Consider the following 55,258-nt stretch of genomic DNA (forward strand, 5'->3'; position numbering starts at 1 on the left):
CTCCCTCGCCACTGCCGAGCGCGTGGTGTGGATCGCCGGAGGCGACACCAAGGGTGCTGACATCGACTCCCTGGTCCAGGCCGTCGCCGGCCGGCTGGCCGGCTGCGTGCTGCTGGGCACCGATCCCGCCCCGTTCGCCGAGGCGCTGGGGCGACACGCCCCTGACCTCCCCGTGGTGCGCGTGGATCCGGGTGACACTGGCGATGTCGCCGGGCGCTCCCGGCTGATGGAGGAGGCGGTGCAGGCCGCCCGCTCCCTCGCCTCGGCGGGGGACGTGGTGATGCTGGCACCGGCCGCAGCCTCGATCGACCAGTTCCGCAACTACGCGGAACGGGGGGAGCTGTTCGCCGCGGCCGTGGAACGACTGGCAGGAGCGAACGGATGACGATGCAGGAGACCCGCCGGTCCACCCGGGTCGTCCGCCCCGAGGAGGAGAACCCCCTCGGTGACGTCGGCTCCCGCCTGCGCGCCGGGGTGGGCAACTGGCTGAAGTCACCGGCCCTGGACTTCTACGCCCTGATCGTGCTGGGCACCCTGCTGGTGGGCGTGGGCCTGATGATGGTGCTCTCCTCCACCGCGGTGCTGAACATCTCCCGCGGCCAGTCCGGCTTCGCGGGACTGCTGCGTCAGGGCACCTTCGCGGGCCTGGGGCTGGCGTCCCTGCTGGTGGCCGCCTCGATTCCGCCGGGCTTCTACCGCAAGGCCGCCTGGCCGCTGCTGATGCTGGGCCTGGCCCTGCAGACCCTCGTGCACACGCCGCTCGGCGTCGACGTCGACGGCAACCGCAACTGGATCCGCATCGGGTCCCAGACCCTGCAGCCCTCGGAGTTCCTCAAGCTGGCCCTGGCCGTGTGGCTGGGCGCCCTGCTGGCCATCAAGCGGCCGTTGCTGCACCGGCCCGCCCACCTGCTGTTCCCCCTGGTCCCCGGGGTCCTCGCCGCGCTGGGCCTGGTGGTGCTGGGGCGCGACCTGGGCACCACGCTGGTGATGTGCCTGCTGGTGGCCGGTTCGCTGTGGGTGGCCGGCGTGCCCCGGCGCTGGTTCGCCGCCGGTGGAGCTCTCGGCCTCATCGGCGTCGTCGCCCTCACCATCACCAGCGGCAACCGCATGGGCCGTATCAACTGCTGGCTCAAGGGCGAGTGCGTCGGTGGCACCGGCTACCAGTCCGAGCAGGGCCTGATGGGGCTGGCCGAGGGCGGCTGGTGGGGTGTGGGCCCCGGTGAGTCCCGCCAGAAGTGGGGGCGCCTGCCCGCCGCGGAGGACGATTACATCTTCGCGGTCCTGGGGGAGGAGTTCGGCCTGGCCGGCACCCTGGGCGTGCTGTTCCTGTTCGCCGTGCTGGCCCTGGTGATGTTCCGTATGATCACCCGCACCGACGACGTGTTCCGCCAGATCACCATCGCCGGCATCGCCTCCTGGATCCTGGGGCAGGCCTTTGTCAACATGATGGTGGTGACGGGCCTGATGCCCGTGATCGGTGTCCCGCTGCCGTTCATCTCCTCCGGCGGCTCCGCCCTGCTGGCGTCCATGACGGCGCTGGGCGTGCTGCTGTCCTTCGCCCGCAGCGAGCCGGGTGCGCGCGAGGCCATCACCGCCCGCGTGGGCGCGGTGCGCAGCTCCGTGAGCGTGCTGCCCGCTCCGCGCGGCGGCTCCACCGGCGATTCGCGCCCCCCCCGCCGTTCTCGACGGCGCGCGCGCACGGCTCAGGGGCGGAGCCGACGATGAGCGGATCACCCAGCGGTCCCGACGCGGTCCGTGACCCTCGCGCCGCACGCGCCCCCCGGGTCCTGCTGGCCGGAGGGGGCAGCGCCGGCCACGTCTCCCCGTTGCTGGCCACCGCCGCGCGCATCCGTGAGCAGGCGCCCCAGGCCCAGATCGTGGTGCTCGGCACCGCTTCCGGGCTCGAGGCCGATCTGGTGCCGGCCGCCGGCTTCGAGCTGGTGACCATCGAGAAGGTGCCCTTCCCGCGGCGACCCGGTGGCGCTGCCGTCCGCTTCCCGGCGCGGCTGGCGGGGAGCGTGCGGGAGGTGCGCGCCCTGCTGCGCGACCGCGGCATCGACGTGGTGGTGGGCTTCGGCGGGTACGTGTGCCCTCCCGCCTACCTCGCCGCCGCCGCCTCCCGCATCCCCCTGGTGGTCCATGAGGCGAATCGCCGCCCGGGCCTGGCCAACCGCCTCGGAGCGGTGCGCGCCGCCGCCGTGCTCACGGCTCTGGACGGCACCCGCCTGCGGGGCGCCCGCCGCATCGGCATGCCGATGCGCGAGGGCATCGCGCACCTGGATCGCGCGGCCCGCCGCGACGGGGCGGTGCAGGAGTTCGGCCTCGATCCGGCACGCCCGGTGCTGCTGGTCACCGGCGGCTCCCTGGGCGCGCAGCGCCTGAACGGCGCCGTCTGCGAGGCCGCCCCCGCTTTCCTGGAGGCCGGTGCCCAGATCCTGCACATCACCGGCCGCGGCAAGGCCGAGGACCTCACCCCGCGTCCCGGCTACCGGGTGGTGGAGTACGTGCGGGCCATGGAGGACGCCTACGCCGCCGCGGATCTCGCCCTGACCCGCTCGGGCGCCGGGACCGTGTGCGAGCTGACCGCCGTGGGGCTGCCCGCCGTGCTGGTGCCCCTTCCGATCGGCAACGGCGAGCAGGCGCTGAACGGCCAGGACGTGGTCAGCGCCGGTGGGGCGCTGATGATCGAGGATGCGCAGATCACCGCATCGCGCCTGGTGGAACAGGTGCTGCCGCTGCTGCTGGACCAGGAGCGACGCGCAGCCATGGCCGCGGCCTCCCGCCGCTTCGGCATCCCCGATGCCGCCGAACGACTCGCCGAGATCGTGATCGGTGCCGCACGGGAGCCTGGCCGCCGGTTGTGACCCCGGCCGTTACCGTGAAGCCATGACTGACGCCGCTGCCCGCACCCAGGGGCCCGCACCCCGCACCATCCTCACTCCCGGGGACGTCGTCACCCACGCGCAGTGGCCTTCCGGGAGCCCGATCCGCTCCCTCCACGTGGTGCGGATCGGCGGGGCCGGGATGTCGGCCGTGGCGCGGCTGGCCCTGGAGGCCGGCATCGAGGTCAGCGGCTCCGACTCCCAGGACGGCCAGTTCATCGGCCCGCTGCGCGAGGCGGGAGCCCGCATCGGCATCGGCTTCGATGCGGACCTGCTGGCCGAGGACCTGGACCTGGTGGTGGTCTCCACCGCCGTGCGCGCCGACAACCCCGAGATCATCGCCGCCCACCGGCGCGGCATCCCCGTCGTCCACCGCGCCGCGGCCCTGGCCGGGCTCATGGGGCAGCGGGACCTGGTGGCCATCGCCGGCACCCACGGCAAGACCTCCACCACCGGCCTGGCCGTGATGGCGCTGCGCGGTGCGGGCCTGGATCCTGCCTGGGCGCTCGGGGCCGCCGTGCCCGACCTGGGCCGCAACGCCGGCCTCGGTGCGGAGCCCTCGCCCACGGAATCGATGCGCGACGGCACCGGGATCGCCGTGATCGAGGCCGACGAGTCCGACGGCTCCTTCCTGGCCTTCACCCCCCGGTCCCTCGTGGTCACCAACCTCGAGCCCGACCATCTCGACTTCCACGGGGACGCCGCCACCCTGCAGGCCGGCTTCGACGCCCTCACCGACCGGATCCTTCCCGGCGGCACCCTGGTGGTGTGCGCCGACGACGAGGGCGCCCGGGCGCTGGGGGAGCGGGCCGCCGCTCATGGCGCGAGCGTGAGCACCTACGGCACCAGCGAGGACGCCGACTGGCGGGTCCTCGCCGAGGACTCCGGCCCCGATGGCACCGATGTCGAGGTGCTCAGCCCGCGCGGCCCGCTCCGGGTGCGCCTGGCGGTGGCCGGCCACCACAACGTGCTCAACGCCCTGGGTGCGCTCGCCGGTACCGCATCGGCCGCGCCCGATGCGCCGCTGGAGGCGCTCGCCGACGGGCTGGGACGCTTCACGGGGGCCTCCCGCCGCTTCGACCTGGCCGGTGTGGTGGACGGCATCACGGTGATCGACGACTACGCCCACCATCCGCGCGAGGTCACCGCCACCATCGCCGCCGCGCGCGCCATCGTCGCCGATCAGGGTGCGGGTGGCCGGGTGCTCGCGGTGTTCCAGCCCCACCTGTTCTCCCGCACCCGCGACTTCGCCGCCGCCTTCGCCGCCTCCCTGGAGGGCGCGGACCTGGCCTGGGTGATGCCCGTGTACCCCGCCCGTGAGGACCCCGACCCGACGGTGGATGCCCGCACCATCACCCAGCACTCGACCGCCGCTCACGTGCGCCCCCTGGACGCACGTGCACCGGTGCCCTCCCAGGTGGCGGGGGAGGCCCGCCCCGGGGACCTGGTGCTGATGCTCGGTGCCGGGGACGTGGTGGAGGACACTCCGGCGGTGCTGCAGGCGCTGCGCCGCGCCCGGGGACGGCCTGATGGCCCGCCGCCCCAGCCCGCCGCGCCCCACCGGGTCGCGGCGGTCCTCGCAGCAGTCCGGCCGGGTCCCGCCGCAGTCCGGCCGGGCCCCGCAGCGGCCCCTCGAGGCCCAGCGGGGGCAGGAACCGCGGAGGCCGCCCTCCGACCCGCCGGGCCGCAGCTACGGCCGCTCGCCCGTGACCGCCGCGGCGCGCCCGCAATCCCCGGCCCGCGCCCCGCGACACCCGGCCCGAGCTCCGCGAGCCCCGCCCCGACGCTTCCGACAGCCCTGACGGCCCCGACAACGTCGTCCCTGCCGCTCACCGCTTCCGTGCCCTGGTGGCCGGTCGGCCCTGGCGTCGTCGCCGGCGCGCGATCATCGCCGGTGCCGTCGTCGTGACGCTGGCGCTGATCGGTGTGCTGTCGGCCGCGATCTGGCTGCCCGCCCTGCGGCTGCAGCAGATCAGCGTCTCGGGCCTGGGCTACGTCGAGGAGCAGGCGGTGCGCTCCCACCTCGATCCTCGCTTGGGGGACAGCGTGCTGCTGCTGCCCACCGACGCGATCGGCGAGGACCTCGCGACCGTCCCCGGCATCGAGTCCGCCCAGGTGGAGCGCCGCTGGCCCGATGGCATGCACGTCACCGTCGTCGAGTCCGAGCCTGTCGCCCACCTGACCCGTGCCGATGGCACCGTCGCGGTGATCGACGCCGCAGGGGAGGAGCTGCCGGCGGCCGCGGCCGAGGGCGCGACGCTGATCCCGCTGCGAGTGGGCACCACCTCACAGGACCCCGACGGCGCCGCGGAGGCGATGACCGAGGTGCTCGCCGAGCTGCCTGACCCGATCCGCCCTGCCGTCCAGGACATGACCGCCACCAGCCCCAGCGACGTCACCTTCACCCTGGCCCTGGAGGACGGCAGCACCAAGAGCGTGGTGTGGGGCGATGCCCGCGACGCCGAGCTGAAGGGCGACGTGGTCCAGGCGCTGATCCCGCAGCCCGGTTCCGTGATCGACGTCTCCTCCCCGGTGGCGCCGGTCACCCGCTGACCCTCGCGCGCCCTCGCCTTCGCGGCCTGAACCCCGGGACCGGGAGGTTCGCCACACGACACGCGCGGCAGGTCGTTGCGCCCCGTCGGCCACGTCCTTAGCGTCGAAGAGAAGGAACGGGGCCGCAGAGTCCGAACCTCAACTCGAGGTCGAGGGTTGGGTCCCCGTTCGACAGCAGATCGACAACAGCAAGGACATCAACGTGGCCGGATCCCAGAACTACCTCGCAGTCATCAAGGTCGTCGGCATCGGCGGCGGCGGTGTCAACGCCGTCAACCGCATGATCGAGGCCGGTCTCAAGGGCGTCGAGTTCATCGCCATCAACACCGACGCGCAGGCCCTGCTGATGTCGGACGCCGACGTCAAGCTCGACGTCGGCAAGGAGATCACCCGGGGGCTCGGGGCCGGTGCCGATCCGGAGGTCGGCAAGAAGGCCGCCGAGGACCACGCCGAGGAGATCGAGGAGGTCCTGCGCGGGGCCGACATGGTCTTCGTGACCGCCGGCGAGGGCGGCGGCACCGGCACCGGCGGTGCCCCCGTGGTCGCCAAGATCGCCCGCAGCCTTGGCGCGCTGACCATCGGTGTGGTCACCCGCCCCTTCACTTTCGAGGGCCGCCGCCGCTCCACCCAGGCCGAGTCCGGCATCGCCGCCCTGCAGGCCGAGGTGGACACCCTCATCGTGATCCCCAACGACCGTCTGCTGTCCATCGCCGACAAGCAGGTGTCCATGCTGGACGCCTTCAAGTCCGCGGACCAGGTGCTGCTCTCGGGTGTCCAGGGCATCACCGACCTGATCACCACCCCGGGCCTGATCAACCTCGACTTCGCCGACGTCAAGTCCGTGATGCAGGGAGCGGGCAGCGCCCTGATGGGCATCGGCTCCTCCCGCGGCGACGACCGCGCCCTGCAGGCCGCCGAGCTCGCCGTCTCCAGCCCGCTGCTGGAGGCATCCATCGACGGCGCCTACGGCGTGCTGCTGTCGATCCAGGGCGGCAGCGACCTGGGCCTGTACGAGGTCTCGGAGGCCGCACGCCTGGTGCAGGAGGCCGCGCACCCCGACGCGAACATCATTTTCGGCGCCGTCATCGACGACGCCCTGGGCGACGAGGTGCGGGTGACCGTGATCGCCGCGGGCTTCGAGGCCGGTGGCCCCCCGCAGCGCACCGAGCAGTCCCGCCCCGCTGCGCGTCCCGAGCCGGTCCAGCCGCGCCCGGCCGCGACCGAGCGCACCGCCTCCATGAGCGGGGCCGGTACGGCCGCGGGGGCTGCCGGCGGCTGGGGCGTCCCGCAGCAGACCTTCGCGCCCTCCCGCCCCTCGGCCGAGCAGCAGCAGGAGCCCCGGACCGAGCGGATGGACCCGGCCGACCAGGAGGACGAGGACCAGCACCAGGGCAACGGCCAGGCCGCTCGCCCCGTCCCCGCACCGCAGTCGGAGCCCGTGCGTCCCCGCGCATCGAGGAGCCGCCGGCCGACGACGACGATCTCGACCTGCCGTCCTTCCTCAAGTGAGGACACCTCTTCCCGCACGGGCTCCGCGACTGCGGGGCCCGTGCCCTGTTCACCACGCGTGAGGGCGGGGTGGGCAAGGGCCCGTACGAGTCCCTGAACCTCGCCCGGCACGTCGGGGACGATGACGCCGTGGTCAGCGAGAACCGCTCGCGGGTGGCCGAGGTCGTGGGACGCCCGCTGGTGTTCGTGGACCAGGTGCACGGCGCCCAGGTGCATGTGCTGCCGCGGGCCGAGGCGTCGGCGCACGGGGCGTCCGCCCGCGACGGGGCGACCGCCCGCGACGAGGCGACATCGGGACCGGGGCAGCCCCCGGTGGTGACCGCCGACGCCCTGGTCACCGACCGCGACGACATCGCCCTGGCCATCATGGTGGCCGACTGCATGCCGGTGCTGCTGAGCGAGGCGGAGGCGGGGGTGATCGGGGCGGCACACGCGGGCCGGCCGGGGCTGCTGGCCGGGGGGCTCGGGGCGACCGGTGCGGCGATGGAGCGCCTGGGCGCACGAGCCGAGCGGATACAGGCGGCCGTAGGTCCGTCGGCCTGCGGAAGGTGCTACGAGGTGCCGCCGGACATGGCCGAGGACGCCGCTCGTCGCCTGCCCTCGACCCGCACCCGTACGAGCTGGGGCACCCCGGCGATCGATCTGCGCGCCGGCGCCGTGGAGGCACTCGGCCGGGCGGGCGTGCCGGCCGATGCGATCGACCGTGACCATCCCTGCACCATCGAGGACCCCGCCTGGTTCTCGTATCGCCGCAGCCGCACCACGGGCCGCTTCGCCGGGGTGATCCGCCGGGGCTGAGGCGGGTGGGCCCGTCGGTGGGGAGTCGACGATTCCTGCGACACGCCCCGACACGCCGGGCGCGTCCCCGTCGCGCGGCGGGCTCTCCGGTACTTTCGGGACAGGACCCCCACGCACTCCCCGTGCTTCCCTGGGGTCCAGGTCAGCGTGACGGAAGCACAGACTGGGAGATCTGCGATGGGAACCTGGCGCAACGCCATGGTCGCTCTCGGCCTCGCCAACGAGGTCGACGACGAGTACTACGAGGACGAGCTGGACCGTCGGGACGAGGCGGCCTCGCACCGCCGCGCCGAGCGCGGTCCGGAGACCACCGACCGTGAGGCCCAGGTGACGCCGATCCGCCAGCGGTCGAGCGTCGTGGCCATGACCCCCGCCGTGGAGGAGTCGATGCACCGCATCACCACGATCCACCCGCGTTCGTACAACGACGCCAAGGCGATCGGCGAGTCCTTCCGCGACGGCGTGCCCGTCATCGTGAACCTCTCCGACATGCAGGACGGCGACGCCAAGCGCATGGTCGACTTCTGCGCCGGCCTGGTGTTCGGCCTGCGCGGCACGATCGAGCGCGTCACCTCCAAGGTGTTCCTGCTCTCTCCGGAGTTCGTCCAGGTCGACGGGGACTCCTCGGCCGACGAGGACAGCTTCTACAACCAGAGCTGAGATCCGGTGCAGCTGATCGCAGGAGCGCTGTACCTCGCCGTACTGCTGTACATGCTGCTGCTGATCGCGCGGCTGGTGATGGAGTGGATCCGCGCCTATTCGCGGGACTTCCGGCCCTCGGGCCTGGTGCTGGTGCTGTTCGAGGTGGTCTACACGCTGACCGACCCCCCGGTGAAGGCACTGCGCCGACTGATCCCCCCGCTGCGCATCGGTGCGGTCGCTCTGGACCTGAGCATGATGCTGCTGCTGGTCGTGGGCTGGATCCTGCTGCGGGTGCTGGCCGGCCTGGCCATGTGACACGGGGCAGCCGCCGTGAGCTGCTGCGCGTGCGCGCTGGCTCGCGTGCGCGCTGGCTGGTGCGGGGTCGGGGGCGTGAGCATGCGCCGGTCAAGGCCGTCGCCCCGTGCGCGAGGAGCCCGGGCGCGGCCCCGTCGCCCGATCGGCTACGCTGGTCCTTGCTGCGCCTGGTGCGCTGACACACCCGAGACTGACGAGAAGGTGACCCATGGCTCTGATGCCCGATGACCTGCTGCAGAAGCGGTTCACCCCGGTGCGGTTCTCCGAGGGCTACGACATGGATGAGGTCGACAGCTACCTCGACCACGACATCCTGCCCCGCCTGCAGGAGCTCATCGACGAGAACAACCGCCTGACCAAGGAGCTCGAGGAGGCGCACAACCGCATCGCCGAGCTCGAGTCGGCCGCTCCGGCCGCCGGTGGCGACGACCACGACGAGACCGTCGTGCGTGAGGCCCCCGAGGGCGAGCAGATGCACGAGACGCCTGCTGCCGCCGTGCCCAAGCAGTCCGCCGAGGCGGACGTCGACGCCCGGGCCGATACCGAGGCCACCGGCCCCCAGACCGTGGTCGATGCCCCGCAGGAGCAGCCCGAGCCCGATCGCGACGCCGCTCCGCGGGACGCCGCCGGGATCATCGCCCTGGCGAATCGCCTGCACGACGAGTACGTCAAGAACGGTGAGGACGAGCGCGACCGCCTCATCAACGAGGCCAACGAAGAGCACCGCCGCATCGTCACCGAGGCGGAGGAGAAGTCCCGCACCACGCTGGACGCCATGGAGTCCAAGAAGGCGGAGCTGGAGAAGTCCATCGAGGGTCTGCGCACCTTCGAGCGCGACTACCGCAACCGTCTGCGCAACTACCTGGAGAACCAGCTGCGCGAGCTCGACACCAGCGAGACCCAGGACAAGCAGGCGAACTTCGGTCTGTGAGTCCTACGCACTCCACCGCGACGAGCGCCGGGCCCGAGGGGTCCGGCGCTCGTCGCCGTCAGTCACGGTCCCGCAGGCTCGGCCGGGGGACGGTGCTGCTGATCGTGGGCGTCCTTGCCGCCGTGCTGGCCGTGCTGGACCAGGTCTCCAAGACCTGGGCAGAGGCGAACCTGGACGAGCTGGACCCGCAGCCCTTCCTGGGGGAGGTGCTGCAGCTGACGCTGCTGTACAACTCGGGCGCGGCCTGGGGCATGGGCTCGAAGATCACACCCGTGGTCACGGCGCTGCAGATCGCGATCGCGATCGGGGTGATCGTGTTCTCCGTCAAGGCGGTGCGCTCGCCGTGGTACACCCTGGCGATGGGCCTGATCCTGGGCGGGGCGCTGGGCAACATCCATGATCGCCTGCTGCGCCCGCCCGGCCCGTTCCGCGGCGAGGTCGTCGACTTCCTGCAGCTGCCCAACTGGCCGGTGTTCAACGTGGCCGACATGGCCGTGGTGGGCGGTGCCGTCCTGGTGGTGCTACTGGGAGTGATCGGCGTCCCGGCGGACCCAGCGGAGCCCGTCGAGCCCGTCGAGGACCAGCGATGAACGCCTCCCGCGTGCTGATGGTGCCGGACGGCCTGGCCGGTGAGCGCATCGACGTCGGGCTGTCGCGGATGCTGGGGCTGTCCCGTTCCCGCGCCGCGGATCTCGTGGACGCCGGCCACGTCGAGCTCGACGGCGCCACGCCCGCTCGATCGACCCGCCTGGAAGCAGGAGCGATGCTCTCGGTGACCATTCTGGAGGAGCGGCCGGCCGTGGAGGTGCGGCCGCAGATCGCCGAGGGGATGGCGCTGGTGCACCAGGACGACGACATCGTGGTGATCGACAAGCCCGTCGGCGTCGCTGCCCATCCCAGTGCTGGCTGGTCCGGGCCCACCGTGCTGGGGCACCTCGCCGCGGCCGGGGTGGCGATCCGCACCAGTGGGGACCCGGAGCGGCAGGGGATCGTCTCACGGCTGGACGTGGGCACCAGCGGACTGATGGTGGTGGCCCGCACGGAGCGCGCCTACACCACCCTGAAGGATGCCTTCCGCGCCCGCGAGGTGGACAAGACGTACCACGCCGTGTGTCAGGGTCGGCCCGATCAGCCGCGGGGCACCATCGAGGCCCCCATCGGCCGCTCCCCGCACCACGACTACAGGTTCGCGGTCACACACGAGGGCAAGCATTCGGTCACCCACTACGAGACCCTGGAGGAGCTGCGTGCCGCGACCCTGCTGCGCATCTCGCTGGAGACCGGTCGCACGCATCAGATCCGGGTGCACTTCTCCGCTCTGCACCACCCGCTGGTTGGCGACACGATGTACGGCGGGGACCCGACGCTGGGGGAGCGCCTGGGGCTGAACCGGCAGTGGCTGCACGCGATGGAGCTGGGCTTCGTGCACCCCGTGACGGGCCGACCGGTCACCTTCACCTCCCGGTATCCTAAGGACCTGCAGCAGGCGCTCGAGGTCCTGCGGGAGGGCTGACCGCGCTCCGTCACCCGGGGGCGGTGGGGTTCTGCTGCGGCCGTCGGGCAGCAGGTGTGCCCGGGTCTGCTCGGGCATCTGCGGTGCTCGGATCGGCACGGATCTTCTCGTACTGCTCTCGGGTGATGCGGTACTGCTCGTAGTGGCTCCTCGCCCCCAGGAAGGATGCCTCGTCGCCGCGGCCGGTGTGCCGCATGCCGATCCCCTCCAGGATCCGCACCGAGGGCGCGTTCAGGGGCAGGGCCTCCGCCCATATCGAGGCCAGCGCCAGCGAGTCGAAGCCGTACGCCAGGCCGGCTCGGGCCGCGGCCTTGCCCAGTCCCTGCCCCCAGCGGGTGGACGGTCCGATGACGTATCCCAGCTCGCGCTCGTCAGCCCGGGTCCCATACAGATCCACGTAGCCGATCAATGCCCCCTCGTGCTCGACGCCCAGGCGCAGCAGCTCGGGCGGCGGGTCCGCGATGATGCGGTGGAGCCAGAAGCGCTCGTGCTCGTCCCAGGCCAAGCCCGGCGTCCAGCCGGCATGAGCGCCGAACGTGTCGTCCGCGGCCCAGTCGGCCAGGACAGCGGCATCGGCGCTCGTGAGGGGGCGGAGGGCGACGGCCGGGATGGTGTGCATCGCCCGAGTGTGCCACGCGGTAGCGTCGTGGGATGAGCGAGAAGCAGTCGTCGTCCTCGGCCCCTCTGATCCCGGCGGTCCCCCAGGATCGCGCGCTGTCCCGATCGGAGTTCCCCTTCGCCCGCGTGGCCCGGCGACTGGGCATCGAACCCACTGGTGCCGAGGTGGCTCTCCGGGACCAGGGCACGGCGCGGGCCGCGATCGCAGCGGCCAGCGAGGACTTCCTGGCAGCGGACGACGATCGCCGCGCAGGGCGCCTCCCGGTGCACCCCATCGCGCAGGACCCGGACTTCCCGACCGGTGTGGGCATGGCACTGGTGGGTGCGGCCGTGCTGTGGGAGCAGCGCCAGTACGTGCCGCGCATCGCGCTACGGGTCGCGAAGGACCACTACGAGGACGGCCGCGACGATCTCGCTGCCAGCTTCATCGCCCTGGTGCAGGAATCCGTGGAGCCCGGCGAGGACGGTGGACCAGGGCATGACGAGGCATCGGCATGGGCCGCGCAGTCGCTGCTGGTCTCCGTGCTGCAGCGCTCCGGCAGCCCCGCCCAGGCCGATGAGATCGCCCGAGACCTGGCCGCCCACAACATCCCGCTCGATCTGTGGCGTGCGGACGACCCATCCCTGCCGGATGATTCGATGGCCTGGCACGGTGGAGCGTTCGTGGGCGGGATCCCGCCGCGCCGCGATGAGCGCCACCTCAGCTACGAGGACGTGCACGACTACCTGGACCAGCTGCTGGCCGACATGCGGCGGGAGGACGCCGCGGAGCAGGACGATCAGTAGGGCGGCGGGCCGTACTGCTCCTCCGTGCCCTCGGTGGATTCTCCGATTTCGACATCGGTCATCGCGGTGCGATGGCGGGCGATGCGCTGCTGCACCTCGTCCCACACCTGGGTGAAGGCATCGACCACCCACGGCGTGACCATGTCGGTGTCGTCGATGGCGTCGACGGGAGGGCCCCCGCGGATCGCCCAGGACGTGGAGCCCGGGTGGAGTGTTCCGCTGGGTGGGCCCGAGGGTGACTTGGCCGGCGGATCGGAAGGTGACCTGGAGGGCGGATCGGAAGGTGACCTGGAGGGCGGATCGGAAGGTGACCTGGAGGGCGGATCGGAAGGTGACCTAGAGGGCGGATCGGAAGGTGAACTGCCCAGCGGATCAGCCGTGGCGGCACTGCGGCGCACGGGGTCGATGAGGCCGGCCGTCTTCAGCTGGTGATGACGCCAGCACAGCAGGTGCGTGTTCTCGATCGAGGTGGGACCGCCGGATGCGGGGTCGCGGTGGTCGAACTCCTCGATGTGGTCCATCTCGCTGGCCCAGGAGGTGGGCCTGGTGCAGCCGGGCACGGCGCAGGTGGGATGGCGCAGGCGCAGGTGCTCGAGCATGTCGGGCCTGGCGGTGTAGCGGTCGGCCGGCAGGGGCAGGAACGCACCGGTGCTCGGATCGGTGAGCACGCGGTACCAGGTGTTCTCCCCACCGGCGAGCTCCCGCGCCATCTCCGCGGGGATGGGGTGGATGCCGTCGAGCATGCCGGGTGCGTCCACCGCACCCAGCAGGCTGAGCGCGGGGACCGTGACGGTGATGCGGAACCGCTCACGGGGGACCTCGACCGTGCCCGTCTCCAGCACGGAACCGGTCAGAACCCGGTAGCGCAGCGCCGCGAGGGAGAGCGGCCTCGCGGTCCCGGAGACGCTGCCGTCATCGAAGGGGATCTCCTGCCCGCTCTCCAGGGCCTGACGCTGAGCTCGCTGGATCGCGCGGGCCGCGGAGTCCAGTCGGCGCCCCAGGGCGAGGATCTCCGGCGCGGGGCCGATGACCTGAAGGCAGGCGGTGCCGTCCTCATCGGGCGGGAGGATGTCCACACTGTGCTGAGGGCGTGAGCGTTGAGCGGCCTCCTGCTGATCGCTGAGCCAGCGCACCAGGGCACCGAGCTCGCGACGGAAGCGTCCCTCGTCGACCGCGAGCTCCCAGCTGGCGATGGATTCGTCGAGCTCGTGCAGTGCCGCCTCGCGCAGACCACCGGCGCGACGCAGCACGACGGTGAACCAGCGCGCCGGCAGCTCAGCGGCCTCGAGACGCGCCAGCAGTCGCGGCAGATGGGTGACGGCGGTGTGAGCATCCTCCAGCAGCCGGGATGCGTGATGGATGCTGCAGCGCAGGGCCTGAGACACCATCAGATCCGCCTCGTCGCGCAGATCCGGATCCTCCGGATCGCCGGCGGGCCAGTGACGCGCCGCGAGACGGAGCTTCGCGGCCAGCTGCCGTGACTCGGCCAGGCCCAGATCCCACAGCTCCCGGAGCTTCTCCGCCTCCGCCCCGGCCTCGTCGACGAAAGCTTCTGAAGGGAGGGTCTCCCGCGTGAGCGGACGCCCTGATCCTCGGATCCCGGGCTTGCGCGGGCGTGGCGCACCGGGGCGGGAACGCGCAGCGGCGCGACCCCGCGGCTTCGGCACGGAACCATCGCTGACCTGGGTCATCGTTCCCCCTTTCGGTGGATGTCGCGGCCGGGAATCCCTCGGCTGTGCTGATGGTCCAAGAGTAGGCGCCATCACCGACAATCGAAAGTACGTTCGAAATGTGTGGAAGGCCGTGGATAAAAGGGTGGACAATGCAGATCCGGGTTCCTCCACCATGCATGTTTTTCCACATTCTGTGGATAACGAGTCGGCCACCGAGGCCCCGCACGTATCCACAGGAGCCGGAGCCGTGCCTGCCGCCGTGCCTAGACTGCGATCCATGCCACGCAACGCACCACTGATCGCCGCCGCGCTGACCGGAGCGGGGGCCACGTCGCTCGCCGGTGGAGCCGCCCTGCTGGCCGCCCGGCAGCTCAACGGGCCCCGCCGTCCCGACCTGCCGTACACCTTCACGCCCTTCGAGCTCGGCGTGGACAGCGAGGCCGTCGACTTCACCGCGGCCGACGGGGCCACTATCCGGGGATGGTGGCTCGACGCCCCTGGAGCCGAGCGCAGTGAGCACGTGGTGATCGCCAGCCACGGCTTCCGCGGCGACAAGTCGCAGATGCTGGGCATCGGCACCGGGCTGCACCGCGCCGGCGCGAGCGTGCTGCTGTTCGACTTCCGCGGCAACGGCGCCTCCGATGACGGCCGGCAGTCCCTCGGGCACTACGAGCAGCAGGATCTGCGCGCCGCCATCGCATTCGCCAGGACCCGCCGGCCCGACGCCCGGATCGACCTGCTGGGCTTCTCCATGGGGGCGGCCGTGTCGATCCTGGTGGCGGCCGAGGATCCGACCGTCTCCCGCGTGGTCGCCGATTCCTCCTTCGCCGACATGCACGGCGTGGTCGCAGCAGCCGCCGCCTCGCTCAGGGTGCCGGGCGCCTTCGCGCACCTCGTGGACCTCGCCACCCGACGCCGCTACGGCTACGGCTTCTCCCAGGTGCGGCCGATCGAGGCGATCAGCCGCATCGAGCCCCGCCCCCTGCTGATGTTCCATGGCACCGAGGACTCGGTGATCCCGGTCGAGCACGCGCACCGCCTGGCGCGGGCCGCCGGAACGTCGGCACGGCTGGTGCTCACCGAGGGGGCCGACCACTGCGGTTCCTACTTCGCGGACCGCACCGGCTACATCGACCAGGTGGCACGGTTCCTGCTGGCCGACGAGGGGTGAAGCCCGGCGGGCCTTCGTGGGACCGCTCCGCGGTCCGGGCCCGCGCGATACGAAACTCTCTGGGCCGACGGGTACTGCTGCCCCAAGGTGTCCGGTCGTGAGCACGTCGGCCTCGACCGGATCTTTGTCGTCCTGCCCGACGGGAGGCCACTGCTGGACCGAACCTGTGCTCCATGGGACCCGCGCTGCACAGGAGCATGGCCAACCTGACGATCACCGTGGATGAGCAGGTGCTTCGCCGCGCCCGGATCAGGGCACTGCAGCGCGACGCGTCCGTGAACCGCTACCGTGCGGAGACGCTCGAGCGGTATGTCGGAGGCGCAGGGCAGGACTCGATCGACGAGATCATCGACGGCCTTGATCGCCCGGGCGGGCGACGCCGAGTCGCGTTCTTCTGTCGCACCCCTGTCCGATGATCCATCCATGAGCTCTCCCATGGTCCTGGCCGACCTCACGCACACGGTGCCCGCGGCGCAGTTGACCGAGGCGTGCATCCTGGCACGCGGAGTGGATCTTCTGGACCACGAGCACGGTCTCATGCCGCTCGAAGGTGTGGTCCATTCCGACCCTGATCGCGTGGTGCGCATGGGCCGGTACTGGGGGAGCCCTTTCCGATGCACGTGCGGCCACTCATACGATGGTGGCTCGGCACTGGCCCCGTTCTGTGTTCACGCTGCCGCGGTCGTGGCGCGGTGGCTCGCGGACCGCGAACCGGATCCGCAGGCAGCGATCACCAACGTGCATGACGACGCTGTGCCGTTCGCGGATCTGGAGCGTGCACGGGACGCCCTCGCGGCACGAGCATGGGAGCGTGATCCCGGCGACGAGCTCTCCATCAACGCGTACGTCGATGAGGGACTGGGGAGCATCGGCCTGGCACCGGAGGCGTACGACCTCCATGGCTGGCTCCTTCGTCATGCCACGCCGACGCAGGCCGAGAGGTGCCTGCGCGAAAGGGTCGCATCGTGGCTGGGGGAGGACGGAGAGGCAGACCTCCCTCCGGACAGCATGCATGCCGCGGTGCAGGTGTCCGACCTTCTCCAGGGCGGCATCGGGAGGGACTCGGCCGCGTCGTTCGACGCAGCTCTGCTCGCTGTCACACGAATACGATCCGGCCTCGATCAGTGGAATCAGCACGATCGTGCCTTCGGTGTCGCCATCGATCTGGCGAGCCGCCTCGTGCCCCGTGCTGCGCGACCAGGCAGTGGGCAGCCTGAACGATTCATCCGCACCGTCATCGGGCTCGAGGAGAAGCACCCGAGCCCGCAGATCCCCATCATGCCCCTGGTCATCGAGCACTGGGACCGGAGACTGTGTGAACTCGCCGCTTCGGAGGTCGAGCGGCGGATCGAGGCTCTCCTCGATCTCATCGACGTCGACCTGGCCTCGCACGAGGGCGCAGGACCCGTCCGAAGGGACACGGCTGCTCCCTTCCTCCTGGACATCGACCCGATGGGTGACGGGATCCTCGTCGACCAGCGGTTCTCCGACATCGGTCGTTCACCAGCAGAACTGGTGCATGCGCGGCTCGACAGACTCCAGCGGCTGGCTGCGGACCTGGCCTTGCGCATGCGCGATGTCGACGCGCTGGAGAAAGCCCTTCGCCGATGGAGCGGAGCCACCTTCGCCGAGTTCTTCCATCGGACCCGTCGATGGTCATCGCGGGCGCAGCTCGCAGTGACCCGGGTCGCCGTCGACCGAGGGGCGGTGGACTGGTCGGTCGATCGCCAGCCCTTGCTCGCCGAGGTCAGGGACGATCGGCACTCGTACGGGAGCAGCGAGTACGCCAGTGATGTCATCGAGATCCACGAGCGTGCTCACACCCAGGAACGGCTGAGAGTCCTCGGTGTCCACGACGTCGCGGTGGCGCTCGGCAAGAGCGGCCTCAGTGCTGATGCCCAGCGGTTCCTGCTCGACCAGTTCCGCCGTGATCCCGATCCTCGCCATGTACCGGCCTTCGTCCACTGCTGGGAGGAGGCGAATCTCCCCGCGGACCCGTTGGACGCTGCCAGGAGCGTCCTTCGAGGTGAGCGCGCCGACCCGCCGGGGTGACCACCATGACCCCGCCCACCGGCGCGTCGGTCGGTGCCCCGGACTACCCTGGAACGCATGGCTTCCGCGGACTCCCAGGACTTCGTCCACCTCCACTGTCACACCGACTACTCCCTGCTGGACGGGGCCGCGAAGATCGACAAACTGGTGGCCGAAACCGCACGTCAGGGCCAGAAGGCGATCGCCATCACGGACCACGGCTACGTGTTCGGCGCCTACGAGTTCTACCGCGAGGCCACCGCCGCGGGCATCAAGCCGATCATCGGCGTCGAGGCCTACGTGACCCCCGGCACCAGCCGACATGACCGCACCCGCGTGCAATGGGGCACCAAGCAGCAGCAGGAGGCCGGGGACGACGTCTCCGCCCGCGGTGCCTACACCCACCTCACCCTGCTCTCGCGCACCACCGAGGGCATGCACAACCTGTTCCGCCTGGCGTCGTCCGCGTCCCTGGACGGGCAGATGGGCAAGTGGCCCCGGATGGACCGGGAGATCCTCGCAAAGTACGGCAGCGGGCTGATCGCCTCCACGGGATGCCCCTCCGGTGAGATCCAGACCCGCATCCGCCTGGGCCAGTGGGACGAGGCCATCAAGGCGGCAGGCGAGTACCAGGACATCTTCGGCAAGGAGAACTACTTCGTCGAGCTGATGGACCACGGGCTCACCCTCGAGCAGCGCGTGACCAAGGACCTCATCGCCCTGTCGAAGGAGATCGGTGCGCCGCTGCTGGCCACCAACGACCTCCACTACGTCACCGAGGCCGATGCGAAGATCCAGGACGCCCTGCTGTGCATCAACTCGGGCTCCACCTTCGACACCCCCGGCCGCTTCAAGTTCGACGGCTCCGGCTACTACCTGAAGTCAGCCCAGCAGATGCGCGAGCTGTTCCGGGAGATGCCGGAGGCCTGCGACAACACCCTGCGCGTGGCCGAGATGTGCGACGTGCAGTTCACCACCACCGGTGAGGGCGCCAACTTCATGCCGGTGTTCCCCACCCCGCCCGGGGAGGACGAGCACTCCTGGTTCGTCAAGGAGGTCCAGCGGGGACTGGAGTACCGCTACCCCGGTGGCATCCCCGACGAGGTCACGCGCCGCGCGAAGTACGAGGTCGAGGTGATCACCCAGATGGGGTTCCCCGGCTACTTCCTGGTCGTCTCCGACTTCATCAAGTGGGCCAAGGAGAACGGCATCCGCGTGGGTCCGGGCCGTGGCTCCGGTGCGGGATCCATGGTCGCCTACGCCATGCGCATCACCGATCTCGACCCCCTCGAGCACGGGCTGCTGTTCGAGCGGTTCCTCAACCCCGACCGCGTCTCCATGCCCGACTTCGACGTCGACTTCGACGACCGCCGCCGCGGCGAGGTCATCGAGTACGTGGAACGCAAGTACGGCGACGACCGCGTCGCCCAGGTCATCACCTACGGCGTGATGAAGACCAAGAACTCCCTCAAGGATGCCGCTCGCGTGCTGGGCTACCCCTACGCGATGGGGGACCGTCTCTCCAAGGCGCTGCCCCCCACCGTGATGGGCAAGGACATCCCGCTGTCGGGCATCTTCGACCCCGAGCACAAGCGGTACGCGGAGGCCGGCGAGTTCCGCCGCCTCCACGACGAGGAGCCGGACGTCCAGAAGGTGTTCGACATCGCCAAGGGCGTCGAGGGCCTCACCCGAGGCTGGGGCGTGCATGCCTGCGCGGTGATCATGTCCAGCGAGCCGCTGATGGACATCATCCCGATGATGCGCCGCCCCTCCGACGGCCAGATCATCACCCAGTTCGACTACCCCACGTGCGAGACCCTGGGCCTGCTGAAGATGGACTTCCTGGGCCTGCGAAACCTCACCGTGATCTCCGATGCGCTGGTCAACATCGAGCGCAACGGAAAGACCCCGCCGGACCTGGAGACCCTGGGCTTCGAGGACCCGGCCACCTACGAGCTGATGCAGCGCGGTGACACGCTCGGGGTGTTCCAGCTGGACGGCTCCGGCATGCGCACCCTGCTGCGGCAGATGAAGCCCGACAAGTTCGGCGACATCACCGCCGTCTCGGCGCTGTACCGCCCCGGTCCGATGGGCATGGGGTCCCACACCAACTACGCGCTGCGCAAGAACGGCCTGCAGGAGATCACCCCGATCCACCCCGAGCTGGAGGAGCCGCTGGCGGAGATCCTGGGGGAGACCTACGGCGTGCTGGTCTACCAGGAGCAGGTGATGCAGACGGCGCAGAAGGTGGCCGGGTACAGCCTGGGACAGGCCGACATCCTGCGCCGCGCGATGGGCAAGAAGAAGAAGGCCGAGCTGGACAAGCAGTTCGTCTCCTTCGAGGCCGGCATGAGGGAGAAGGGCTACTCCAAGGGGGCGGTCGACGCCCTGTGGGAGACCCTGCTGCCCTTCGCCGACTACGCGTTCAACAAGTCCCACTCCGCCGCCTACGGCGTGGTCTCCTACTGGACCGCGTACCTCAAGGCGAACTACCCGACCGAGTACATGGCCGCGCTGCTCACCTCCACGCAGGAGAACCGCGACCGGCTGGGCCTGTACCTGGGTGACTGCCGGCACCGCGGCATCACGGTGCTGCCGCCGGACGTGAACGAGTCCGACATGTACTTCTCCGCCGTCGGCAGCGACATCCGCTTCGGGCTGTCCGCGATCCGCAACGTGGGCCACAACGTGGTGGAGGAGATCATCAAGGCGCGCAAGGAGAAGGGCGACTTCACCTCCTTCACCGACTTCCTGGACAAGGTCTCCCTGACGGTGTGCAACAAGCGCACCATCGAGTCCTTGATCAAGGGCGGGGCGTTCGACTCCCTGGGCGCCAACCGCCGCTCCCTGGTGCTGGTGCACGAGGACGCGGTCGACGCCGTGGTGGACGTCAAGCGCAAGGAGGCCCAGGGCCAGTACGACCTGTTCGCCGACATGTTCACCGGCGGCGGGCAGGACGGCGCCTCCTCGGGCTCCGCGGCGACCATCACCATCCCGGAGCTGCCGGAGTGGGACCGCAAGGAGAAGCTCGCCTTCGAGCGAAACATGCTGGGCCTGTACGTCTCGGACCACCCGTTGTACGGGCTCGAGCACGTGATCGCACAGAACTCGAGCACCTCCATCAGCGCGCTCGCCGACGACGGGGCCGTGGAGGACGGCGCCATGGTCACCATCGCCGGGCTGATCACCACATTGGCTCGCAAGACCACCAAGAAGGGCGACATGTGGGCGATCGCCACGGTGGAGGACCTCGAGGGCTCCATCGACTGCCTGCTGTTCCCCTCCACCTACCAGACCGTCGCCACGGAGCTCGCCGAGGACCTGGTGGTCTCCATGAAGGGCCGCGTGGACACCTCCAAGGGGATGCCCGAGCTGCGGGTGATGGAGATGACCATCCCCGACACCGGGGGAGGGCCCGACGGGCCGGTCGTGATCTCCCTGCCCTCGATGCGGGCCACCACCTCGGTCGCCGAGCAGCTGCGGGAGGTGCTCGAGGACAACCCCGGCTCCAGCGAGGTGCGCGTCAAGCTGCGCGAGCCCGGTCGGGCCACCCTGATGCAGCTGGACAAGCGACTCTCGGTGACTCCCTCGGCCGCACTGTACGCGTCCTTGAAGGCTCTGCTGGGGCCGAGCTGTCTGCAGTGATGCGGGCCCGCAGCGATGAGCGGCGCAGGGCGATGAAGGGCGCAGAGCGATGACGGGCCCGCCGCGATGACGGTGCTGCGCCTGGCCACCTACAACATCCGCCACGGGGCCGGTGCCGACGGCAGGCTCGACCTCGCGCGCACCGCAGCGACGATCGCGTCGCTGGGGGCCGATGCGGTCGGCCTGCAGGAGGTCGACGACGCCTACGGTGCCCGGTCCGGGTTCGAGGACCAGGCGTCCCGCCTCGCCGCGCGGCTGGGTGGGCAGGTGCGGTTCGGCGCGCTCATCGACCGCGACCCCGCCGAGCCGGGCGGCCGACGCCGACGGTACGGCCTGGCACTGCTGAGCCGCACCGAGATCATCGAGCACCACCTGCACCCGCTGCCCGCGGATCCCGACCGTCCCGGCCCCCGCGAGCCCCGCGGTCTGCTGACGGCGCGGGTGGCGGGTGCCGAGTCGCTCCACCTGCTGCTCACCCACCTCGACAACCGCGACCCTCGGCACCGCGCGGCGCAGGTGCGGGGCATCCTCCAGCACGCCGAGGCGCTCGACGGGCCGGCCGCACTGCTGGGCGACATGAACGCGGATCCGTCCGCACCCGAGCTCGCCCAGCTGGCCGCCGCCGGATGGCGGGATGCGGCATGGGAGGCGGCGGGCCGCAGCGCGCCCTCCCCGTGGCGCACGATCCTCACGGCCGCACTGCCTGCCGCACTGCCCTGGACGGCCCGCACGGTCCGCGCCACCCACCCCGCGCGCCTGCCGCGGCGCCGGATCGACTCGATCTGGGTGCGCGGGGATCTCGAGGTGAGAGGCCTGGAGGTGGCACCCTCGCGCGCCTCGGACCACCGTCCGGTGGTGGCGACCATCCGGGTGTGAGAGCCGCCGCACCGCTGCGCGCTGCTCCAGCAACTACGGTGGATCCATGAACGACGCCGCTGCTGAGACCCCCACCGACCATCGGATCGCCCCCGATCGCACCGCCCCTGCGGACCTGTCCGCGGACGCCTTCCTGCCCGACGCCCTGCTGGAGACGCTGCGCGAGCGTGCCGTCACCCACGACCGGGAGAACACCTTCCCCGAGCAGGACCTCGCCGACCTCCGCGACCGCGGCTACCTGCGGCTACTGGTGCCCACGGCGCTGGGCGGCCTCGGCGGGAGCCTGCTGCAGGCCTCCCGCATCCAGCGCCGGCTGGCGCAGGCCGCACCCGCCACGGCGCTGTCCATGAACATGCACCTGGTGGTCACAGGCGCGGCCCTGCACGCCCACCGACTGGGGGCCGACTCCGGGCGCGCGATCCTCGAGGACGCCGCCGACGACCGCCTGTTCGCCTTCGGCATCTCCGAAGCGGGCAACGAGGCGATGCTGTTCGACTCCTCGACCAGTGCCGAGCCCCAGGACGACGGCAGCTACCGGGTGACCGGCACCAAGATCTTCACCTCCCTGGCCCCGGTGTGGGACCGTCTGGTGGTCCACGGCCGGGACACCAGCGCCGCCGAGGACGATCCGCGCCTGGTGTTCGGGTTGCTCGAGCGCACCGATGCCGTCGAGGTCAAGGACGACTGGGACACCCACGGCATGCGTGCCTCCCAGTCCCGCACCACCCGCCTGCACCAGGCGCCCGTGACCGCCGACCGGGTGATCACCACCACCGGGGTGGGCCCCAACCAGGATCCCTTCGTGATGGGCATCTTCGGTGCCTTCGAGCTGCTGATCGCCTCGGTGTACACCGGCATCGCCGAGCGGGCGATCCAGGTGGGCGCCCAGGTCGCCACCACCCGCAGGAGCGTCACCCGCGGCATCGTCCACGCGGACGACCCCGACCTCCGCTGGCGCCTGGCGGATGCGGCCATCGGCGTGGACGGCGCCGTGCTGCAGATCGAGAAGGTGATGGCGGACCTCGACGCTCTGGGCACCGGTCAGAGCGGACCGGGCCTGACCGACCACGGACCACGCTGGTTCCTGCACTTCTCCGGCGTGAAGTCCCGCGCCAGCGAGACCGCGATCGCAGCCGTCGACCAGGTGCTGCGCGCCAGCGGCGGCTCCCACTACTTCCGCCGCAGCGAGCTGGAGCGCCTCTCGCGCGACGTGCGCGCGGCCATGTACCACCCCTCTGACGAGGAGTCGGTGCACGCCTCCTACGCGAAGGCGCTGCTGGGCGAGGTGGGATCCGAGCGCTGAGCCGCCGCGCTGCACGTCTGCGCGGCGGCGGGCCGCTCAGCCGAACAGCACCTTGGCCTCCTCCCAGCGGGCGCGGGGAACGGACTTCAGGGAGTTGATCGCCTCGGTCAGGGGCACATCGACGATCTCCGTGCCGCGCAGCGCCACCATCCGGCCGAAGCCGTTGTTGTGGACCAGGTCCACGGCGGCGGTGCCCAGGCGGGTGGCGAGCACCCGGTCGTAGCCGGTGGGCTCTCCGCCGCGCTGGATGTGGCCCAGCACCGTGGCCCGCGACTCGATGCCCAGGCGCTCCTCGATCAGGGGTGCCAGCACCTCCGCCACACCGCCGAAGCGGGGGCGGCCGAACTCGTCCAGCTCGTAGTTCATGAAGCCCTCCGGGGCGTCCTTGGGCACGTAGCCCTCCGCCACCACCACCAGCGGGGCACGACCGCGGTCCCAGGCCGACTTCACGTAGGCGCAGATCTCGTCGATCGTCAGCGGGAACTCGGGCAGGGCGATCACGTGGGCACCGGCCGCCATGCCGGAGTGCAGCGCGATCCAGCCCACCGAGCGGCCCATCACCTCGGCCACCATGCAGCGGTGGTGGGAGTCACCGGTCATGCGCAGGCGGTCCAGGGACTCGGTGGCGATCTCCACGGCGGTGTTGAAGCCGAAGGTGTAGTCGGTGGCGTCCAGGTCGTTGTCCACCGTCTTGGGGACGCCCACCACCGGGATCCCCGCCTCGTACAGCCGGTTCGCGGTGAACAGGGTGCCGTCGCCACCGATGGCGATGATGCCGTCGATGTCGTTGTCGTCCATGTGCCGACGCACGATCGCAGCGCCGTCCTCCCCGTCGTGGAAGGGGTTGGAGCGGGAAGTCCCCAGGATCGTGCCGCCGATGCGGCCGATGCCGCGCACCCGACGTCGGGGGAGGGTCATATAGTCGTTGTCGATGACACCGCGCCAGCCGTCCCTGTAGCCGATGAACTCGTCCTCGAACAGCTTGTCGCCCTTGATGACGACACCGCGGATGACCGCGTTCAGGCCCGGGCAGTCGCCCCCGGAGGTCAGGATCCCGATCTTCATGGGGTGCGCTCTCGCTTCCGTCTCGTCGACTGGTCACCGCCACTCTACGGTCGATCCGGAACGATGCCGAAGTTCAGACGTCCCGCGGCCAACGCGCGGTAACAGCCCGGTGAACAGCTCGGACATCTGCCGGGAACGCCAGCGGCGCGAGACCCTCGGAAGAGTCTCGCGCCGCTGGTCCCGATCGGTCCGTGGACCCTCAGGACCGGGAGGGGTCCTGAGCGTCCCGCTGCTCCTGCTCCTGCTCGGCCTGGGCACGCACGTCGCGACCGCCCTGGGACGCCCGGGCGAGGGTGTCCTGGAAGTCGACGCCGGTGGTGGACTTGACCATCTCCAGCACCTGGGCCAGGCCCACGGAGATGTTCTGCCCGATCTTGGCCTCGCCGTCGGTGGAGAACACCGAGAGGCTGTCGATGTTGGAGTACGGGGAGGCGAGCTCCCCCGCCACCTGCGGCAGCACCTCGAGCACCTGGGACAGCACGGCGGCGTCGTTGAACTGCTTGTACGCCTCGGCGCGGGCACGGGTGGCCTCGGCCTCCGCGGTGCCGCGGGCCAGGATCGCGGCGGCCTCGGCCTCGCCCTTGGCGCGCAGCGAGTCGGCCTCGGCCTGGCCCTCCAGGCGCACCGCCTCGGCATCCTTCGAGCGGCGCTGCAGCTCGACCTCGGCCTCGGCGCGGCCGCGAGCCTCGATGGCGAACGCCTCCGCCTCCGAGGACACCTTGCGGGCCTCGGCGCGGTTGCGCTCGTCGGTGAGCTGGGCCTCCGACTCGGCCACGCGGGCGTACTTCTTGGAGTCCGCGTCCTGCTGCTCGGCGTAGCGCTTGGCCTCGGCCGGCTTGTGGACCTCCGCGATCAGCTGCTTCTCGCGCAGGTCGTTGTTGCGGATCGCGATCATCTCCTCCTGCTCGATGATCCGCTGCTGCTGTGCAGCGCGGGCCAGCGGGCCGGAGGCGTCCGCGACGGCCTGGCGGGCGTCGGTCTGCTCCTTGATCTCGGCCTGGCGCAGGTCGAAGGCCTGCTTCGACTCGGCCTCGGCCTGCAGGTTGAGGTTCTTGGCCTCGGTGGCCTCACGGCCGGCGTTGGACTCGGCGATCGCAGCGGTCTTGGCCACCAGGGCGGCCTCGGGACGGCCCCAGTCGCGCAGGTAGGAGCCGTCGTCCTCGATCGCGGAGATCTGGAAGGTGTCGATCACCAGGCCCTGGTTGTTCATCGAGTGCTCGGCCTCGGCCTGCACCTGGGCGGCGAAGGAGGCGCGGTCACGGATGATCTGCTCCACCGACAGGGTGCCCACCACGGCGCGCAGGGTGCCGGAGAGGATCTCCTGGGTGTAGTGGTCGATCTGCTTCTGCTGGTCCAGGAATCGCTGGGCGGCCTTGCGCACGTCGTTGACGTTGCCGCCCACCTTCACCTGCGCCACCCCGCGCAGGCGAAGGAAGATGCCGTTCATCGAGTAGCCCTCGACCTCCACCGGGATCTGCCGGGAGGACAGGCTCAGCACGAAGGCGCGGTCGAAGATGGGCCGCACGATCGCGCGCCCGCCGATGATCACCCGCGCACTGCCGGACTCCAGGTCGATGTCCCCGGTGGGGGAGGTCTTGGCGTTGCGGCCGGTGATGATCAGCGCCTCGTTCGGTGCCGCGATGCGGTAGCTGCGCAGCAGGATCCCCAGCAGGATCAGCACCGCGACGACGGCGATCGCGACCACGAGGAGTATCGGCATCAGTGTTTCCATCGGTTCCCCTCAGTCGGTTCAGGCATGCGGTGGTCATTGTCCCATCGCGCGGGCTGTGCTGCGGCCCGATCGGCTCACTTCATGCCGGTCGAGGCGATGCCCTGGACGATCTGACGCTGGAAGACCAGGAAGCAGATCAGCACCGGGACCATCGAGACCACGGCGATGGCCAGCACCAGGTTGAAGGGCACCACCTCCTGGCTGGCGAAGCGCTGCAGCGCCACCGGCAGGGTGCGGGTGCGCTCGTTGGTCACCACCAGCGGCCACAGGAAGTCGTTCCAGCGCCACAGCACCGAGAAGATCGTCAGCACCGCCAGGGCCGGCTTGCACAGCGGCAGCACGATGCGCCAGAAGATCCCGAACTCGCGTGCGCCGTCGATGCGGGCGGAGTCGATCAGCTCGTCGGGCAGCGTGAGCATGTACTGGCGCAGCAGGAACACACCGGTGGGGGTGGCGATGGCCGGCAGGATCACGCCCCACAGGGAGTTGGTCAGCCCCAGGCTCGCCGTCACCTGGTAGACGGGGATCAGGATCACCTGCAGGGGGATCATGATGGTGGCCAGGGTGACCAGGAACAGGACGTTCTTGCCGCGGAAGTTGTACCGCGAGAGCGCATAGGCGGCCATCGAGTTGATGGCCAGGGTGAGCAGGGTGGCCACCACCACCACGATCACGCTGTTGGAGAGGTACCGCAGCACGTCGAAGCCGGTCAGCGCCGTGGAGTAGTTCTCCGGATGCCACGAACGGGGGATCAGCGTGGGTGGGCGCTGGGCCAGCTCCGACTGGTTCTTGAAGGAGCCCAGCACCGTCCACACCAGGGGGATCAGCACCAGCAGGGCCAGTGCCGTGAGGTTCACGGTGCGCACCACTGCGGCGGGGCGCACCTTCCGGTGGGAGGTGGAGGTCCAGGTGGAGGGCTTGGAGGAGTTGCTCGAGATGCTCATGGTCTGCTCACACCGCCTCTGCCCGTCGGCCCAGCCACCAGTTCAGCAGGGTGAAGGACATGACGATCAGGAACAGCACCACGGAACCGGCTGCGGCCATGCCGTACTGCATCTGGGGCCCGAAGGCGTTGTCGTACACGTACTGCACCAGCAGGGTGGTGGCCCCCACCGGGCCGCCGCCGGTGAGGTTGTAGATGACGTCGAAGGCCTGGAAGCCGTGGATGGTGGACAGGATCAGCACCACCATCGTCGTCGGCGCCAGCAGCGGCAGGGTGATGGACCGGAACTGCTGCAGGTGGGAGGCGCCGTCCAGGCTCGCGGCCTCGTACAGGTTCGGGTCGATGGACTGCAGGCCCGCCAGCAGGATCATCGTGTAGAAGCCCACGTTGGTCCACAGGCTCACCGCGATCACGCTGATCATCGCCAGCGTCGGATCCACCAGCCAGGGAACCGCCGGAATGCCGATCGCTCTCAAGGCCTCGTTGACCAGACCCCCGTTGCGCTCCAGCAGCCATCGCCACACGATGCCCACCACCACCGGGCTCAGCAGCACCGGCAGGAAGAACACCGAGCGGAAGAAGGACTTCCCGAAGCCCTGAGCGTTCAGCAGCACCGCCAGCACCACCGCGATGCACACGCCCAGTCCCACGAAGGCGAGCACGAACACGATGGTGTTGAACAGCGCCTGGTAGAAGTCGGCGTCGGAGAAGATCCGCTCGAAGTTGCCGGTCCCGGCCCATTCGAAGGTGCGCCCGTTGCGCGAGGAGTACAACGAGATGTTGAAGCCGCTGAGCGCCGGCCAGATGGTGAACAGGCCGAAGATGACCATGTTCGGCAGCAGGAACAGGTAGGGCGCCGCCCTGAGGGACCACGGCACCCGGCGGCGCCGCGGCGTCCTGGCGGGTGCCGCGGCCGCAGTCATCCGGCCTGCTCCACGACGGAGTCGATGCCGGCCTTGAGATCCTCCATGGCCTGGGCCAGCTCCTTGTTGCCGGCCACCACCTCGGCGAACTGCTTGATGAACTCCTGGGCGGCGGCGTCGAAGTTGGGGGAGTAGGCGGCGGCGAATGTCTCCTCCGGCGTCTCGCCCAGATCGTCGATGAACACGTTCATCTCCTCGTTGCGCACCGGGTACTCGACCCCGGACTCGGTGAGGTCGGCCCGGGTGGGCATGAAGGAGGAGGCCGTGATGAACGACTCCTGCGACTGCGTGGTGTTCATGAACTGCAGGAAGGTGGCGGCCAGCTGGTTCTCCGGTCCCTCGGAGAAGCCCACCATGAACTTGCCGCCGGGGAAGCCGCCTCCGGAGCTCAGGGAGGGGTTCGGCACCGTCGTCCAGCCGAACTCGGCATTGGCCTCGAACTGGGCGACCTGCCAGTTGCCCGAGAGGTACACCGGCACCTGCTGGGCGAGGAACACCTCGTTGGCACCCGCGTACTTGGTGCCGGAGTCCAGCCAGAAGTCCTTGGGGGAGGAGCCGTCGTTGATCATGTCCACCAACGGCTGCAGCGCGGTGGTGGCCGCGGCCGGGTCCAGGGAGCTCTCCTCCTCCTGCACCAGGTACGTGCCGCCCTGGGAGAGGATCGTGGACAGGCGGTGGCCGGACTTGTCCATCGCGAAGGCGAACTCGGTGCCGGCCTTCTCCTGGACCTCCTTGGCGATGGTGACCATCTCCTCCCAGGTCCAAGACTCGGGGACCTCCACGCCGGCCTTCTCGAACAGGTCGGTGTTGACGAAGGGGCCGTTCTGGGTGAGGTCCGAGGCGATCGCCACGATCTTGCCGTCGGCATCGGTCATGCCCACGCGCCCTCGGAGAACTCCTCCAGGTACTCGGCGCCCAGGAAGTCGTCCAGCACCAGCAGGTCACCGGCGAAGGGGGCGGTGGCTGCCACCCGGGCGACGTCCGGGGCCTGCCCACCGGAGAGGCGGGCCTGCAGGGTGGTGGTGATGTCGCTGAAGGGAACGATCGCCAGCTCGACGGTGACGTCGTACTCCTTCTCGAACGCCGCGATCAGATCGCGGGTGGCCTGCTCGTCGGGCCCGTCGGTGAAGTACAGGTAGGAGAGCGTCTTGCCGGCCAGATCGGCCGGGTCCTGCTGCTCGACGGGGTCGCCCCCGCCCTCGTTCGTGGTGGAGCCGCCCGGATTGCACGCGGCCAGCGTGCCGGCAGCGAGAGCGGCGGTGCCGCCCAGGGCGAAACCACGACGGGACAGTCGGGAGGTGGTGGCAGGCGTGCGGGACATCGCGGTCCTCCTTGACAGCGTTGCGGGGCCCCCTGCGGTGTGCCCCGCAGGGGTGCGCCGTGATGCACGGCACAGGCCCATGGTGGGACCGAGGTCCCGGACCGCCACCCGATTGCCGTCGGTTGCCGAGAGTCGGGCCGAACCGTGATCGGTCCTTCACCGGCCGTCCACCTGAAGGGTCGCTGCGCAGCCGACGGGAGGGGCTGGGGGAGCCCCCGCCGTCGGCTCGCCCGGTCAGCCCTGTGCGCGGTGCTCGCGGGAGTAGCGGATCAGCGCGGCGGTCGAGGAATCCTCGGCCCCGATCGCCTCCTCGTCACCGGCCACCGCGGGGGCCAGGCCCTTGGCCAGCTGCTTGCCCAGCTCCACCCCCCACTGGTCAAAGGAGTTGATGCCCCACACCACGCCCTGCACGAAGGTGATGTGCTCGTACAGCGCGATCAGCTGGCCCAGCACCGAGGGGCTCAGCTTCGGCGCCATGATCGAGGTGGTGGGCCGGTCGCCGGAGAACTCGCGGGCCGCGACCAGTGCTCCCTCGGTGCCCTCGGCGCGTACCTCCTCGGCGGTCTTGCCGAAGGCCAGGGCCTTGGTCTGGGCGAAGAAGTTCGCCAGGAACAGCTCGTGGACGTCCTGCTCGCCGTCGGCCAGCGGGTGGTCCGGGGTGGCGAAGGCGATGAAGTCCGCCGGGATGAGCCGGGTGCCCTGGTGGAGCAGCTGGTAGAAGGCATGCTGCCCGTTAGTGCCGGGCTCGCCCCAGAACACCTCGCCGGTGTCGTAGGAGACCAGCGAGCCGTCCCAGCGCACCGACTTGCCGTTGGACTCCATCGTCAGCTGCTGCAGGTAGGCGGGGAAGCGGTGCAGGTACTGGGAGTACGGCAGCACCGCGTGGGTCTCGGCGCCCTGGAAGTTCACGTTCCACACGTTGAGCATGCCCATCAGCACGGGCACGTTGTCCTCGAGCGGGGCGGTGCGGAAGTGCTCGTCCACGGCGTGGAAGCCGGCCAGCAGCTCCTCGAAGGCGCCCGGTCCCAGCACGGTCGCCAGCACGGTGCCGATCGCGGAGTCCACGCTGTAGCGGCCGCCCACCCAGTTCCAGAAGCCGAAGGCGTTGGCGGGGTCGATGCCGAACTCCTCCACCTTGTCCAGGGCGGTGGAGACGGCCACGAAGTGGCGGCGCACCGCCTCCGCCTCGCGGCCCTCCTCCAGGCCCTGCGCACGCAGCCCGCCCAGCAGCCACTCCCGCACCAGTCGCGCGTTGGTGATGGTCTCCAGGGTGGTGAAGGTCTTGGAGGCCACGATCACCAGGGTGGTCTCGGGATCGAGGTCCGCGGTGGTGGCATGGGCGTCGGTGGGGTCGATGTTGGAGATGAAGCGAGCGGCAAGGCCCTCCTGGGCCAGCGGCTTCAGCGCCTCGTAGACCATCACCGGTCCCAGGTCACTGCCGCCGATGCCGATGTTGACCACGGTCTCGATGCGCTTGCCGGTCACACCGGTCCACTCCCCGGAGCGCACCTGGTCCGCGAACTCGTACACCCGGCGAAGGGTCTCGTGCACGTCGGCGTCCACCTCCTGGCCGTCCACCTCCAGGGCGGGCTCGGTGCCCTCGGGCCGGCGCAGCGCCGTGTGCAGCACGGCACGGTCCTCGGTGGTGTTGATGTGCGCGCCGGCGAACATCGCATCGCGGCGCTCCTCCAGGCCCACCTCGCGCGCCAGGTCCAGCAGCAGTGCGAGGGTCTCGGCGGTGATGAGGTTCTTGGACAGGTCCACGTGCAGATCGGCCGCGGTGCGGGTGAAGCGCTCTGCGCGCTGCGGATCGGCCTCGAACCACTCGCGCAGCGAGGCGGTGAGGGACTGGTCATGGGCCTCGAGGGCTTCCCAGGCCGCGGTGGTGGTGGGATCGACGGGGGCGTCGGTGGCGGAGGGCGCAGGGTTCGGTGTGGCAGTCATGGCCCCATTGTGGCGTGCAGGGCCCGAAGAGGTCGACGCAGCGGTGCTGAGCACCGGGCCGGCAGCGCGGCCCCCTGCGTGCAGGGGCAACCAAGAAACCTTCGCCGAGGACACCTGCCGACGGTAACAAGTTCATCACGAAGTGGTGCGGCGCACACTCGGTGGTCACCGGTACGACATTGTTCATCTCAGTTCTTCTGTACATCCAGCTCGTTGCCCTCGAAGGAGAAGCGATGAACATTCGCCGTCGCACCATCATCCAGTCCACGACTCTGGCGGGAACCGCCACCGTGGCGCTCGCCGCGTGCGGCGGAGATGACGGCGGGGGTGGGGTGCCGGGGGCGCCGGGGCTCGGACGGAGGCGGCTCAGCCGACGCGGTGGTCACGCTCAACAACACCGAGCCGCAGAACCCCCTAGTCACCACCAACTCGATCGAGATGGGCGGGATCAACATCCTGGTGAACCTCTACTCGGGGCTGTTCAGCTACGACGCCGAGGGTGCTGCTCAGGAGGAGATGGCGGAGTCCGTCGAGACGGAGGACAGCCAGCACTACACGATCACGATCAAGGACGGGTGGACCTTCACCAACGGCGACCCTGTCACCGCGCAGAGCTTCGTCGACGCCTGGAACCACGGTGCCAACGGCGCCAACGGTCAGGTCAATTCCTATTTCTTCGAGTCCATCGAGGGGTACGCGGACGTCTCCGCCGAGGACGCGGACCCTTCGGCGACGATGAGCGGTCTCACCGTGGTGGACGACCTCACCTTCGAGGTCACGCTGGTGTCCCCGCAGTCCGACTTCCCAATCCGGCTGGGTTACATCGCCTACTCGCCCCTGCCGCAGGCCTACTTCGATGATCCGGAGGGCTTCGGCCAGGCCCCCATCGGCAACGGGCCGTACCGCCTGGTGGAGTGGAACCAGAACCAGAACGCGCTGCTGGAGGTCAACCCCGACTACAGCGGCCCGCGCAAGCCGGCCAACGGGGGCCTCGACTTCGTGGTCTATCAGGACCCCGAGACGGCCTACAACGACATGCTCTCCGGCGGTCTGGATGTGATCGACACCATCCCGGCCAGCGCCCGCTCCTCGTACCAGGACGAGCTCGGGGACCGCGCCGTCAGCAAGCCCGCGGCCACGATCGCCTTCTTCGGGATCCACATGGAGGATCCCGACTTCACGGGGGAGGCAGGCATGCTGCGCCGCCAGGCGATCTCCCGCGCGATCGACCGTCAGACGATCTGCGACACGATCTTCCACGGCACCACCTCGCCCTCCACCGACTTCATCTCACCGGCGGTGGCCGGGCACTCCGAGTCCATCCCCGGCAACGAGGTGCTGCAGTACGACGAGGCCGAGGCCAAGCGCCTGTGGGAGGAGGCAGAGGCGATCCAGCCCTTCCAGGGACCGTTCACACTCTCCTACAACGCCGACGGCAGCCATCAGGAGTGGGTCGAGGCGATCTGCAACGGTCTGAAGAACGTGCTGGGAATCGAGGCCCAGGGCAACTCCTTCCCCGACTTCAAGTCGCTGCGCGAGGCGACCACCGGCCGCACCATCACGGGGGCGTTCCGCAGCAGCTGGGTCGCCGACTACCCCTCGATGTACAACTTCCTCGGCCCGCTGTACTCCAGCGCCGCGGCCGAGGGGCGGGGCTCGAACAACTGGGACTACATGAACCCCGAGTTCGACGAGATGCTGCAGGAGGGGCTCAGCGCGACCAGTGAGGAGGAGTCCCTGCGGATCGGCCAGCAGGCGCAGGAGCTGCTGCTGCGCGACCTGCCGGGGATCCCACTGTGGTTCAGCAGCGTGTCGGCGGGCTATGCGGATACGGTCGACAACGTCGAGTTCAACTGGGGCTCGCAGCCGATCTACTACCAGATCACCAAGCAGGCGTGAGCGCCGACAACGGGGCTGACGCCAGACGGAATGCACGCTCTGACCGGGGACGGAGGTCCCCGGCAGCCCAACCGCAACACAACCGTTACCGGAGATGGCGCGCTATCGTTCCGGACGGGTGCAGACTGTTGCAAACCCCGGGCGGCGCCAAGAAGCGCCGCCCGGAGCAGGAAACGGATGGGGCACTGACGCCCATCACGCACACCACTGAACCTCACAGGAGGCTTGCATGGCCATTTCGCGACGTTCGATGATCCTCGGCACCGCCGCGTCCGGCACCGCGGCCCTCACCCTCGCCGCGTGCGGCGGCGATGACGGCGGCAACGGTGGCGGCGGCAACGGCAGTGACAACGGGGGCGGCGGCGACACCGGCGCCATCGTCATGATCAACGGCACCGAGCCGCAGAACCCGCTGCACACCACCAACACCAACGAGGTGGGCGGCGGCAAGATCCTGCAGAACCTCTTCTCCGGCCTGGTGTACTACGACGCCGAGGGGACCCCGCAGAACGAGATGGCGGAGTCCATCGAGACCGACGACAGCCAGAACTACACCATCACGATCGCCGACGGCTGGACCTTCACCAACGGCGACCCGGTCACGGCGCAGAACTTCGTGGACGCCTGGAACTACGGCGCCAACGGTGCGAACGGCCAGTACTCCTCGTACTTCTTCGAGTCGATCGACGGCTACGCCGACATCTCCGGGAAGGACGCCGATGCCTCCGCCACCCTCAGCGGTCTCGAGGTGGTCGACGACCGCACCTTCACCGTGAAGCTCTCCTCGCCCCAGTCGGACTTCCCGACCCGCCTGGGCTACACCGCCTACTCGCCCCTGCCCCAGGCCTTCTTCGATGACCCCGAGGCCTTCGGCGAGGAGCCGATCGGCAACGGCCCGTACAAGCTGGTGGCCTGGAACCACAACCAGAACGCCGAGCTCGAGGTGAACCCGGACTACAACGGTCCGCGCAAGCCCGAGAACGGCGGCCTGGACTTCGTCTTCTACCAGGACCAGGAGACCGCCTACAACGACCTGCTCTCCGGCGGCCTCGACGTCATCGACGCGATCCCGCCCAGCGCCCTGTCGAGCTTCGAGAGCGAGCTGGGGGAGCGGGCGGTCAACCAGCCCGCGGCGGGCAACGCGACCATCACCATCCACGTGGACGACCCCAACTTCTCCGGGGAGGCCGGGACGCTGCGCCGCAAGGCCATCTCCCGCGCCATCAACCGCCCGGAGATCTGCGAGGCGATCTACGGCGGCACCCGCACCGCCGCCACCGACTTCACCACCCCCGTGGTCAACGGCTACTCGGATTCCATCCCCGGCAACGAGGTGCTCGAGTTCGACGAGGCCGAGGCGAAGAAGCTGTGGGACGAGGCCGAGGCCATCCAGCCCTTCGAGGGCTCCTTCAGCCTCTCCTACAACGCCGACGGCGGGCACCAGGAGTGGGTGGACGCGGTCTGCAACTCGATCCGCAACGTGCTGGGCATCGAGGCTGCCGGCAACTCCTACCCGGACTTCAAGTCCCTGCGCGACGACGTCACCGCCCGCACCATCGAGGGCGCGTTCCGCACCGGCTGGCAGGCCGACTACCCCTCGATGTACAACTTCCTGGGCCCGCTCTACACCTCGGCCGCGGCCGACGGCCAGGGCTCCAACGACGCCGACTACAAGAACCCCGAGTTCGACGAGGCGCTGCTGGCGGGCCTGTCCGCCACGGACGAGGAGGAGTCGTACACCCTCGGCCAGAAGGCGCAGGAGATCCTGTTCCAGGACCTCCCGTCGATCCCGCTGTGGTTCAACAACGTCGCCGGCGGCTACGCCGAGACGGTGGAGAACGTCGTCTTCGGCTGGGACTCCCAGCCGATCTACCATCAGATCACCAAGCAGGCCTGATCACGCACGGGCGGGGGCACGGGCGCGCGGCCGACGGCTGCGCCCTGGGTCCCCGCCCCGTGCCGTGCCCGTCCCGTCCCCTACCCCCTTGGGAAGTGCAGTATGACCTGGTACGTGCTTCGTCGCGTGCTGCAGATGATCCCGGTCTTCTTCGGCGCCACACTCCTCGTGTACTTCATGGTGTTCTTCATGCCCGGCGATCCGATCGCCGCTCTGGGAGGCGACAAGCCGCTCCCGGAGGCCGCGCAGGCCCGTCTGCGCGAGGAGTTCAACCTCGACAAGCCGTTCCTGGTGCAGTACTTCCTGTACCTGGCGAACATCTTCCAGGGTGACCTGGGATCCACCTTCCGCGGCCAGTCGATCAGCGGGCAGCTGGCCGACGCGTTCCCCATCACCATCCGCCTGGCGATCATCGCCATCGTCTTCGAGGCCGTGCTCGGCATCGCCGCCGGCGTGATCTCCGGCCTGCGCAAGGGCACCTGGATCGACACCACCTTCCTGATGCTCTCGCTGCTGGTGATCGCGGTTCCCACCTTCGTGCTGGGCTTCGTGGCGCAGTTCGTGCTGGGCGTCCAGCTGCGGGTGATGCCGGTCAACGTCGGCCGCGACCCCAGCTGGGAGAACCTCCTGGTTCCCGGGATGGTGCTGGGCGCGGTGTCCTTCGCCTACGTGCTGCGTCTGACCCGCACCCAGGTCGCGGAGGTCGCCGCTCAGGACCACGTGCGCACCGCCACCGCCAAGGGCCTCCCGCGCCACCGCGTGGTCTCCGCCCACGTGCTGCGCAACTCCCTGATCCCGGTGATCACGTACATCGGCATCGATCTGGGCATGCTGATGGGCGGCGCCATCGTCACCGAGTCCATCTTCAACATCCCCGGCATCGGCTTCCACCTGTGGGACGCCATCAGAGCCGGCGAGAACACGAAGGTCGTCACGATCGTGACCCTGCTGGTGACGGTGTTCGTCATCGCGAACCTGATCGTCGACATCCTGTACGCCCTTCTCGACCCGAGGATCCGCTATGTCTCGAAGTCCTGACACCCTCCCCGGGCAGCACCACTACGTCGCGCCCTCGAACGAGGTGCCGCTGCGCGCGGTCGACGCCGTCGACACCGAGGCCGAGCCTCGTTCGCTGTGGGGCGAGGCCTGGCACTCGCTCATCCGCAACCCCATCTTCATCATCGCCGGCATCATGATCGCGTTCATCCTGCTGGTGGCCCTGCTGCCCGGGCTGTTCACCGACAACGACCCGAAGTTCTGCGAGCTGCGCAACAGCTACGGCGGGCCGCAGGCCGGGCATCCGTTCGGCTTCGACCAGCAGGGCTGCGACGTGTACGCCCGGGTCATCCACGGTGCCCGGGCCTCCGTCAGCGTCGGAGTCCTCACCACCATCGGGGTGGTGCTGCTGGGCGGCGCCATCGGCGCGATCGCCGGCTACTTCGGCGGCTGGTTCGATTCGATCCTCTCCCGCGTCACCGACATCTTCTTCGCGATCCCGCTGGTGCTGGGCGCCATCGTGGTCATGCAGCTGTTCCGCGAGCACGCCGGGGTGGTGCTGCTGGTGTCGGTGATGGTGGTGTTCGGGTGGACCTCGATCGCGCGCATCGCCCGCTCGAGCGTGATGAGCGTGAAGAACGCCGAGTTCGTCACCGCCGCCACCGCTCTGGGCGCCGGCCGCACCACCAACCTGGTCAAGCACATCCTGCCCAATGCGGTCGCCCCGGTGATCGTGACCGCCACCGTGAACCTCGGGGTCTACATCGTGGTGGAGGCCACCCTGTCGTTCCTGGGTGTGGGCCTGCCCGACTCCACCGTCTCCTGGGGGGTGGACATCTCCAAGGCCCAGTCCGCCCTGCGCGACCGCCCCACGCTGCTGTTCTACCCGGCCGGTGCGCTGGCCATCACCGTGCTCAGCTTCATCATGATGGGTGATGCGGTGCGCGACGTCCTCGACCCGAAGGCGAAGAAGCGATGACACAGACCGGCAGGATCTCCTTCCGGGAGGACCCGAACCCCGAGCTCCGCGACGGCGAGCTCCGCGACGGCCAGGCCTCCAGCAGCGGACATGACCACGCATCGACCCCGCTGCTGGACATCCAGGACCTCGACGTCACCTTCACCACCTCCGCGGGACCCGTGCCCGCGGTGCGCGGTGCCAACCTCACCGTCTACCCGGGGCAGACGGTCGCCATCGTGGGCGAGTCGGGCTCGGGCAAGTCCACCACCGCCATGGCGATCTCCCAGCTGCTGCCGCGCAACGGCGCCATCACCGGGGGTCGGATCGAATTCCAGGGCACCGACATCGCCGCGGCCGACCGCAAGCAGATCCTCGCCCTGCGCGGCAGTGAGATCGGCCTGGTTCCCCAGGACCCGATGAGCAACCTCAACCCCCTGTGGCGGGTGGGATTCCAGATCAAGGAGGCCCTGGTCGCCAACGGCATCGCCAAGGGGAAGGAGGCGGACCGTCGCGTCGTCGAGCTGCTCGCCGAGGCAGGGCTGCCCGACCCCGAGCGCCGCGCCAACCAGTTCCCCCACGAGTTCTCCGGAGGCATGCGCCAGCGGGCGCTGATCGCCATGGGGCTCGCGGCGCGCCCCTCCCTGCTGATCGCCGACGAGCCCACCAGCGCGCTCGACGTCACCGTGCAGCGGCAGATCCTGGACCACCTGGACCACCTCACCGACAGCCTCGACGTGGCCGTGCTGCTGATCACCCACGACCTGGGCCTGGCCGCCGAGCGCGCCCAGCATCTGGTGGTGATGTACCGCGGTCACGTGGTGGAGTCCGGTCCCGCCCTGCAGCTGCTGCAGGACCCGCAGCACGCGTACACCCAGCGCCTGATCGCAGCGGCCCCGTCCCTGTCCAGCCGGCGCCTGGTCTCCCAGCGTGAGCGCGCCCGCACGCGCCAGGACGCCGAGAAGGCGGCCCGGGCCCGTGACCCCCTGCCTGGACGGCACGACGACGGCGACGACGTGATCGTGGCGGAGAACCTCACGCGCGTGTTCTCGATCCGCGGTCGCGCACCGTGGGAGAAGCCCACCCCGTTCACCGCGGTCGACGACGTCTCCTTCCGGCTGCGTCGCGGCACCACCACCGCGATCGTCGGCGAGTCCGGCTCCGGCAAGTCGACCGTCGCGCAGATGGTGCTGAAGCTCCTGGAGCCCACCTCCGGCCAGGTGCGGTTCGACGGGCGCGATCTGGCGCAGATGTCCTCCAAGGAGCTGTTCGAGCTGCGGCGCCGCGTCCAGCCCATCTTCCAGAACCCCTACGGCACCATCGATCCCACGTACTCGATCTTCCGCACCGTGGAGGAGCCGCTGCGCCTGCACGGCATCGGGACCCGGCGCGAACGGGTGGCCCGGGTGCGGGACCTGCTGGACAAGGTGGCGCTGCCCACCGGGGTGATGGACCGCTACCCCAATGAACTCTCCGGCGGTCAGCGGCAGCGTGTGGCCATCGCCCGCGCGCTGGCCCTGGAGCCGGAAGTGGTGGTGTGCGACGAGGCCGTGTCCGCCCTCGACGTGCTGGTGCAGGCCCAGGTGCTCGAACTGCTCAACGATCTGCAGAGCGAACTGGGGCTGTCCTACATCTTCATCACGCACGACCTCGCGGTGGTGCGCCAGATCGCCGATGACGTGCTGGTGATGGAGCAGGGCCGGGTCGTCGAGCACGCGCCCACCGAGCAGGTCTTCACCGACCCGCAGCAGGAGTACACCCGACGTCTGCTGGACGCCATTCCCGGCCGCAGCATCGAGCTGGCGGGATCGCGGATCCTCGGCGACCTCGAGGAGGCGCAAGCCCCCACCACCGACAGCATGGTCAGCGAGGACGAGCAGGAGCAGGCCGTCCGCGGCCCCATCGCGTCGGAGGGCGAGGACCCGTACACCACCGGCGGCGTGGTCTGACCCGGCGCATCGCCGACGTGTCCTCCACGACCATCGCGCGCCCCCGGGCCTGAGCACTTGTAGAATCGCCACGGCCCGGGGCGCGCCAGTTGCTGCGCCCCACCTTGCGACTCGAAACGAGCACTCACCCGTATGACACTTCGCCACCGCACCGACCTGCGCAACGTCGCGATCGTCGCCCACGTCGACCACGGCAAGACGACCCTGGTCGACGCCATGCTCACCCAGGGCGGCGCCTTCAGCGACCACGACAAGCACGACGAGCGGGCGATGGACTCCGGTGAGCTGGAGCGCGAGAAGGGCATCACGATCCTCGCCAAGAACACGGCGATCCGCTACACCGGCCCCTCGGCCGCGGAAGCCGGCGAGCCCGGCGGCATCACCATCAACGTGATCGACACCCCCGGCCACGCCGACTTCGGCGGCGAGGTGGAGCGCGGCCTGTCCATGGTGGACGGCGTGGTGCTGTTGGTGGACGCCTCCGAGGGCCCCCTGCCGCAGACCCGCTTCGTGCTGCGCAAGGCCCTGGCCGCCAAGCTCCCCGTGATCCTGGTGGTCAACAAGGTCGACCGGCCCGACGCCCGCATCGACGAGGTCGTGGGCGAGACCACCGACCTGCTGCTGGGTCTGGCCTCCGATGTCGCCGAGGAGGTCGAGGACCTCGACCTCGACTCGGTGCTGGACATGCCGGTGGTGTACGCCTCCGGCAAGGCCGGCCGGGCCTCGCTGACCAAGCCGGTCGACGGGACCCTCCCGGAGGAGACCACGGTGGAGGCGCTGTTCGCCACCATCCTGGAGTCGATCCCCGCTCCCACCTATGACGACGAGGTGCCGCTGCAGGCCCACGTCACCAACCTCGACGCCTCCCCGTTCCTGGGCCGCCTGGCCCTGCTGCGCATCAAGAGCGGTGAGCTGACCAAGGGCCAGCAGGTGGCGTGGTGCCAGTCCGATGGTGAGATCCGCACCGTCAAGGTCACCGAGCTGCTGGAGACCAAGGGACTCACCCGCGAGCCGATGACCCGCACTGCCCGCCCCGGCGACATCGTGGCCGTGGCAGGCATCCCGCAGATCATGATCGGCGAGACACTCGCCGATCCGAACGATCCCCGCCCCCTGCCGCTGATCGAGATCGACGAGCCGGCGATCTCCATGACGATCGGCATCAACACCTCCCCGCTCGCCGGCAAGAACGCCAAGGGCCACAAGCTCACCGCCCGTCAGGTGAAGGACCGCCTGGCCTCCGAGCTGGTGGGCAACGTGTCCCTGCGGGTGCTGCCCACCGATCGACCGGACGCCTGGGAGGTGCAGGGCCGCGGCGAGCTGGCCCTGGCGATCCTGGTGGAGCAGATGCGTCGCGAGGGCTTCGAGCTCACCGTGGGCAAGCCCACCGTGCTGACCCGCCAGATCGACGGTGTGGTCCAGGAGCCCGTGGAGCGGATGACCATCGACGTGCCCGAGGAGTACCTGGGCACCGTCACCCAGCTGATGGCCGCCCGCAAGGGCCGCATGGAGACCATGAGCAACCACGGCTCCGGCTGGGTGCGCATGGAGTTCACCGTCCCGTCCCGCGGCCTGATCGGCTTCCGCACCCTCTTCCTCACCGAGACCCGCGGCAACGGCATCGCCTCCTCCTACGCGGACGGCTTCGCCCCGTGGATGGGCACCATCGAGTTCCGCAGCACCGGCTCCCTGGTGGCCGACCGCGCCGGTGCCGTCACCCCGTACGCGATGATCAACCTGCAGGAGCGCGGCTCCTTCTTCGTGGAGCCCACCAGCGAGGTCTACGAGGGCCAGGTGGTGGGGGAGAACTCCCGCAGCGAGGACATGGACGTCAACATCACCAAGGAGAAGAAGCTGACGAACAGGCGCGCCGCCTCGGCGGACTCCTTCGAGAACCTGGTGCCGCCGCGCAGGCTCACCCTGGAGGAGTCCCTCGAGTTCGCCGCCGAGGACGAGTGCGTCGAGGTCACGCCGCAGATCGTGCGCATCCGCAAGGTGATCCTGGATGCGGGTGAGCGCGCCCGGGCCCGCTCCCGTGCCAAGACCGGCGCCTGAGGGACCGGACCGAGAGCGCCCCGTGACCCAGCAGCTCCCGCCGATCGACACCCAGTCCCTGGCCGCCCGCTTCTCCCAGGTGGCACTGGCGATCGTTCTCACGATCCTGTCGGTGGTGCTGCTGGTGACCACGCACCGGCTGCGGCTGGACATCGGTGGCCTCGAGCTGCCCGCCGGACTGCTGTTCGGCGCGGTGTTCCAGGTGACGGCCTGCGTGTTCCTCTACGCGGCCACCGGCTCGCGACTGCCGCTGGCGGTGGTGGGCTCGCTGTGGGGACTGCTGGCGATGCCCTTCCTGGGCCGTGGCGTGGGCGGCGGCGTGCTGTTCCCCGCCGCGATCGGCGACCAGATCCAGTACTCCGGCTGGATCGTGCAGGGGATCGGCGTACTGCTGCCGTTCGTGATGATCGGCGTCATCACCCTGGTGCGTCGTCGAGGGCGAGCGCCGCGGGCCTGACCCCTCAGCCCTCCGGCTGGGCGACGGGCTGTCGGCGCGGCGGGGGAGGGGGCACCTCCTTGGAGGCGACCATTAGGGTGCGGGGCACCGTGACGCGGCCACGCCTTGTCATCACGTCGACCGCCTTCTGATCGACCTCCAGGATCGTGCCCAGGGCGTCGGTCATCGACTCGCCGTGCGGCGAGGAGGTGCGGTCGATCGCGTAGCGCAGCACCACTCGGCGCCCGGGCTCCAGGAACGGGGCCCATCCCGGGCGGCGGCGGTGGCCGTCGTTCATCATCACGTATGCCTCCGACATCCTCTCGACTCGGTCGGTCCGTCCGTTTCCAGGCTGGCAGGTTACTGCCGGGAAGGGTGCGGTGACCACCGCCGGCGAGGGTCTGGGGATGTTCGGCCCGTCACGCCGCAGCCGCCGCGCCGGGCGCCGGTTCCCCTTACCGCGCCTCACAGTGCGATGATGGGACGGTCCCCGTCGGAAGGAACTGCACCATGACGTACGTCATCGCCCTGCCCTGTGTCGATGTGAAGGATCGGGCGTGCGTGGACGAGTGTCCGGTGGACTGCATCTACGAGGGCAATCGGATGCTGTACATCCAGCCCGACGAGTGCGTGGACTGCGGTGCCTGCGAGCCGGTGTGCCCGGTCGAGGCGATCTTCTACGAGGACGACGTCCCGGACCAGTGGGCCGAGTACTACGACGCCAACGTCGACTTCTTCGACGAGCTCGGCGCGCCCGGCGGCGCGGCGAAGATGGGTGTGATCGACAAGGACCACCCGCTGATCGAGGCGCTCCCGCCCCAGCCCAACCCGCTGGCCTGAGCCCGTGGGAGCAGCACCGCGCACCTCGCTCGCCTCCCGCCTGCCGGTATTCCCGTGGGACACCCTGGCCGAGGCCCGCGACCTGGCCGCCTCGCACGCGGACGGCATGGTCGACCTCTCCGTCGGCACGCCCGTGGATCCCACACCCGCCTCGGTGCAGCAGGCGCTCGCCGATGCGGCCGACTCCCACGGCTACCCCACCACCATCGGCACCCCCGCCCTGCGCGAGGGCATCGTCTCCTTCCTGCACCGGCACCGGGCTGCCCCGCCCTCCCTGGGCGCGGAGAACGTGCTTCCCACCATCGGCTCCAAGGAGCTGGTGGCGCACCTGCCCTTCCAGCTCGGCCTCGGCCCCGGGGATGCCGTCGCGTTCCCGCACGTGGCCTATCCCACCTACGACATCGGAGCCCGCCTGGTGGGCGCCCAGCCCCTGCCGGTGGACATGGTGCGCCTGGCCGCCGAGGGGGAGGCTGCCCTGCCCGATCCCTCGCTGGCCTCCCGGATCCGGCTGCTGTGGCTGAACTCGCCCTCGAACCCCACCGGCGCGGTGCTGGAGGCGGACCAGATCGCCGCGATCGTGCGCTGGGCCCGCGAGCGCGGCATCGTGGTCGCCTCCGACGAGTGCTACGCCCTGCTGCCGTGGACCGTCGACGAGGTGCCCTCGGTGCTGGACCCCCGCGTGAACGAGGGGAGCCTCAGCGGCCTGCTGTGCGTGTACTCGCTGTCCAAGCAGTCCAACCTGGCTGGCTACCGCGCTGCCTTCGTGGCCGGCGACCCGGCCCTGGTGGGGGAGCTGCTGGCGGTGCGCAAGCAAGCCGGAATGATGATCCCCGGCCCCATCCAGACCGCCATGGCCGCAGCCCTGGACGATGACGACGCGGTGGCGGCTCAGCGCGAGACCTACCGGGCGCGTCGCGCACTGCTCGCCGGCGCCCTGCGCGACGCCGGTGGTGAGATCCACGGATCGGACGCAGGCCTGTACCTGTGGACCACCTTCCGCGAGGACTGCGCCACGTCCGTGCGCGCACTGGCCGGTCTGGGGATCCTGGTGGCCCCGGGGATGTTCTATGGTGAAGCAGGCGGGACCTTCGTCCGCGTGGCACTGACGGCCACCGACGAGCGGATCGCCGCTGCCGCCCGGCGCCTGCAGCGCCACTGAACGATCCGACCACGCACAACGGAGAGCCCATGGATCACGCGACGACGCCCGCCCGCCTCAGCTACGACGAGAAGACCCTCGATCTGCCGCGCATCGACGCCGTGGAGGGCAATCCGGGCATCGGGATCGGGCCGCTGCGCAAGGAGACCGGCGCGGTCACCTACGACCCCGGTTTCATGAACACCGCCAACACCACCTCGGAGATCACCTACATCGACGGTGACGAGGGGATCCTGCGCTACCGCGGCTACCCCATCGAGCAACTCGCCGAGCACTCCACCTACCTCGAGGTGGCCTACCTGCTGATCCACGGCGAGCTGCCCACCCGCGGCCAGCTCGACAACTTCTCCGCCCAGGTGGAGCGCCGCACCCTGCTGGACGAGCGCTTCCGTCGGCTGTTCGACGACTACCCGCGCGATGCCCACCCGATGGCGGTGCTGCAGGCCGGCGTCTCCGCGCTGTCCACCTTCTACCAGGACTCCCTGGATCCCTTCGACGAGGAGCAGGTGCGGCTGTCCTCGGTGCGGCTGCTGGCCAAGATGCCCACGATGGCGGCCTACGCCCATCGCATCGCGCAGGGCCACGCGCTGCTGTACCCGGACAACCGCCTCTCCCTGATCGAGAACTTCCTGCGCCTGACCTTCGGCTTCCCGGTCGAGGAGTACATCGCCGACCCGGCCGTGGTGCGGGCCATGGAGCAGCTTCTGATCCTGCATGCGGACCACGAGCAGAACTGCTCCACCTCCGCGGTGCGCCTGGTGGGCTCGGCCCAGGCCAACCTGTTCACCTCGATCTCGGCCGGCATCGGCGCGCTGTCCGGCCCTGCGCACGGCGGCGCCAATGCCGCGGTGATGGAGATGCTCAACCTGATCCGCGACGAGGGCATCGACCCCCGCGACTACATGGAGAAGGTGAAGAACAAGGAGGACGGCATCCGGCTGATGGGCTTCGGCCACCGGGTGTACAAGAACTACGACCCCCGCGCCCGCATCGTCAAGAGCATCGCCGACACCGTGCTGGAGCGCCTGGGCGTCAACGACGAGCGCCTGGAACTGGCGATGAAGCTCGAGGAGATCGCGCTGAACGACGACTACTTCGTCGAGCGCAAGCTGTACCCGAACGTGGACTTCTACACCGGCATCATCTACAAGGCGATGGGCTTCCCCACCCAGATGTTCACGGTGCTGTTCGCGATCGGTCGCCTGCCCGGCTGGATCGCGCAGTGGCAGGAGATGATCCACGACCCGGACACCAAGATCGGCCGCCCGCGCCAGATCTACACCGGCCACCCCGAGCGCCCGTACCAGGCGATGGAGGAGCGCACCGGCACCAGCGAGCTGCGCCTGGCGGAGCTCAAGGCCGAGATCGACAAGCGGGGCTGAAGCCGGTCCGATCGGCTGGACGGGCCCACACGCCCCGATGCAGAGGCCCGGAGTGCTCGCAAAAGCTCGAGACGGTGTCGAGACCGTGAACGGTTGAAGAACATCACGTTGACGCGCGGTCCTCGCCCCCCCTCCTGGTAGCTTCATCCCACGTCGGGTGACCGGCTTGTGGATCCAACAGGACAAAGGGGTTTGTTGTGATGTCTGTACCGAAGACAAGAACCCCGAGAGATACTGCAAGTAGATTGACAGATCGTTATGGTGCATAACCTCGCGAGCCGAGCCAGCCGGGTCAACGTGAAGACCAGGCTGGCTCGGTTCACCTCGCGATGGCGCTGCGACCTGCTCGTCGTCGGTGTGGTGCTTCTGATGAGCATCACCTCGGTGCTCACAGGCCTTGTCTCAGCTGTTGAAACGGACTCGACTTTTCCCCGAGGTGCTCAGCTGACGCTCATCATCCGGGGCGCACCACCGGGAGTCACACCGGAAACGCTCACTGAGGAGTTCCGTGAGCTGCGGCCCCAGTTTGTTGAGAGCTCCCTGCACGGAGAGATCATTCACGCGCCGTTGGAGACGGAATCCGGATCAGAGCTCACCTGGCAGCTTCCCCTGGGCCGCAGCACAACGCTTTCCGCGGGCACGTACCCCGATTCCGCCACTGGCGTGATGACCCTGCAGGGAGACATCGCAGAGATGGCGCAAGTGGTGCGCAGCCTCAACGAGCAAGGGTATGAGACCATCGCGACCATCCGTACCACTGCGACTGACCTTCCGCCGTGGATGGCGCCACCTCTTGGGCCGATCACCTTTCTCGCCTTCCTCTGTGCCGTCGGTTCGACAACTCTGCTGCACCTGAACCGGCGAGTTGCAGCAGCCGCGATCGATCAGACCTTGGGGCGCCGCCGCCTTGCGGCTCGAGGGCGCGATGGACTCGCCCTGGTCTGCTGGGCTTTGGCAACGACGATGGTGGTCGGAGCGGTTGCCATAGCAGCAGTGGGATTCTTCTCCCCTTCAGCGCTTCGCGCCACAGGTTTCGTTCCTCTGCTGATTGCCACGCTGCTTCTGCAGTGGGGCGGAATCGTGAGCGCCATGGCGGCGGCAGTCGTTGTCAGCGAGGTCACGGCTGCGCCGCTGCTGGAACGGTTGCACTCCGTGGCTTCACAGCAGGCGATCATCGCCGCTTCCGCAGCGGCGCTGGCACTGTTCACTGGAACTGCCCTGGTGATTACTCCGGTGATGGTGAACGTCGTTGACCAGTTGCGCTCCTCGGCGCGGGTCGGCGAGCAGTGGGAGAACGTCCCGGACGTCACCTCGGTGAGCCTGTTCGCTCTGGCCGAGCCAGAACTGCAGGCATCCGCTCCCAGTGTCCGTCAGCTTGTCCTCGAGAGCTCACTGGCCGGAACCGCTGTGCTCAACGATCCTGACGATGAGTGCGAGATGGCTGCCGCAGGCCTCGGCGGCGACTGTGTTCTGCACCTCAATGACACTTTCTTCTCGCTGTCCGGCCAGAAACCGGAGCAGTTCGGACTGCCTGAAGTTGCTCAATCAGAGCTGATCGTTGCCATTCCGCGATCCCGGGCGATGGACAGCGATCAGATCACGCACACCGCACAGGAATGGGCTGGCTTCGAGTCTCGCGCCGACTGTGAAGTCACTGGTGATGGGTGCACGGATATCCCCGCACCTCCGACTGTTCGGGTCGTGACCTATGAGGATGGGTTCACTCTGGAGTCATTCACGGCGAACTCAAGTTTGCACGGTGGTCCTGCCGAGTATTCGAATCCGGTTCTGTACTACTACTCATTGAGTTCGCCCTGGTTGTCGACCGTGAATACCATCGGTGCCATTTCTGGTGGAGGGATATCCTTCATGCAGAGTGCCGAGGTCGTGCGTGAGCAATGGGTCGGTGCAGGGCTGCGCGACCTCGTGGCAGACGTAACTTCCTCACGGGAATCGGCATTGGTGGCCGCCCAAAGGCTGCGGAACGAAGCGCTGGTGAACGGCACACGAGTTCTGATCGCTCTCGCCGTGTCGGTCGTCTCCGTCGTGCTGCTGGCAGCGGCTGAGTGCCGCCGCCAGCACGATCGCCTGCTGGCAGCATTCGTGCTGGGCCGCAGGTGGTTGTCCCGGCACTGGCGATTCCTCAGCCTGGCTGGAGCATCCCTGGCGGCCGGGCTGGGAATGGCGGTGACACTGCGTGGCACTGATCGAGGCAGCGACTGGGTGCTGTGGGCGATCTGTCTAGGAGTGCTGATGACCCTCGCTGCTTTAACGGTGTCCCGGTTCGATCGCAGGATCTGCGGCGATTCGGTCAAGGAGAGATGAGATGGCTGATAAGACGGTGGCTCTCACAGCTGAGAACCTGTCCAAGAGCTTCGGCAGCCGCGGCCTCTGGGAGGGATTCAGCCACCGCTTCGACGCCGGCAGTCTCACCATCCTCTCCGGTCCGAGCGGATGCGGCAAGACCACCCTGCTGAACTGCCTCAGCCTGCTGGAACGGGTGGATCAGGGGCGGCTCCTGCTGGGTGAGGAGGTGATCTCCCCGTCCATGCGTCGGCGGCTGTACCGCACGACCTTCGGGTTCCTGTTCCAGAACAGGGGACTGGTGGAGCAGGACACCGTGGAGCGGAACCTCAGGCTGTCGCCGCAGCTCAGCGGAATCCCCCGCAAGGAGGCCGCCCGTCGAATCGACGAGGCCCTGGAGCAGGTTGGTGTGCTCACGCAGAAGAACGACCCCGTCTTCCAGCTCAGCGGCGGTGAGTACCAGCGTGTGGCTTTCGCTCGGCTCATCGTCCACGGGGCGCGGGTCGTATTCGCCGATGAGCCCACGGCCTCGCTCGACGACGGCAACGCCCGGAGGGTCATCGAACTGCTGCGCGAGCATGCGGACGGCGGTGGCATCGTCATCTGCGCGACCCATGACGCGGCAGTGCTCGCGGCTGCTGACGGGACAGTCGACGTCTCGTCGTTCGCGACGCAGGCCACTGCTCGCTGAGACCCCTCGCAGACCCCGGGATGTGAGGCGTCTCATGTGAGCCACGCCGCAGGTCAGGGGCCATTTTCCGGGACCTTCTGCCTCGGAGGTGTCAGGACCTGGCCTTATGGTGGTGTCAACCCAGGAGGGCCGTGCGCCGACCGGCTCTCCGGCACCACGAGGAGGATCAGATGACGTCCGCCACCACCGAGCGCCCCACCGATGCGGTTGCAGGAGGTGACGCGTGGGAGGGCTTCGAGCCGGGTCCCTGGCAGGAGTCCATCGATCTGCGCGACTTCATCCTGCGCAACTACACCCCGTACGAAGGTGATGCCTCGTTCCTCGCCGGCCCCACCGAGAAGACCCTGAAGGTCTGGGATCACCTGGAGAAGAACTACCTCTCCGAGGAGCGTCGCCGCCGCGTCTACGACGTCGACACCAAGCCCCCCGCCGACATCGATGCGTTCCCGGCCGGATACATCTGCCCCGAGGACGACGTCATCGTCGGTTTGCAGACCGACGTCCCGCTCAAGCGCGCCATGATGCCCAACGGCGGCTGGCGCATGGTCGAGACCGCGATCAAGGAGGCCGGCAAGGAGCCGGACCCCGAGATCAAGAAGGTCTTCACGAGGTACCGCAAGACGCACAACGACGGTGTCTTCGACATCTACACCCCGCGCATCCGCGCTGCCCGCTCCAGCCACATCATCACCGGTCTGCCGGACGCCTACGGCCGCGGCCGCATCATCGGGGACTACCGTCGTCTCGCCCTGTACGGGGCGGACTTCCTGATCGCCGAGAAGATGGCCGCCAAGGACGCCGTGGCGGACCAGCCCTTCAGCGAGCACTGGGCCCGCTACCGCGAGGAGCACTCCGAGCAGATCAAGGCTCTCAAGAAGCTCGTCACCCTGGGTGAGATCTACGGTCTGGACCTCAAGCGTCCCGCCGCCAACGCGCAGGAAGCGGTGCAGTGGACCTACATGGCCTACCTCGCCTCCGTGAAGAGCCAGGACGGCGCCGCGATGTCCCTCGGCCGCCTCTCCGCGTTCCTGGACGTCTACTTCGAGCGCGACCTCAAGGCCGGGAAGATCACCGAGTCCGACGCCCAGGAGATCATCGATGCGCTGGTGATCAAGCTGCGCATCGTGCGGTTCCTGCGCACCATCGACTACGACCAGATCTTCTCCGGTGACCCGTACTGGGCCACCTGGTCGGACGGCGGCATGACCGAGGACGGCCGCTCGCAGGTCACCAAGACCTCGTTCCGCCTGCTTCAGACCCTGCGCAACCTGGGGCCGGCCCCGGAGCCGAACATCACCGTGTTCTGGGATCCGAAGCTGCCCGAGGGCTACAAGGAGTTCTGCTCGGCCATCTCGATCGAGACCTCCTCGATCCAGTACGAGTCCGATGAGCAGATCCGTGGCCGCTGGGGTGACGACGCAGCGATCGCCTGCTGCGTCTCCCCGATGAGGGTCGGCAAGCAGATGCAGTTCTTCGGCGCTCGCGTCAACGCCGGCAAGGCTCTGCTGTACGCCATCAACGGCGGTCGCGACGAGATCAGCGGCAAGCAGGTCACCGAGGAGGGCGAGTTCACGCCCGTCCAGGGCGACGGCCCGCTGGACTTCGACGACGTGTGGGAGAAGTACGAGCACATGCTCGACTGGGTGGTCGGCACCTACGTCGAGGCGCTGAACATCATCCACTACAGCCACGACAAGTACGCCTACGAGTCGATCGAGATGGCGCTGCACGACAGCGAGATCGTGCGCACCATGGGCTGCGGCATCGCGGGCCTGTCCATCGTGGCGGACTCCCTGTCGGCCATCAAGCACGCCACCGTCACCCCGGTGCGTGACGAGACCGGCCTGATCGTGGACTACATCACCGAGGGCGAGTTCCCCCGCTACGGCAACGACGATGATCGCGCCGACGACATCGCCGCGACGATCGTGCACACGGTGATGCAGAAGATCAAGGAGATCCCGATGTACCGGGATGCCATCCCCACCCAGTCGGTCCTGACCATCACCTCGAACGTGGTGTACGGCAAGGCCACCGGCTCCTTCCCCTCCGGTCACCAGAAGGGCACCCCCTTCTCCCCGGGTGCGAACCCGGAGAACGGCGCGGACTCCCACGGGATGGTCGCCTCGATGCTGTCGGTCGGCAAGCTCGACTACAACGACGCGCTCGACGGCATCTCGCTCACCAACACCATCACCCCGCAGGGTCTGGGACGCACCAAGGACGAGCAGGTCAAGAACCTGGTCGGCATCCTGGACGCCGGCTTCGTGATGGACGACGACTGCACCCTGACCAATTGATCACCCCGATCATCAACCGTCGAACTCAACCACTCGAGGAGAAACCGATGTCTGCCAAGACCTACGCCGAGCGCCTGGAGTCCATGAAGGCCAACCGGGCCGCCAACAACATGGAGTCCGGCCTGTTCCACGCCAACATCAACGTCCTGAACAAGGACACCCTGGTGGACGCGATGGAGCACCCGGAGAACTACCCGAACCTCACGGTCCGTGTCTCCGGCTACGCCGTGAATTTCGTGAAGCTCACCCGCGAGCAGCAGCTGGACGTGCTGGATCGCACCTTCCATCAGAGCGCCTGAGCGACGCCCTGCATCGGAGCGCCATCACGGCGCCATGACCACCGGCGGCGCCGGGCGGGACCCCGCCCGGCGCCGCCTGCACGACGAGCAGTGCCGACCGGGGCCGAGGACCTGGTCGGACGAGGGAACGGAGCGACATGGGCGAGAGCATCGACCTGCGACTGGGCACCCCGATCGAGAACCGACGCACCGGCGCGGGGATCGAGGGCATGGCCGAAGCGGAGCTGGAACGCTCCCAGCGGCTGGCCGCGATCCGCGAGGGCCGCCTGGCCTCGATCCACTCCTGGGAGCTGGTGACCGCCGTCGACGGCCCCGGCACTCGGCTGACCGTGTTCTTCTCCGGCTGCCCGCTGCGCTGCGTGTACTGCCACAACCCCGACACCATGGAGATGCGCCGCGGGCAGGACGTCCAGCTCGAGGAGCTGGTGCGCCGCATCAAGCGGTACCGCCGCGTGTTCTCCTCCTCCGGCGGAGGCATCACGCTGTCCGGCGGTGAGGTGCTGATGCAGCCGGCCTTTGCCCGCAACGTGCTGCAGGCGGCCAAGGAGATGGGCGTCCACACCGCGATCGACACCTCCGGCTACCTGGGCGCGGTGGCCGACGACGCCTTCCTCGACAACGTGGACCTGGTGCTGCTGGACGTCAAGAGCGGCACCGAGGAGTCCTACAAGGCACTCACCGGCCGGCCACTGCAGCCCACGCTCGATTTCGGCAATCGCCTGGCCGCTCGCGGCACCACCGTCTGGATCCGCTTCGTGGTGGTTCCCGGCTGGACCGACTCGGAGGAGAACGTCGAGGCGATCGCCGAGAACATCGCCCCGTGGAAGCAGGTCGTGGAGCGTGTCGAGGTGCTGCCCTTCCACAACATGGGGCAGGACAAGTGGGACGCGCTGGGCATGGAGTACAAGCTGCGGGACGCCCAGCCCCCCTCGAAGGAGACCGTGGAGCGGGTGCGCGAGCAGTTCCGCGCCCGCGGGTTCATGACGTACTGACCAGCACCACGACGCGGTCGGGGTCCCCGCCGTCGATGTTCCCCCAGGCATCGGCCTCCTCGCCGCGCGCGGCGCGGTCCCATACGCGCCCCTGGTAGCTCACCTGCACCACGCCGTCCTCGGCGGCGCGGGCCACCGCCCAGTTCGCCATGGTCCATCCCAGCGATTCGTCCCCACCCACGTCGATCACCAGCGCGGTGGCACCGGCCCCGGCGGGGACCGTCGGCGCCACGGTGCCGGCGTCGGCCAGGGTGCTGGTGACCCGGCCCGCCTCGCTGAGGCGAGGGAACTGGCGCTTCAGCTCGCTGCGCACGCCCTCGGGGGAGAAGGTGCCCTGGGCCTGCGCCAGCGTGCAGCGCAGGTTCGGGCCGCTCTGCCCGGTCAGGGCCGAGGCGTAGAGCCGCCCCTCGGTCTCGTGGTCGCGGTAGGCCTGCGGGAACCCGCTGCGCTGGACCTCCTGGGCGACGTCGTTGATGTCCCCGGACTCGTAGCCGTCGATGGTCACCAGCACGTCGTAGAACGCGTTGGTGGAGTACACCGGGTCCATGATCTGCTCCTCGGTGCCCCACCCCTGGGAGGGGCGCTGCTGGAACAGGCCCAGGGAGTCCCGGTCCCCGTAGTCGATGTTGCGCAGCTGGGATTCCTGGTACGCCGTGGCCAGGGCGATCGACGCCGCGCGGGGCGGCAGCCCGCGATCCACCGCAACCGCGCTGATCAGAGCGGCGTTGGCGACGCGGTCCACCGTGTAGCGGTGGCTGGTGCCCAGCCCCGTCGCGGTGCAGGTGCCCTCGCCCAGCGGCGATCCGTAGCGCTGCAGCGCCACATAGGAACCTCCCGCGATGCCGACGAACAGCAGCACCAGCGTCAACGGCAGCACCAGGTGGCGCCCCAGGGGGCGCCTTCGGCGGCGCGGTTCGCGACCTGATGTGCGGCGGCCCCCGGGGGCGCGGCGGGAACCGCGGGCCACGTCAGTTCGCGTGCAGGGCCGAGTTGAGCTCGACCGTCTGCCCCTGGCGGGCCACCGCCTCCACCGCGCCGGTCAGCGAGTTGCGGCGGAACAGCAGGTTCGGGACACCGGAGAGCTCACGGGCCTTGACCACGTGGGGATGGTCGCTGCCGGCCTCGCCCTGCGCCGTGTCACTGCCGGCCTCATCCGGGGACTGGCCCTTCTCGCCCACCAGCACCACCTTGGTGCCCGCGGTGACGTACAGGCCGGCCTCGATCACGCAGTCGTCGCCCAGCGCGATCCCGACGCCGGCCTCAGCGCCCACCAGGGAACGCTTGCCGATGCGCACCCGCTGGGTGCCGCCGCCGGACAGGGTGCCCATGGTGGAGGCGCCGCCGCCCACGTCGGAGCCGTCGTCGACCACCACGCCCTGGGAGATGCGGCCCTCGATCATGGAGGTGCCCAGGGTGCCGGCATTGAAGTTCACGAAGCCCTCGTGCATGACGGTGGTGCCGTCGGCCAGGTGGGCACCCAGCCGCACGCGGTCGGCGTCGCCGATGCGCACCCCGGCGGGGACCACGTAGTCGACCATGCGGGGGAACTTGTCCACGCTGTACACGGTGGGAGTGCGACCGGCGGCGATCAGCCGCAGGCGGGTCTCCTCGAAGCCGCTCACGGCACACGGGCCCTCGGAGGTCCACACCACGTTGGTGAGCACCCCGAACACGCCGTCCAGGCTCTGCACGTTGGGCTCGATCAGGCGATGGGAGAGAAGGTGCAGGCGCAGGTAGGCGTCGGCGGTGTCGGCCGGGGGAGCGGCGAGCTCTATCGCCCGTACCACGACCTCGCGGGTGGTGCCGCGCACCTCGTCGTCCTGCGCCGCGGCGGAGAGCTGGGCGTGCAGCGGGTGCGACTGCGGATCCTGCGGAGCCTTGCCGAGCTGGGGGGAGGGGTACCAGGCATCCAGCGTGCTGCCGTCGGCGGCGAGGGTGGCCAGGCCGATCCCCCACGCGTGGGTGGGGGAGGAGACGGTGCCGGCCTCGGCAGAGGTGGCGTCGGCGGTGGTGCTGGGCGTGCTGGTGGCGGTCTCAGGCGTGGTCATGCCGCGATTCTACGGGCGGGTCCTGACCATCAGCGCGCGGGGAGGCAGCGGGGTTCCTTCGGCGGCTCTGGTGGGGTTCCTTCGGCGGCTCTCGCGGGGCTCTTCCGGCGGCTGTCGTCGGGGTTCCTCCCCTGGGGGTGGTTGTCCCCATTGCGGGGGCCCGGGCTTGGTTTGTCGGTGGGGGTCCATAGAGTAGGTGCCAGATCAAAAGGCCTGGTCACCGGCCAATCGAAGCCAGTAGCAGGACCCACGAGATGCCAGGAGAGAAAGGGGGTGGGTGTGGTGGCGTCGTTCCGGTTCGAGAACGGGGAGTTGATCGAGGAGCCCCCACGCGCCCCGCGCCCCCGCTACGCCCCTATCACCTCCCCAAGCCCCCGGTCCCGCCCGCGGACCAGGTGCGGGCCCGTCACCCCCTGACCCCGCAGAGCGTGGCTGAGCGGGGCGGTGCGGTGCCGGGCACCGTAGAGGCTGATACCGCAGTGCGGTTGCTGGCCCTGCAGCGTGAGCAGTCCCGTGAGCATGCCCGGATGCTGCGGGAGCTGGCACCGTTGTGGATCGCGCCCGCGAACGACGAGGAAGCAGCCGATGACCGGGCCGAGTCCGCTGTGGTGGCCGCTGTCGCCCTGCGCACCACCACCAGCCACGCTTCGACCTTGATCCGCCAGGCCCACACTGCTGTGCATCATCTGCCGGCCCTGTTCGCCCGGCTGGAGGCCGGGGACCTGCCGGTGGAGTGGCACCAGCGGATCCTCCGCACCACTAGGGAGTTCACTCCCGCCCAGCTGGCGGAGGTGGATCAGCGGGTATCGGCCTGGGATCTGGCCTCGATCCCCGTCCAGCGGTTCCGTCGTGAACTGCGTGTCCTGGTGGCCTGGCTCCACCACGCAGGTGAGACCACCCCACGGCCGGAGGATCAGCGCGAGGTCGCTCTGGAGGGCTCCCCGGTCGATGACGGCACCGCCACCGTCCGCATCACCGGGCCCGTCCCGGAGATCCTCTCCCTGTCGCGGCGCCTGGATGCCAGCGCCCGCGCCATCCAGGACCAGCAGCGCCACGCCCTTGCCGACGGCGCCCCGATCCCCTTCGATCCCGACGGGCAGGCCGCCGCCACCGGTGCGCCGCTGACTCTGGGGGCGCTGCGCTACGCGATCCTGACCCGTAGTGTGCTGGAGACCGGGGGGATCGAGGTGCCTGGTGAGCGGTTCCGGATCAGCGTGATGGTGCCGGTGATGACCCTGATGGGCCACTCCGATGCGCCCGCCCTGATCGATGGCACCATCCCGATCCCCGCCTCGATGGCCCGCATGATCGCGGCGGGGGAACCGTTCTGGCATCGCATCCTCACCGACCCTGTGACCGGCGCGCACATCCCCGCGACCACCACCAGCTACCGGCCACCCGCATCGATGCTCGAACAGCTCCGGATCCAGCACCCCGTATGCGCGGTGCCGGGCTGTATCCGGTCCTCCACCTCCCGCGCCGAGGCCGACCACATCACCGAGTACGACCACACCGACCCCACCGCCGGTGGCCAGACCTGCGTCGCGAACCTGCACCTGCTGTGCTTCACCCACCACCGGCTGAAGACCCTGGGCAGGATCGACCCCGTCCGCGGACCCGACGGCACCACCCACTGGAGAATCGGCACCACCACAGGAACCAGCACCACCACTGGAGCCAGCACCGGGCGCCCCCGCGCCGCGGCGTCGATCCCCGCCAACCGCGACCTGACCACCCCCCTGCTCGCCCAAGCACTCCACGACGCCTGGAGCCAGTACCAGTGGGGCCTCGAACTGACCGCCCTGGACCGCAACGGCACCCTCGACCAACTCCACCACCCCGACCACCCCGACCACGACGACACCGACCACCACCGCAC

The 55,258-nt window shown here is 69.6% G+C and carries 46 protein-coding genes and 1 pseudogene (1 of these 47 running past the window's edge); 35 read left to right on the top strand and 12 right to left on the bottom strand.

From position 1 onward, the window contains the following. From murD to IOE58_RS09355, 12 genes and pseudogenes are all read left to right on the top strand, one after another. Window positions 1-385, top strand: partial view of a UDP-N-acetylmuramoyl-L-alanine--D-glutamate ligase gene (gene murD, locus IOE58_RS09300; RefSeq protein ID WP_193866116.1) — the end only. It extends 1,148 nt beyond the left edge of the window; 385 of the gene's 1,533 nt are visible here — the last part of the coding sequence; its start codon lies off the left edge, out of view; the stop codon is at window positions 383-385. Continuing rightward, window positions 382-1,725 carry an FtsW/RodA/SpoVE family cell cycle protein gene (locus tag IOE58_RS09305; protein ID WP_193866117.1) on the top strand — a complete coding sequence of 448 codons (1,344 nt, stop codon included), beginning with the start codon at window positions 382-384 and terminating at the stop codon, window positions 1,723-1,725. The genes murD and IOE58_RS09305 overlap by 4 nt, the downstream gene beginning before the upstream one ends. Then, window positions 1,722-2,864 (top strand): undecaprenyldiphospho-muramoylpentapeptide beta-N-acetylglucosaminyltransferase, encoded by a 1,143-nt coding sequence (gene murG / locus IOE58_RS09310; protein ID WP_193866118.1) that lies wholly within the window; start codon window positions 1,722-1,724, stop codon window positions 2,862-2,864. The genes IOE58_RS09305 and murG overlap by 4 nt, the downstream gene beginning before the upstream one ends. A gap of 22 nt (window positions 2,865-2,886) precedes the next feature. Beyond that, on the top strand, window positions 2,887-4,791 hold the full coding sequence (murC, locus tag IOE58_RS09315) for a UDP-N-acetylmuramate--L-alanine ligase (RefSeq protein ID WP_348981935.1): 1,905 nt from the start codon (window positions 2,887-2,889) through the stop codon (window positions 4,789-4,791). Next, window positions 4,731-5,435 (top strand): cell division protein FtsQ/DivIB, encoded by a 705-nt coding sequence (locus IOE58_RS09320; RefSeq protein ID WP_193866119.1) that lies wholly within the window; start codon window positions 4,731-4,733, stop codon window positions 5,433-5,435. The genes murC and IOE58_RS09320 overlap by 61 nt, the downstream gene beginning before the upstream one ends. 202 nt (window positions 5,436-5,637) lie before the next feature. Then, a pseudogene (ftsZ, locus tag IOE58_RS09325) lies at window positions 5,638-6,944 on the top strand (cell division protein FtsZ). A gap of 69 nt (window positions 6,945-7,013) precedes the next feature. Further along, a complete protein-coding gene (locus IOE58_RS09330; RefSeq protein WP_348981937.1) occupies window positions 7,014-7,742 on the top strand; it encodes a purine nucleoside phosphorylase YfiH/LACC1 family protein in 729 nt (242 codons plus the stop codon). A 177-nt stretch (window positions 7,743-7,919) separates the two neighbouring features. Next, complete coding sequence (locus tag IOE58_RS09335; protein WP_193866120.1) at window positions 7,920-8,402, top strand: cell division protein SepF; 483 nt, start codon at window positions 7,920-7,922, stop codon at window positions 8,400-8,402. 6 nt (window positions 8,403-8,408) lie between these two features. Further along, the gene (locus IOE58_RS09340; RefSeq protein WP_193866121.1) at window positions 8,409-8,699 is read left to right on the top strand and encodes a YggT family protein; all 291 of its coding nucleotides are present in this window, start codon (window positions 8,409-8,411) and stop codon (window positions 8,697-8,699) included. Between the two features lie 208 nt (window positions 8,700-8,907). Beyond that, window positions 8,908-9,630 (top strand): DivIVA domain-containing protein, encoded by a 723-nt coding sequence (locus tag IOE58_RS09345; RefSeq protein ID WP_193866122.1) that lies wholly within the window; start codon window positions 8,908-8,910, stop codon window positions 9,628-9,630. Beyond that, window positions 9,627-10,220 (top strand): signal peptidase II, encoded by a 594-nt coding sequence (gene lspA / locus IOE58_RS09350; RefSeq protein ID WP_193866123.1) that lies wholly within the window; start codon window positions 9,627-9,629, stop codon window positions 10,218-10,220. Before IOE58_RS09345 ends, lspA begins: the two co-directional genes overlap by 4 nt. Then, on the top strand, window positions 10,217-11,143 hold the full coding sequence (locus IOE58_RS09355; RefSeq protein WP_193866124.1) for an RluA family pseudouridine synthase: 927 nt from the start codon (window positions 10,217-10,219) through the stop codon (window positions 11,141-11,143). Before lspA ends, IOE58_RS09355 begins: the two co-directional genes overlap by 4 nt. Window positions 11,144-11,153: 10 nt before the next feature. On the opposite strand, the gene IOE58_RS09360 is transcribed toward IOE58_RS09355, so the two are convergent. Then, window positions 11,154-11,762: a GNAT family N-acetyltransferase gene (locus IOE58_RS09360; RefSeq protein ID WP_193866125.1), complete on the bottom strand. Its 609-nt coding sequence runs from the start codon at window positions 11,760-11,762 to the stop codon at window positions 11,154-11,156. Between the two features lie 32 nt (window positions 11,763-11,794). Here IOE58_RS09360 and IOE58_RS09365 point away from each other — a divergent pair, with 32 nt between their 5' ends. After that, window positions 11,795-12,547, top strand: a complete 753-nt coding sequence (locus tag IOE58_RS09365) for a hypothetical protein (protein ID WP_193866126.1) — start codon at window positions 11,795-11,797, stop codon at window positions 12,545-12,547. Here the strand turns inward: IOE58_RS09365 and IOE58_RS09370 are convergent. Then, the gene (locus IOE58_RS09370) at window positions 12,541-14,238 is read right to left on the bottom strand and encodes an HNH endonuclease signature motif containing protein (RefSeq protein WP_193866127.1); all 1,698 of its coding nucleotides are present in this window, start codon (window positions 14,236-14,238) and stop codon (window positions 12,541-12,543) included. The two genes, IOE58_RS09365 and IOE58_RS09370, sit on opposite strands and share 7 nt — an antisense overlap. A 259-nt stretch (window positions 14,239-14,497) precedes the next feature. Here IOE58_RS09370 and IOE58_RS09375 point away from each other — a divergent pair, with 259 nt between their 5' ends. The 6 genes from IOE58_RS09375 (at window position 14,498) to IOE58_RS09400 (ending at window position 23,246) form a co-directional block, all read left to right on the top strand. Further along, window positions 14,498-15,391: an alpha/beta hydrolase gene (locus tag IOE58_RS09375; RefSeq protein WP_193866128.1), complete on the top strand. Its 894-nt coding sequence runs from the start codon at window positions 14,498-14,500 to the stop codon at window positions 15,389-15,391. Between the two features lie 197 nt (window positions 15,392-15,588). Beyond that, window positions 15,589-15,807, top strand: coding sequence for a Clp protease/crotonase-like domain-containing protein (locus IOE58_RS09380; RefSeq protein ID WP_193866129.1), 219 nt, complete (start codon window positions 15,589-15,591; stop codon window positions 15,805-15,807). A 7-nt stretch (window positions 15,808-15,814) separates the two neighbouring features. Next, window positions 15,815-17,443 (top strand): hypothetical protein, encoded by a 1,629-nt coding sequence (locus tag IOE58_RS09385; protein WP_193866130.1) that lies wholly within the window; start codon window positions 15,815-15,817, stop codon window positions 17,441-17,443. A gap of 57 nt (window positions 17,444-17,500) precedes the next feature. Continuing rightward, a complete protein-coding gene (dnaE, locus tag IOE58_RS09390) occupies window positions 17,501-21,067 on the top strand; it encodes a DNA polymerase III subunit alpha (RefSeq protein ID WP_193866131.1) in 3,567 nt (1,188 codons plus the stop codon). A 66-nt stretch (window positions 21,068-21,133) separates the two neighbouring features. Beyond that, entirely contained in the window at window positions 21,134-21,943 is an 810-nt protein-coding gene (locus IOE58_RS09395; protein ID WP_193866132.1) for an endonuclease/exonuclease/phosphatase family protein, read from the top strand. 46 nt (window positions 21,944-21,989) lie between these two features. Continuing rightward, the gene (locus IOE58_RS09400; protein WP_193866133.1) at window positions 21,990-23,246 is read left to right on the top strand and encodes an acyl-CoA dehydrogenase family protein; all 1,257 of its coding nucleotides are present in this window, start codon (window positions 21,990-21,992) and stop codon (window positions 23,244-23,246) included. A 36-nt stretch (window positions 23,247-23,282) separates the two neighbouring features. On the opposite strand, the gene IOE58_RS09405 is transcribed toward IOE58_RS09400, so the two are convergent. The 7 genes from IOE58_RS09405 to pgi all read right to left on the bottom strand — a co-directional run bounded on the left by IOE58_RS09405 (window position 23,283) and on the right by pgi (window position 31,174). Then, window positions 23,283-24,311, bottom strand: a complete 1,029-nt coding sequence (locus tag IOE58_RS09405; RefSeq protein WP_193866134.1) for an ATP-dependent 6-phosphofructokinase — start codon at window positions 24,309-24,311, stop codon at window positions 23,283-23,285. Between the two features lie 199 nt (window positions 24,312-24,510). After that, the gene (locus IOE58_RS09410; RefSeq protein WP_396123324.1) at window positions 24,511-26,031 is read right to left on the bottom strand and encodes a flotillin family protein; all 1,521 of its coding nucleotides are present in this window, start codon (window positions 26,029-26,031) and stop codon (window positions 24,511-24,513) included. A gap of 86 nt (window positions 26,032-26,117) precedes the next feature. Beyond that, on the bottom strand, window positions 26,118-26,987 hold the full coding sequence (locus tag IOE58_RS09415) for a carbohydrate ABC transporter permease (protein WP_193866136.1): 870 nt from the start codon (window positions 26,985-26,987) through the stop codon (window positions 26,118-26,120). 7 nt (window positions 26,988-26,994) lie between these two features. Continuing rightward, entirely contained in the window at window positions 26,995-27,909 is a 915-nt protein-coding gene (locus IOE58_RS09420; RefSeq protein ID WP_228019509.1) for a carbohydrate ABC transporter permease, read from the bottom strand. Continuing rightward, window positions 27,906-28,784 carry an ABC transporter substrate-binding protein gene (locus tag IOE58_RS09425; RefSeq protein WP_193866137.1) on the bottom strand — a complete coding sequence of 293 codons (879 nt, stop codon included), beginning with the start codon at window positions 28,782-28,784 and terminating at the stop codon, window positions 27,906-27,908. The genes IOE58_RS09420 and IOE58_RS09425 overlap by 4 nt, the downstream gene beginning before the upstream one ends. Beyond that, window positions 28,781-29,230: an extracellular solute-binding protein gene (locus tag IOE58_RS14525; protein ID WP_193866138.1), complete on the bottom strand. Its 450-nt coding sequence runs from the start codon at window positions 29,228-29,230 to the stop codon at window positions 28,781-28,783. Before IOE58_RS14525 ends, IOE58_RS09425 begins: the two co-directional genes overlap by 4 nt. 234 nt (window positions 29,231-29,464) lie before the next feature. Then, the gene (gene pgi, locus IOE58_RS09435; RefSeq protein ID WP_193866139.1) at window positions 29,465-31,174 is read right to left on the bottom strand and encodes a glucose-6-phosphate isomerase; all 1,710 of its coding nucleotides are present in this window, start codon (window positions 31,172-31,174) and stop codon (window positions 29,465-29,467) included. 378 nt (window positions 31,175-31,552) lie between these two features. Between pgi and IOE58_RS09440 the strand changes: the two genes are divergently transcribed. The 7 genes from IOE58_RS09440 (at window position 31,553) to IOE58_RS09470 (ending at window position 41,385) form a co-directional block, all read left to right on the top strand. Next, the gene (locus IOE58_RS09440) at window positions 31,553-33,073 is read left to right on the top strand and encodes a peptide ABC transporter substrate-binding protein (protein ID WP_348981939.1); all 1,521 of its coding nucleotides are present in this window, start codon (window positions 31,553-31,555) and stop codon (window positions 33,071-33,073) included. A 229-nt stretch (window positions 33,074-33,302) separates the two neighbouring features. Next, window positions 33,303-34,970 (top strand): peptide ABC transporter substrate-binding protein, encoded by a 1,668-nt coding sequence (locus tag IOE58_RS09445; protein WP_193866140.1) that lies wholly within the window; start codon window positions 33,303-33,305, stop codon window positions 34,968-34,970. Window positions 34,971-35,072: 102 nt separating this feature from the next. Beyond that, window positions 35,073-36,008 (top strand): ABC transporter permease, encoded by a 936-nt coding sequence (locus tag IOE58_RS09450; protein WP_193866141.1) that lies wholly within the window; start codon window positions 35,073-35,075, stop codon window positions 36,006-36,008. Further along, window positions 35,992-36,945, top strand: coding sequence for an ABC transporter permease (locus IOE58_RS09455; RefSeq protein WP_193866142.1), 954 nt, complete (start codon window positions 35,992-35,994; stop codon window positions 36,943-36,945). The genes IOE58_RS09450 and IOE58_RS09455 overlap by 17 nt, the downstream gene beginning before the upstream one ends. Next, the gene (locus IOE58_RS09460; RefSeq protein ID WP_228019512.1) at window positions 36,942-38,873 is read left to right on the top strand and encodes a dipeptide ABC transporter ATP-binding protein; all 1,932 of its coding nucleotides are present in this window, start codon (window positions 36,942-36,944) and stop codon (window positions 38,871-38,873) included. Before IOE58_RS09455 ends, IOE58_RS09460 begins: the two co-directional genes overlap by 4 nt. 132 nt (window positions 38,874-39,005) lie before the next feature. After that, window positions 39,006-40,928 carry a translational GTPase TypA gene (typA, locus tag IOE58_RS09465; protein ID WP_193866143.1) on the top strand — a complete coding sequence of 641 codons (1,923 nt, stop codon included), beginning with the start codon at window positions 39,006-39,008 and terminating at the stop codon, window positions 40,926-40,928. A 22-nt stretch (window positions 40,929-40,950) separates the two neighbouring features. Further along, window positions 40,951-41,385 (top strand): hypothetical protein, encoded by a 435-nt coding sequence (locus tag IOE58_RS09470; RefSeq protein WP_259891559.1) that lies wholly within the window; start codon window positions 40,951-40,953, stop codon window positions 41,383-41,385. A 4-nt stretch (window positions 41,386-41,389) separates the two neighbouring features. Here the strand turns inward: IOE58_RS09470 and IOE58_RS09475 are convergent, their stop codons facing one another. Beyond that, on the bottom strand, window positions 41,390-41,683 hold the full coding sequence (locus tag IOE58_RS09475; RefSeq protein ID WP_228019523.1) for a putative acetyltransferase: 294 nt from the start codon (window positions 41,681-41,683) through the stop codon (window positions 41,390-41,392). A gap of 191 nt (window positions 41,684-41,874) precedes the next feature. Between IOE58_RS09475 and fdxA the strand changes: the two genes are divergently transcribed. The 8 genes from fdxA to pflA all read left to right on the top strand — a co-directional run bounded on the left by fdxA (window position 41,875) and on the right by pflA (window position 51,331). Continuing rightward, a complete protein-coding gene (gene fdxA, locus IOE58_RS09480) occupies window positions 41,875-42,204 on the top strand; it encodes a ferredoxin (RefSeq protein WP_193866144.1) in 330 nt (109 codons plus the stop codon). 4 nt (window positions 42,205-42,208) lie between these two features. After that, window positions 42,209-43,363: a succinyldiaminopimelate transaminase gene (gene dapC / locus IOE58_RS09485; protein ID WP_193866145.1), complete on the top strand. Its 1,155-nt coding sequence runs from the start codon at window positions 42,209-42,211 to the stop codon at window positions 43,361-43,363. 29 nt (window positions 43,364-43,392) lie between these two features. Continuing rightward, on the top strand, window positions 43,393-44,745 hold the full coding sequence (locus IOE58_RS09490) for a citrate synthase (RefSeq protein ID WP_193866146.1): 1,353 nt from the start codon (window positions 43,393-43,395) through the stop codon (window positions 44,743-44,745). A gap of 297 nt (window positions 44,746-45,042) precedes the next feature. Then, the gene (locus IOE58_RS09495; RefSeq protein WP_193866147.1) at window positions 45,043-47,070 is read left to right on the top strand and encodes a hypothetical protein; all 2,028 of its coding nucleotides are present in this window, start codon (window positions 45,043-45,045) and stop codon (window positions 47,068-47,070) included. Between the two features lies 1 nt (window position 47,071). Further along, the gene (locus IOE58_RS09500) at window positions 47,072-47,740 is read left to right on the top strand and encodes an ATP-binding cassette domain-containing protein (protein WP_193866148.1); all 669 of its coding nucleotides are present in this window, start codon (window positions 47,072-47,074) and stop codon (window positions 47,738-47,740) included. A gap of 170 nt (window positions 47,741-47,910) precedes the next feature. Further along, window positions 47,911-50,040, top strand: a complete 2,130-nt coding sequence (locus IOE58_RS09505; protein ID WP_193866149.1) for a pyruvate formate lyase family protein — start codon at window positions 47,911-47,913, stop codon at window positions 50,038-50,040. A 47-nt stretch (window positions 50,041-50,087) separates the two neighbouring features. Then, window positions 50,088-50,339, top strand: coding sequence for an autonomous glycyl radical cofactor GrcA2 (gene grcA2, locus IOE58_RS09510; RefSeq protein ID WP_193866150.1), 252 nt, complete (start codon window positions 50,088-50,090; stop codon window positions 50,337-50,339). Between the two features lie 137 nt (window positions 50,340-50,476). Beyond that, complete coding sequence (gene pflA, locus IOE58_RS09515) at window positions 50,477-51,331, top strand: pyruvate formate-lyase-activating protein (RefSeq protein ID WP_193866151.1); 855 nt, start codon at window positions 50,477-50,479, stop codon at window positions 51,329-51,331. Here pflA and IOE58_RS09520 read toward each other — a convergent pair. Both IOE58_RS09520 and dapD read right to left on the bottom strand, forming a co-directional pair. Further along, window positions 51,318-52,208 (bottom strand): hypothetical protein, encoded by an 891-nt coding sequence (locus tag IOE58_RS09520; protein ID WP_193866152.1) that lies wholly within the window; start codon window positions 52,206-52,208, stop codon window positions 51,318-51,320. The genes pflA and IOE58_RS09520 overlap by 14 nt on opposite strands. Before the next feature lie 91 nt (window positions 52,209-52,299). Further along, on the bottom strand, window positions 52,300-53,379 hold the full coding sequence (dapD, locus tag IOE58_RS09525) for a 2,3,4,5-tetrahydropyridine-2,6-dicarboxylate N-succinyltransferase (RefSeq protein WP_193866153.1): 1,080 nt from the start codon (window positions 53,377-53,379) through the stop codon (window positions 52,300-52,302). A gap of 428 nt (window positions 53,380-53,807) precedes the next feature. Here dapD and IOE58_RS14660 point away from each other — a divergent pair. Further along, window positions 53,808-55,258: DUF222 domain-containing protein (locus tag IOE58_RS14660; RefSeq protein WP_193866154.1), on the top strand; the 1,451-nt coding region annotated here is incomplete at its 3' end.

It is taken from the genome of Brachybacterium epidermidis (assembly GCF_015209585.1).
GTDB lineage: Bacteria > Actinomycetota > Actinomycetes > Actinomycetales > Dermabacteraceae > Brachybacterium > Brachybacterium epidermidis.

Excerpts from the sequence above, each read along its gene's own strand:
- IOE58_RS09385 (WP_193866130.1), top strand. The coding sequence starts at position 15,815 with ATGAGCTCTCCCATGGTCCTGGCCGACCTCACGCACACGGTGCCCGCG.
- IOE58_RS09345 (WP_193866122.1), top strand. The coding sequence starts at position 8,908 with ATGGCTCTGATGCCCGATGACCTGCTGCAGAAGCGGTTCACCCCGGTG.
- IOE58_RS09405 (WP_193866134.1), bottom strand. The coding sequence starts at position 24,311 with ATGAAGATCGGGATCCTGACCTCCGGGGGCGACTGCCCGGGCCTGAAC.
- IOE58_RS09475 (WP_228019523.1), bottom strand. The coding sequence starts at position 41,683 with ATGTCGGAGGCATACGTGATGATGAACGACGGCCACCGCCGCCGCCCG.
- fdxA (WP_193866144.1), top strand. The coding sequence starts at position 41,875 with ATGACGTACGTCATCGCCCTGCCCTGTGTCGATGTGAAGGATCGGGCG.
- dnaE (WP_193866131.1), top strand. The coding sequence starts at position 17,501 with ATGGCTTCCGCGGACTCCCAGGACTTCGTCCACCTCCACTGTCACACC.
- pgi (WP_193866139.1), bottom strand. The coding sequence starts at position 31,174 with ATGACTGCCACACCGAACCCTGCGCCCTCCGCCACCGACGCCCCCGTC.
- IOE58_RS09425 (WP_193866137.1), bottom strand. The coding sequence starts at position 28,784 with ATGACCGATGCCGACGGCAAGATCGTGGCGATCGCCTCGGACCTCACC.
- murG (WP_193866118.1), top strand. The coding sequence starts at position 1,722 with ATGAGCGGATCACCCAGCGGTCCCGACGCGGTCCGTGACCCTCGCGCC.
- IOE58_RS09400 (WP_193866133.1), top strand. The coding sequence starts at position 21,990 with ATGAACGACGCCGCTGCTGAGACCCCCACCGACCATCGGATCGCCCCC.
- IOE58_RS09500 (WP_193866148.1), top strand. The coding sequence starts at position 47,072 with ATGGCTGATAAGACGGTGGCTCTCACAGCTGAGAACCTGTCCAAGAGC.
- IOE58_RS09375 (WP_193866128.1), top strand. The coding sequence starts at position 14,498 with ATGCCACGCAACGCACCACTGATCGCCGCCGCGCTGACCGGAGCGGGG.
- IOE58_RS09505 (WP_193866149.1), top strand. The coding sequence starts at position 47,911 with ATGACGTCCGCCACCACCGAGCGCCCCACCGATGCGGTTGCAGGAGGT.
- pflA (WP_193866151.1), top strand. The coding sequence starts at position 50,477 with ATGGGCGAGAGCATCGACCTGCGACTGGGCACCCCGATCGAGAACCGA.
- IOE58_RS09490 (WP_193866146.1), top strand. The coding sequence starts at position 43,393 with ATGGATCACGCGACGACGCCCGCCCGCCTCAGCTACGACGAGAAGACC.
- IOE58_RS09460 (WP_228019512.1), top strand. The coding sequence starts at position 36,942 with ATGACACAGACCGGCAGGATCTCCTTCCGGGAGGACCCGAACCCCGAG.
- IOE58_RS09335 (WP_193866120.1), top strand. The coding sequence starts at position 7,920 with ATGGGAACCTGGCGCAACGCCATGGTCGCTCTCGGCCTCGCCAACGAG.
- IOE58_RS09365 (WP_193866126.1), top strand. The coding sequence starts at position 11,795 with ATGAGCGAGAAGCAGTCGTCGTCCTCGGCCCCTCTGATCCCGGCGGTC.
- IOE58_RS09455 (WP_193866142.1), top strand. The coding sequence starts at position 35,992 with ATGTCTCGAAGTCCTGACACCCTCCCCGGGCAGCACCACTACGTCGCG.
- IOE58_RS09370 (WP_193866127.1), bottom strand. The coding sequence starts at position 14,238 with ATGACCCAGGTCAGCGATGGTTCCGTGCCGAAGCCGCGGGGTCGCGCC.
- typA (WP_193866143.1), top strand. The coding sequence starts at position 39,006 with ATGACACTTCGCCACCGCACCGACCTGCGCAACGTCGCGATCGTCGCC.
- IOE58_RS09355 (WP_193866124.1), top strand. The coding sequence starts at position 10,217 with ATGAACGCCTCCCGCGTGCTGATGGTGCCGGACGGCCTGGCCGGTGAG.
- murC (WP_348981935.1), top strand. The coding sequence starts at position 2,887 with ATGACTGACGCCGCTGCCCGCACCCAGGGGCCCGCACCCCGCACCATC.
- IOE58_RS14525 (WP_193866138.1), bottom strand. The coding sequence starts at position 29,230 with ATGTCCCGCACGCCTGCCACCACCTCCCGACTGTCCCGTCGTGGTTTC.
- IOE58_RS09445 (WP_193866140.1), top strand. The coding sequence starts at position 33,303 with ATGGCCATTTCGCGACGTTCGATGATCCTCGGCACCGCCGCGTCCGGC.
- IOE58_RS09380 (WP_193866129.1), top strand. The coding sequence starts at position 15,589 with ATGGCCAACCTGACGATCACCGTGGATGAGCAGGTGCTTCGCCGCGCC.
- IOE58_RS09415 (WP_193866136.1), bottom strand. The coding sequence starts at position 26,987 with ATGAGCATCTCGAGCAACTCCTCCAAGCCCTCCACCTGGACCTCCACC.
- IOE58_RS09360 (WP_193866125.1), bottom strand. The coding sequence starts at position 11,762 with ATGCACACCATCCCGGCCGTCGCCCTCCGCCCCCTCACGAGCGCCGAT.
- IOE58_RS09305 (WP_193866117.1), top strand. The coding sequence starts at position 382 with ATGACGATGCAGGAGACCCGCCGGTCCACCCGGGTCGTCCGCCCCGAG.
- dapD (WP_193866153.1), bottom strand. The coding sequence starts at position 53,379 with ATGACCACGCCTGAGACCGCCACCAGCACGCCCAGCACCACCGCCGAC.
- IOE58_RS09410 (WP_396123324.1), bottom strand. The coding sequence starts at position 26,031 with ATGCCGATACTCCTCGTGGTCGCGATCGCCGTCGTCGCGGTGCTGATC.
- IOE58_RS09450 (WP_193866141.1), top strand. The coding sequence starts at position 35,073 with ATGACCTGGTACGTGCTTCGTCGCGTGCTGCAGATGATCCCGGTCTTC.
- grcA2 (WP_193866150.1), top strand. The coding sequence starts at position 50,088 with ATGTCTGCCAAGACCTACGCCGAGCGCCTGGAGTCCATGAAGGCCAAC.
- IOE58_RS09395 (WP_193866132.1), top strand. The coding sequence starts at position 21,134 with ATGACGGTGCTGCGCCTGGCCACCTACAACATCCGCCACGGGGCCGGT.
- IOE58_RS09420 (WP_228019509.1), bottom strand. The coding sequence starts at position 27,909 with ATGACTGCGGCCGCGGCACCCGCCAGGACGCCGCGGCGCCGCCGGGTG.